Genomic DNA, 57,671 nt, shown 5'->3' on the forward strand with positions numbered 1-57,671 from the left:
GTCGGAAGTTTTTCTACGTCAAAGTCTTGACGTTCCTGAAACTGTACGTTAACACTGCATCCTCATTTCGAAAGCGTTCAGTTCTGCAGTAACCGCATGGATGGCGAGTCGGCTGTACTTCTGTAGCAAGCCATTCGGCGCAACGCAGTAAATCAAGCGAGTAAACGCCCCCAGGGGACGTTGGACCACACGGTCCGGCGTTGGCGTCGCTTTGCCCAAAACCAGCCCACTCAGGAGTCGCATCGATGAATCGGATTTATCGCAAGGTCTGGAACAAAGCACTGGGGCAGATGGTTGTCGCCTCGGAATTGGCCACCAGCCAGTCTGCCGGCGTGGTCATCGACCAGCGACGATCCACCGACACGCGCGCCTCGTCGCTGCTGTCGGGTGCCATCGCGTTGACACTCGGGTTGGGAATGGCAGGGCTCGCGCCGGCGGCGTTGGCGCAGTCGGTGGAAGTGGGCGGCAATGCCAACTGCGTCGTGCTCAACAGCAAGATCCTCGACAGTTGCGTGGTGGATGGCAGCGCCAGCGCGACCGGCAGCAATGCGGTGGCCATCGGCAGCAACAGCACCGCGTCGGCCAACAACAGCGTCGCGCTCGGTGCCGGCTCCAAGGCCAACCGCGTCAACACGGTGTCGGTGGGTGACGCCGGCAAGGAGCGCCAGGTCACCAACGTGGCCGCCGGCACCGCCGCCACCGATGCGGTGAACAAGGCCCAGCTGGACAAGGTTGCAGTCGCTGCCGAAGGCGCGGCCCGCTATTTCAAGGCAGACGGCGCAGGCAACAACAGCGACGCGGCCACGATCGACGGTGACGGCGCGCTTGCCGCCGGTGCCGGTGCCAACGCCGAGGGCGACGGCGCCACCGCCGTAGGGCAGGGCAGCCAGGCGCTGGCCAATGCCACCACGGCGACCGGCAGCCAGGCCATTGCGGCCGGCCTGGGCGCCAGCGCCTTCGGCCAGAACACGCTGGCCTTCGGTGACGCCAGCACGGCGGTGGGGCAGAGCGCCGCCGCCTTCGGCCTGGGTGACGTAGCGCTGGGCGCACATGCACTGGCCGCCAGCGAGAACGGTGCGGCCACCGCGATTGGCGGCCTGGCCGAAGCCAGCGCCGACGGTGCCACCGCCATCGGTGGCGGCGCATTGGCCATCGGCGCGGGCAGCACCTCGCTCGGCCGTGGCGCGGGCAGCGGCGGTGAAGCCTCGGTGGCGGTCGGCGCGTTCAGCGTGGCCGTGGCCGATTTCAGCGCTGCGCTCGGGTCCAATTCCGCGGCCGTGGCCGTGGGCAGCGTGGCGCTCGGCGCCGGCTCCTACGCCGATCGCATCGACACGGTGTCCGTGGGCAACGGCGAAACCGGCCTGCGCCGCCAGATCACCAACGTGGCCGATGGCACCGACGCCAACGATGCCGTGAACAAATCCCAGCTGGATGCCGTGGGCGAAGTGGCGGCCACCACCAGCAAGTACTTCCAGGCCACCGGCAGCGACGACAGCGATGCCGGCGCGTACGCCGACGGCGACAACGCCACCGCCATCGGTGAAGCGTCCAACGCACTCGGCAACGGTGCCACCGCGCTGGGCAGCGGTGCCACGGCGGTGGCACAGAACGCCACGGCGGTCGGCTTCAATGCCGTGGCCACCGGCCAGAACAGCGCCGCCTTCGGCAACAACGCGCAGGCCAACGGCCCGGGCAGCGTGGCGGTCGGTGGCGCGGCGGTGGATGCCGATGGCAACCCGCTGATCACCAATGGCGGCGTGCCGGTCGATACCGGTGCCACCAGCGCCGGCGTCGGCGGTACCGCGGTGGGTGCCAGTGCCGAAGCGTCGGGCTTCGCCTCGTCGTCCTACGGTGTCGGCGCGTACGCCGGCGGCGCACAGTCGTCCGCCTTCGGCGCGGTGTCCAACGCCATCGGCGACTACTCCACCGCCGTCGGCACGCAGAGCGTGGCCACCGGCAACAGCAGCACCGCCATCGGCGGCCCGGCCGACCTGCTGCCGGGCCTGGGCTTCTTCGTGCAGACCCAGGCCAGCGGTGAAGCGGCGACCGCCGTGGGCGCCGGCGCCATCGCCAGCGGCGATTACGCCACCGCCAACGGCACCCTGACCGAAGCGTCGGGCACCGAAGCCACCGCCGTGGGCTACTTCGCCTACGCGCCGGGTGAGGGTGCCACCGCGCTGGGCGCGGAAACCTGGGCCAGTGGCGAACTCAGCACCGCGGTCGGTTTCTACGCCACCGCACGCGGTGCCAACAGCGTCGCGCTGGGCGCCAATTCCACCGCCACCCGCGCCAACACCGTCTCGGTGGGCGATGTCGGCAACGAACGGCAGATCACCCATGTGGCGGCCGGTACCGACGCCACCGATGCGGTCAACAAGGCGCAGCTGGATGGCGTGGCCCAGGTGGCCAACGTCACCGCCAGCCGCTTCAAGGCCAATGGGTCCGATGACAGCGACGTGGGCGCCTTTGCCGACGGCGACGGCGCACTCGCCGCGGGCGAAGCCAGCAATGCGCTGGGCGCCGGTGCGGCCGCACTCGGCAACGGGGCCAACGCGCTGGGCGATGACACCGTGGCCGTGGGCCGCAACGTCAGCGCCAATGGCAACGGCAGCGTCGCCATCGGCGGCTTGGGCCAGGCCTACGACGAGTTCAACCAGCCGCTGGTCGATGCCGACGGCAACGCCGTCAAGGTAGGCACCACCGCGGCCCAGGATGCGGTGGCCGTGGGTGCGGGGGCATTGGCCACCGGCACCACCAGCAACGCGTTCGGCAGCGGCGCGCAGGCCACCGGCAACAACAGCCTGGCCGCCGGTTACAAGGCGCGCGCCACCGGCGACTACAGCGTTGCGCAGGGCGACAACGCCTTCGCCAGCGGCGAGGAAACCACCGCCACCGGCGCCTACGCCTGGGCCACCGAAGACGGTGCCACCGCGTTCGGCGCCAGTGCCTGGGCTACCGCTGCCAACGGCACCGCGGTGGGTCAGTCGGCGTGGGCCAGCGGCACCGGCTCCACCTCGATCGGCTACAACAGCTGGGCCCGCGGCAGCAGCGCCACCGCGCTGGGCCGCGGGGCGTTCGGCTACGGCGACAACAGCGTCGCGGTCGGTTTCCAGGCGCTCGGCAACAGCATCAACACCATCGCCATCGGCACCAACGTGGTGGCCGGCGGTGAAAGCGCGATCGGCATCGGCGCCGGCAGCAATGCCAGTGCGTCCAATGCGGTGGCACTCGGCGCCGGTTCGGTCGCCGACCGTGCTTACACCGTGTCGGTGGGCAGCAGCACCCGCCAGCGCCAGGTCACCAACGTCGCCGCCGGTACCCAGGGCACCGATGCGGTGAACCTGGACCAGCTCACCGACGCCACCGCGCAGTTCCAGGCCAGCGGTGACGGCGTGGCCGTGGCCGGTGGCGAGGAAAGCGTGGCCGCCGGTTCCAACGCGGCCACCGATGGCGACTACGCCACCGCCGTGGGCTCGGCCAGCTTCGCTGCCGGCAGCGGCGCCACCGCGCTGGGCAGCGGCGCGTTCGCACTGGCCGACAACGCCAGTGCGGTGGGCTTCAATGCACTGGCCAGCGGTGCCAACGCGATCGCCGTGGGCGCCAATGCGCAGGCCAGCGGCGAATACGCCACCGCCACCGGCGCCGAAAGCGAGGCCTCCGGCGAGCAGAGCACCGCCACCGGTGCGGCCAGCGTCGCATCCGGTGCGGGCAGCTTTGCCGGCGGTGCGTTGTCCGACGCGGCCGGCGAAGAGTCGGTGGCGCTGGGCTACTACAGCAGCGCCAGCGGCCAGGGCGCCACCGCCGTGGGCGCCGAAAGCGTGGTCAGCGGCACCTTGTCGGCTGGCTACGGCTTCGGTTCTGAAGCCACCGCCGGCTACACCACCGCCATCGGCGGCCTGGCCGTGGCCAGCGCCTTCAACGCCACCGCACTGGGCAGTTTCGCCCAGGCCACCGGGTCCAACAGCGTGGCCGTCGGCGGCGATGCCGAAGCCTCCGGGGCCTACAGCACCGCCACCGGCCAGGGCAGCCTGGCCACCGGCACCAACAGCGTGGCCGTGGGTGGTTCGCTGTTCGGCCTGCTGGCCACCGAAGCCTCGGGCAACTACTCCACCGCCGTGGGCGGCGGGGCGTGGTCGCCGGGCGTGAACAGCACCGCGCTCGGCAACGCCGCCACCTCCAGTGGTGAAAACAGCGTGGCCCTCGGTGCCGATTCCATCGCCGACCGCGACGACAGCGTGTCGGTGGGCAGTGCCGATGCGCAGCGCCAGATCACCAACGTCGCCGCCGGTACCGAAGGCACCGACGCGGTCAACCTCAACCAGTTGAACGCGGTAGCCGCCGCGGGCGAAGCCACCAGCAAGTACTTCCAGGCCAGTGGCAGCGACAACAGCGATGCCGGTGCCTACGTGGAAGGCGACGACGCCCTGGCCGCCGGTGAAGCCGCCAATGCGATCGGCGACGGTGCCACCGCACTGGGTGCCGGCGCCAATGCGCTGGCCGCCAGCAGCACGGCGGTGGGCACCAACGCACTGGCCAGCGCCGATGGCGCTGCGGCAGTGGGCAGCAATGCGCAGGCCACGGGCGAGAACAGCGTGGCGCTGGGCAGCAACGCCAGCGCCAGCGAGATCGGTGCCAGCGCGGTCGGCGGCGGTGCCATCGCCAGCGGCGCCTATGCCACCGCCAACGGCTTCGAGTCGTCGGCCAGTGGCCAGCAGGCCACCGCGACCGGCTTCCGCAGCACCGCCTCGGACGCGGGCGCCTCGGCGTTCGGCAGTTACAGCGAAGCCACCGGGCGCCTGTCCAACGCATTGGGCTACGGCGCGATCGCGTCCAACGCCCTGGCTACCGCCGTCGGTACGTCGGCCACGGCCTCCGGTGCCAGTTCGGTGGCGCTGGGTGAATCCAGCGAAGCGACCGGCGATGAAAGCGTGGCCATCGGTGGCTCGACCTTCTTCGGCCTGCTGCCGGCCCGTGCCAGCGGCACCGGTGCGGCGGCGTTCGGTGCCGGTGCATGGGCAACCGACGACTACGCCACCGCGATCGGCTGGAACTCGTGGGCCGATGCGGCCAACAGCACCGCATTGGGTGCCAACGCCATCGCCGAAGGCGTCAACAGCGTCGCGCTGGGCGCCGGTTCGTCGGCCGAACGTGACAACACGGTCTCGGTGGGTACGGCCACTGCGCAGCGCCAGATCACCAACGTGGCCGACGGTACCGAAGGCACCGATGCGGTCAACGTCAACCAGTTGAGCGCCGTGGCCGAGGTTGCCGAGCAGACCAACCGCCAGTTCAAGGCATCCGGCAGCGGCAACGGCGATGACGTGGGTGCCTATGTCGATGGCGCCTACGCCACTGCCGCCGGTGAAGCCGCCAACGCGTTCGGCACCGGGGCATCGGCCTATGGCAGCGGCGCGCTGGCCTCCGGTCGCAATGCGTCGGCGTCCGGTTTCAACGCCTCGGCCACTGCCGATTCGGCCACCGCCATCGGTGGCGCGCTGTACTACGAAGATGCCAACGGCAACGTGATCCTGGACAAGGCCACCAGCGCCAGTGGTACCGGCGCCACCGCGCTCGGTGCCGGTGCGCAGGCCACCGGGGTGTTCAGCACCGCCAGCGGCGCCGGCGCCACCTCGGCCGGGCTGCAGTCGGCAGCGTTCGGCTACAGCGCCGAAGCGGGTAGCGACTACAGCACCGCAGTGGGCGCGTTCAGCGCGGCCAGCGGGGTGCGTACCACCGCGCTCGGCTACGGCGCCGAGGCCAGCGGCGACTACGCTTCCGCACTGGGTTGGGGCAGCGCTGCATCCGGTGCCTACGCCAATGCCATCGGCTACGCCTCGCAGGCCAGCGGCGCCAACAGCGTGGCCGCCGGTTCCAATGCCTGGGCCACCGCGGCGCAGACCACCGCTGTCGGCCAGCTGGCGTGGGCCACCTCGGCCGGCTCCACCGCGATCGGTCAGGACAGCTACGCCTACAGCGGCCTCAATGCCACGGCGGTGGGCAAGAGCTCCTCGGCCAGTGGCGCCGGCAGCGTCGCGCTGGGCGCCGGTGCACGCACCAGCGAAGCCAACGTGGTCTCGGTCGGTGGTGGTAACGGCACCACCGGTCCGGCCACGCGCCGCATCACCAACGTCGGTGCGGCCGTGAACGCCAACGACGCGGTGAACAAGGCGCAGCTGGACAGCGTGGCGGCCACCGCCGATGCGGTCGGCAAGCACTTCCAGGCCAGCGGCACCGGCGTGGCCACCGCCAGCGGCAGCGATGCGCTCGCCGCCGGGTCGGGCGCTGCCGCCAGCGGCAACCGCAGCAGCGCTCTGGGCGCGGCATCGGTGGCCTCGGCCACGGGTGCCACGGCCATCGGCGCCGATGCATCGGCACGGGGTGACAACAGCACCGTGATCGGCCGCTCGGCCTCCACCAACGCCACCAACGGCGTGGCCATCGGCAACGGGGCCTTCGCCAGCAACGGCGCCGGCAGCATCGCCATCGGCGCGGGGGCCGGCGTGTCCGGCGCCGGTTCGGTGGCACTGGGTGCAGGCGCACGTGCGGTCGAAGCCAACGTGGTGTCGGTGGGCGGTGGCAACGGCACCGATGGTCCGGCCACGCGCCGCATCGTCAACGTCGCGGCCGGCCGCATCGCTGCCGGCAGCACCGATGCGGTGACCGGCGGCCAGCTCAACACCACCAACCAGCGCGTGGGCGCGGTGGAAACCCGCGTGGGTGACATCGACGAGCGCATCGGCTCGGTGGAAACCGTCACCGCCAATGCGCTCAGCTACGACGACGCCAGCCGCGACAAGGTCACCTTGTCCGGCGTGCAGGGCACGGTGCTGGACAACGTGGGCAGCGGGTCCATCGCTTCCGGCAGCCGCCAGGCCATCAACGGTGGCCAGCTGTTCCAGTCGCTGTCCGATGCCGCCAGCTTCCTCGGCGGTGGTGCCAGCGTGGGCATGCAGGGTGTGTTCGTGGCCCCCAACTATGTGATCCAGGGAACCACGTACAACAACGTGGGTGACGCGTTGGGTGCGCTGGACCGCAAGGTCAGCGACCTCGACCAGCGGGTCGCCGGTTCGTCCAACGCGCGTGCACGCAGCGCAGCGGCACCGTCGGCCAATGTGGCCAGTGCGTCGCTGGCCACGGCCGACGAGCGCGTGGCCACTGCCAGCGTGCAGGGCACCCCCACGGCCGCCAGTGCGGGCGGTGCGCAGGTGGCCAACGCACCGGTCGCCGCCGCACCCACCGCCGTCAACGCGGTTGCCATGGGCGATGGCGCTGTCGCCAGCGGGGCCTCGGCCACCGCGATCGGCCAGGGGGCCACCGCAACAGCGGCCAACTCGGTCGCGCTGGGCCAGGGCTCGGTTGCCGATCGTGCCGATACGGTGTCAGTGGGCAGCGTGGGTAACGAACGCCAGGTGGCCAACGTTGCCGCCGGCACGCAGGCCACCGATGCGGTCAACAAGGGCCAGCTGGACGGCGGCATCGCAACGGCCAACAGCTACACCGACCAGCGCTTCGGCGCGATGGCCGACAGCTTCGACATCTACAAGGGCGAAATCGACCAGCGTCTGCGCCACCAGGACCGTCGCATCGATCGCCAGGGTGCGATGAGCGCGGCGATGCTCAACATGGCCACCAGCGCCGCCGGCGTGCGCACCCAGAACCGGGTGGGCGTGGGCGTGGGCTACCAGGGTGGGGAGTCGGCGTTGTCACTGGGCTACCAGCGTGCGCTCAGCGAGCGTGCCACGGTGACCATCGGCGGTGCCTTCAGCAGCGATGACAGCTCGGTGGGCGTGGGTGCCGGCTTCGGCTGGTAAGCAGACGTGGCAAGGCGTGGCCTGGTAGGGGCCACGCTGCAAGCAATGCAAGGCCTGAGGGGGCGGGTCACGGGAACCCTGGCCAGGGCCGGCCAGGGAACTCGCATGGAATGTTGGCCTGAACAGTCGTTTGATCATGACCTTGAAGAGGATTTCAACGTGACCAGTAAGCAGAACCTTCGCATCAACGTGCTGGCAGCCGCGCTGCTGTCGATCTCGGCCGGCTCGGCGTTCGCCGCCAGCCCGCGTACCGAGGAACCCAAGCGCCCGGCCACTGCCGCGCAGCAGAGCAGCAACGGCATCATCGTCAAGTACCGCGCCGGCAGCGCCGCGGCCTCGGACCGCTCGGCCAAGCTGGCGGTGGTCAACTCGGCGTTGTCGCGCGCCACCCTCAACGGTGGCACGGCGCGCGCCGGTGCGCTCAACCCGCAGGTGGTGCGCAAGCTCGGCGTGGGTGCCGACCTGATCCGCCTGCAGAGCCGCCTGGGCGATGCCGAACTGCAGAAGGTGCTGGCCGAACTGAAGGCCGACCCGACCGTGGAATACGCCGTGGTCAATGCGCGCATGCAGCGCGCCGACCTGCGCGCCAAGCCGACCGAAACCAAGCAGCTGGTGCCCAACGATCCGTACTACGCGCAGTACCAGTGGCACTTCGGCAACGCCACCGGCGGCATCAACGCGCCGTCGGCATGGGACGTGTCGCAGGGCGAGGGCGTGGTGGTGGCGGTGATCGATACCGGCATCCTGCCCAACCATGAAGACTTCAGCGGCAACCTGCTGGAAGGCTACGACTTCATCAGCGATGCCGAAACCTCGCGCCGCCCGACCGACGCCCGCGTCCCGGGTGCACTGGATTACGGCGACTGGGTGGAGAACGACAACGAGTGCTACACCGGCTCGCTGGCCGAAGACAGCTCCTGGCACGGCACCCACGTGGCCGGCACGGTGGCCGAAGCCACCAACAACGGCGTCGGCATGGCGGGCGTCGCGTACAAGGCGAAGGTGTTGCCGGTGCGCGTGCTCGGCAAGTGCGGCGGCAGCCTGGCCGACATCGCCGATGCCATCACCTGGGCCTCGGGCGGCACCGTGGCGGGCATTCCGGCCAACGCCAACCCGGCTGAGATCATCAACATGAGCCTGGGCGGCAGCGGCGCCTGCGACCCGGTCTACCAGGCCGCGATCAACGGTGCGGTATCGCGTGGCACCCTGGTGGTGGTGGCGGCAGGCAACGCGGGCGGCAACGTCTCCAATGCACGTCCGGCCAACTGCAACAACGTCGTTGCGGTGGGCGCCACGCGCATCACCGGCGGCATCACCTACTACTCCAACTACGGCGCGGCGGTGGATCTGTCGGCCCCGGGTGGCGGTGGCAGCGTCGACGGCAATCCGGGCGGCTACATCTGGCAGGCCATTTCCAGCAGCACCACCTCGCCGGAACTGGGGACCTCCGATTACGGCGGCAAGGGCGGCACCTCGATGTCCTCGCCGCACGTGGCAGCGGTGGCGGCCCTGGTGCAGAGCGCGCGCATCGCCAACAACCGCGACGCGTTCACCCCGGCCCAGCTGGAAACCCTGCTCAAGGAAACCGCACGCAAGTTCCCGGTGACCATCCCGGCGGCCACCCCGATCGGCACCGGCATCGTCGACGCCAAGGCCGCGCTGGCCAAGGCGCTTGAGGAAGAGTGCACCGAGAACTGCGGTCCCACCGCGATCCCGCTGACCAACAAGGTGGCCGTGGGCGGTCTGAGCGGTGCCGGTGGCAGCGAAGTGCTGTACAGCTTCGACGCGCAGGCCGGCAAGGTGCTGAGCCTGCTCACCTACGGCGGCAGCGGCAACGTGTCGGTGTACGTCAGCCAGGGCAAGGAGCCGACCGCGACGGTGTTCGACGCCAAGTCGACCCGCCCGGGCAACAGTGAAACCGTGCGCTTCACCGCGCCGGTGGCGGGCACGTACTACATCAAGCTGGTCGGCGAGTCCGCGTTCAGCGGCGTCAGCGTCATCGCCAACCAGTAACGGGTGTGTGGTTCTTGGGGAGCCGATCTTGTGATCGGCTCCCCATTTTTTTTGGCGATCATCCTCCGGGTAGAGCCACCCCATGGGTGGCTGCCGCGCTGATCGTGCACCACGCGCAGCCACCCATGGGGTGGCTCTACCCCCGTGTGGATGCGTTGTCTTTCCCTGGTCATGCCTGTCGCCATTTACCCGGGCATACGGCGGTCCTGCGGGCTGTGTCGATTTCACATCGCACCGGCACGTAAAGCGACCCGCCGAACTGCTAAAGTCATGCGGTCGCCAGGAGAGCTTCGTGAACGCGGTTGCCCACGATCCCACTGCAGAAACCACTGCGGAAACCCGCATCGTCGAAGCGTTGCTGCGCAACGGGCGCCTGAAGGAAGGCGACCTGGCGCGGGCACGTCCGCTGCACCGCGAATCCGGCGGCAGCCTGCTGCAGTTGCTGGTGCGGCTGGGCCTGGTGTCCGAACGCGACCACGCCCAGGCCAGCGCCGAGGTGCTGGGGCTGGCCCTGCTCGACGCGCGTGCCGTGCCCGAAGTGGCCCCCGAATCGCTGCTCGATGCACTGCCGCTGTCGTTGCGCTTCCTCAAACAGTTCCATGTCTGTCCGCTGGCCCTGCACGATGGCGTGCTGGACCTGTGGCTCAGCGACCCGCAGGACCCCTATGCCGCCGACGCCGTGCGCCTGGCGATGGGCGTACCGGTGCGGCTGCATGTCGGGTTGCGCTCGGAAATCGATGACCTGATCGAGCGCTGGTACGGCCAGGGCCGCAGCGCGATGGGGGCGATCGTCGAAACCGCCGATGGCGAAGGCAGTGCGGTCGACGACATCGAACACCTGCGTGACCTCGCCTCCGAGGCCCCGGTGATCCGCCTGGTCAACCTGGTGATCCAGCGCGCCTTCGAACTGCGCGCCTCGGACATCCACATCGAACCGTTCGAAAACCGCCTCAAGGTGCGTTACCGCGTCGACGGCGTGCTGATCGAGGGCGAAAGCCCGCCGGCCAACCTCACCGCCGCGGTGATCAGCCGCGTCAAGATCATGGCCCGGCTCAACATCGCCGAACGCCGCCTGCCGCAGGACGGTCGCATCATGCTGCGCGTGCAGGGCAAGGAACTGGACCTGCGCGTGAGCACCGTGCCCACCGCGCACGGCGAGAGTGTGGTGATGCGCCTGCTCGATCGCGATACCGTCGTCTTCGATTTCCACCGGCTCGGCTTCACCGATGCGTTCCTGCCGCAGTTCCGCAAGGTACTCGAGCAGCCGCACGGCATCCTGCTGGTCACCGGCCCGACCGGCTCGGGCAAAACCACGACGCTGTACACCGCGCTTAGCCAGCTCAACACCGCCGACGTCAAGATCATCACCGTGGAAGACCCGGTGGAGTACCAGATCGAAGGCATCAACCAGATCCAGGCCAAGCCGCAGATCGGGCTCGACTTCGCCCACGCACTGCGCAGCATCGTGCGCCAGGATCCGGACATCATCATGATCGGCGAAATGCGCGACCTGGAAACGGCGCGCATCGCCATCCAGTCCGCGCTCACCGGCCATCTCGTGCTGTCCACGCTGCACACCAACAACGCCGCCGGCGGCATCACCCGCCTGCTCGACATGGGCGTGGAAGATTACCTGCTTACCTCCACTATCAACGGCATCCTGGCCCAGCGCCTGGTGCGCCGGCTGGAGCCCGAACACGCGCAGCGTTACCTGGCCTCACCGGAGGAGATCGAGAAGTTCGGCCTGCGTCGCCTGCAGCCGCAGGGCGATATTTTCCTGTACCGCGCGCAGCCCTCGGCGATCGCGCCCACCGGCTATCTTGGCCGGACCACCATCATGGAATTCCTGGTGATGAACGACGAGCTGCGCCGCGCGGTGATGCGTCGCGCCGGCATGGGCGAGATCGAGCAGATCGCACGCGCGGCCGGCATGCGCACGATGTACGAGGACGGGCTGGCCAAGGCATTGCAGGGCCACACCACGCTGGAGGAAATCCTGCGCGTGACCGAGGAATCCTGATGCGCATGCATCGTCCCTGGCCGGCGGGCCGCTGAGCATGGCGCTGTACCGCTACAAGGCGCTCAACGCGCACGGCGAACTGTTCGACGGGCAGATGGAGGCCGCCAGCGAGGCCGACGTGGTCACCCGCCTGCAGGACCAGGGCCACTTGCCGATGGAAGCGCGCCTGGCCAGCGAAGGCGTCGGCCACGCCCACCTCGTGGGCCGCACTGCTGCGACGCAAGCCGTTCGACGGCGCCGCGCTGGTGCAGTTCACCCAGCAGCTGGCCACCCTGCTGGGGGCCGGGCAGCCGTTGGACCGTGCGCTGACCATCCTGCTGGACCTGCCTGAAGACGAGCGCAGCCGTCGCGCCATCACCGACATCCGCGACGTGGTGCGCGGCGGCGCGCCGCTGTCCACCGCGCTGGAACGCCAGCACGGGCTGTTTTCGCGGCTGTACATCAACATGGTGCGTGCCGGTGAAGCCGGCGGCAGCCTGCACGACACCCTGCAACGCCTGTCGGAGTACCTCGAGCGCAGCGCCGAACTCAAGGGCAGGGTGATCAACGCGTTGATCTACCCGGCGATCCTGCTGGCGGTGGTCGGCGGCGCGCTGCTGTTCCTGCTGGGCTACGTGGTGCCGCAGTTCGCGCTCATGTACGAAAGCCTGGACGTGGCCCTGCCGTGGTTCACCCAGTGGGTGCTGGCCGCCGGGCTGGTGGTGCGCGATGGCTGGCTGGCGATGATCGTGGTGCCGGCGCTGGCGTTGCTGGTGATCGAACGCAAGCTGCGCCAGCCGGCGTTCCGCCTGGCGATGGACGGCTGGCTGCTGCAGCGCAAAGGCATCGGCCCGCTGCTGGCCAAACTGGAAACCGCGCGGCTGGCGCGCACTCTGGGCACCCTGCTGCGCAACGGCGTGCCGTTGCTGGCCGGGCTGGGCATCGCGCGCAACGTGCTGGGCAACCGCGCGCTGGCCGCCGACGTCGATGCGGCCAGCGACGACGTCAAGAACGGCAACGGCTTGTCGGTGTCGCTGGCACGCGGCAAACGCTTTCCCCGCCTGGCCCTGCAGATGATCCAGGTGGGCGAGGAATCCGGCGCGCTGGACACCATGCTGCTCAAGACCGCCGACACCTTCGAGCAGGAAAGCGCACGCGCCATCGACCGCCTGTTGTCGGCGATGGTGCCGGTGATCACCCTGGTGCTGGCATCGGTGGTCGGGCTGGTAATCGTCGCCGTGCTGGTGCCGCTGTATGACCTGACCAATGCCATCGGCTGACGATGGCGCTTTCGCATTCCCCTGAACCCTGCAAGGAGCCTGCCGCATGCAACGCCGCCTGATCCGCTTCACCTCGCCGCGCCGCCAGGCCGGCATGAGCCTGTTGGAAATCATCATCGTGATCGTGCTGATCGGCGCGGTGCTGACGCTGGTGGGCAGCCGCGTGCTGGGCGGTGCCGACCGCGGCAAGGCCAACATCGCCAAATCGCAGGTCCAGACCGTGGCCGGCAAGGTGGAAAACTACCAGCTGGATACCGGCAAGCTGCCGGCCAAGCTTGATGACCTGGTTACCCAGCCCGGCGGCACCAGCGGCTGGCTGGGCCCGTATGCCAAGCCGGCCGAACTCAACGACCCGTGGGGCCACCCGCTGGAATACCGCGCACCCGGCGAAGGCCAGCCGTTCGACCTGATCAGCCTGGGCAAGGATGGCAAGGTGGGTGGCAGCAGCTACGACGCCGACATCAAGTACGAGTAAGTCCGCTTGCTGGTCATCGCCCTGCCACGCCTGCCCATGCCCCGCCGCCCGCCGCGTTCCCCGCGCCGGGTGGCCGGGCTGTCGTTGCTGGAAATGCTGCTGGTGGTGGCGCTGATCGCCATCATCGGGGCGGTCACCGCCACGGCGATGAACGGCGGCATCGACGGCATGCGGCTGCGCAATGCCGGCAAGGAACTGGCCAGCCAGCTGCGCTACACCCGCACCCAGGCCATCGCCACCGGTGAGCGGCAGCGCTTCCTGATCGACCCGCAGGCACGCACCTGGCAGGCCGCCAACGGTCGCCACGGCACGGTGCCGCCCAGCCTGGAGGTGCGCTTCCGCGGCGCGCGCGAAGTGGCCACCGCTGCCGGCCAGGGCGCCATCGCGTTCTACCCCGATGGCGCCTCCAGCGGCGGCAGCATCGACCTGCAGGTGCGCGACGCGGTCTGGCACATCGACGTGGGCTGGATTACCGGCGACGTACGCTCGGGCCCACGGCGGGAGGGCCCATGAAACACCAGCGCGGCTACTCGCTGCTTGAGGTGATCGTGGCCTTCGCGGTGCTGGCACTGGCGCTGACGTTGTTGCTGGGCAGCCTGTCCGGGGCCTCGCGGCAGATCAAGCAGGCCGACCTGCGCAGCCGTGCGGTGCTGCATGCGCAATCGCTGCTGGCCGTCACCGGCGTGGTCGAGCCGTTGCAGGACGGCGAGCGCAGCGGGGAATGGGAAGACGGGCGTTACCGCTGGCAGCTGCAGGTGGCGCCGTACCAAGAGCCGCGCACCGACGCGTTGCCGGTGGCCGACACCGTGGCCGGTCCGCGCCTGGCGCAGCTGACCCTGCAGGTGTCCTGGGGTGATACCGACGCCGACCGCATGCAATGGCGCAGCCTGCGCCTGCTGCCCGCCAACCCGGGGACGCCGCGATGAGCCGTGCGGCGCGCGGCTTCACCCTGATCGAAGTGCTGCTGGCCACCGCGTTGCTGGTCGGCGGGCTGGCGCTGGCCTTCGCCACCGTGCGCTCGGCACTGGCGATCAGCCAGCGCGGCGAACAGATGGCCGCGCACAACGAGCGCATGCGGGCGGTGGAAGGTTTCCTGCGGCGGCGCCTGTCGATGGCCATGCTGACCGCCACCACGCCCCCGGACCCCACCCGCGAACCGGTGTACTTCCTTGGCGAGCCGCAGCACATGCTGTTCGTGTCCGATCTGCCCGGCTACCTCGGCCGCGGTGGCCCATATGTACACGAACTGCAGGTGCGGGGCAGCGGCGACGCGCAGCGCCTGGACCTGGCGCTGACCCTGGTGCAGAACGGCGAGCGCATCGAAGAGACACCGCCGCGCCCGCCCGAGGCACTGGCCGATGCGCTGCGCGCGGTGACCTTCCGCTACCGCGGCATCGACCCGCGCAACGGTCAACTGGGGGAGTGGCAGGACCGCTGGGACGACACCCGCCGCCTGCCCAGCCTGGTATCCATCAGCGTCACCCCACGCCAGGGCCCGGCATGGCCGCCCATGGTGGTGGCCTTGGCACAGCAGCCCCGCGGAGCGCGCCCATGACGCGCGCGCGCGGCGCCGCGCTGGTGCTGGTGCTGTGGCTGATCGCGCTGCTTACCGCGGTGGTCGGCGCGTTCGCGCTGAGCGCCCGCATCGAACACATGCAGCAGCGTGTCATCAACGACGACGCCATCGGCCAGGAGCACGCACGTGCGGGGCTGGAGTACGCGTTGTACCGGCTGCAGCCCAGTGCGACCCGACCACCGTGGGTGGCCGATGGCCGCCGCTATCGCTGGGAATTCGACCAGCGCCGGATCGACCTGCGGATCGTCGACGAGAACGGCAAGATCAACCTGAACCTGGCCGACGCCACGTTGCTGCGCGCGTTCCTCGCGGCGATGGGGGTGGCGCCCGAACGTGCCGGCCCGCTGGCTGGCGCGATCGTCGACTGGCGCGATGCCGACAGTCTCAAGCAGCCCGGCGGCGGCGCCGAATTGCCTGAATATGTCGCCGCCGGCCTGCCGTATGGCCCGCGCAACAACCGCTTCGAGACACTCGGCGAACTGCAGCGCGTGCTCGGCATGGATGCCACGCTGTATGAACAGCTGGAGCCGATGCTGACCCTGTACAGTCGGCAGTCGCGTCCGGATCCGCGTTTCGCGGCCGGTCCGGTGTTGACCGCACTGGGGCTGGATGCTCCGCGGCTGCTTGCCGAACGCGAACGGGCCCAGGCCGGTGAAGATGCGAAAGTGGGCGGTGCGGCGCTTGCCAGTGGCAGCGGCACCTATAGTATCGAGAGCCGCGCAACGGATGAACGCGGCAAGGTATCGGTTCTGCGGGGCGTGGTGCGGACGGGGACCGCCGGCACGCCGGGAACCACTTACACAGTCCTTCGTTGGGAACAGGGAATGGCAGCACGATGACGGCATGGCGGGACACTCTGGTGCGGGCACAGGGGCAGATGGCGCCGGGCGTGGTCAATGGCCTGCGCTGGTGGCGGCGTTCGTTGCTGGCGTGGTTGCCCGAGCGTTGGCAGTGGGCGCTGGGCTGGTCGCGCTCGCGGCTGTTGCTGCAACAGCAGGGCGACCAGCTGCACGTGCTGCGCGATGGCGGCCTGCGTACCGAGCGGGTGCTGGAGCTGCCCTGGCCACAGACCCCGGCTGCACTGGAGCAGCGCCTGGATGCGCGCCTGCGCACGCTGCCGCGGCATTGGCTGCTGCCGGCCGCGGCCGCACTGCGCCGCCCGCTGCGCCTGCCGGCCGCGGCCGCCAGCCGCCTGCGCGACGTGGTGGGGTTCGAGATCGATCGCCAGACCCCGTTTGAACCGGCGCAGGTCAGCTTCGACGTGCGCGAATTGGGCGCGCTGGATGACGGCCAGCTGCAGGTGGAACTGGTGGTGATGCCACGCCAGGCGCTGGAGCAGTGGGCGCAGCAGGTGGGGCCGTGGGCGCAGGGCCTGGCCGGCGTGGATATTGCCGATGCCGAGGGCCAGCCGCTGGGGGTGAACCTGCTGCCGCTGGACCAGCGGCAGGCCCAGCGCGATCCGATGCGCCGCTGGAACCTGCTGATGGGGCTGGCGGCGCTGGTGCTGCTGGCCTTGGCCGGCCAGCAGATCCTGGACAACCGCCAGGCCGCGGCCGATGCGCTGGCCGAGCAGGTCAACGCGGCCGCACGCGATGCGCGTCAGGTGGCCGCCGAGCGCCAGCACCTGCAGACACTGGTCGAAGGCGCGGCCTTCCTCGAACAGAAACGCATGGCCCATGCCAGCACCGTGGAGTTGTGGAATGAACTGACCCGGTTGCTGCCCGATGGCACCTACCTGGAAAAGCTGTCGGTGGAAGGCGATTCGCTGCAGTTGATCGGGCTGAGCCGCGAGGCGTCGCAACTGGTGCCGCTGCTGCAGGACTCGCCGCTCTGGCGCAAGGTCAACCTGACCGGCGTGCTGCAGGCCGATGGTGGCGCGGCCGGCCGCGACCGCTTCACGCTGACCGCCGAACTTCAGCCGTTGCCCGGTGCCACCCCTGCAGCGCCCGCCGCTGCACCTGTCGCGGAGGGTGCCGATGGCAATGCCGACCACACGCCGTGACCGCTGGCTGGCGCTGGCGTTGCTGCTGGCGGTGATCGCACTGGCCTACCTGGTGCTGGTGCACCCGTGGTTCACCCGGCCACTGCTGGCCATCAACACGGACATCAGTGACCTGCAGGAGCGCGATCAGCGCGTGCAGGCGCAGCTGCAGCAGCGCGGCGCCGTCGCGCGGGGGCTGCAGCAGGCACAGGCCGCCCTGGCAGGCCGGCCCGGTTTCCTGCGAGAGGCCACTGCCGAATCGGCCGCCGCAGCGTTGTCCTCGCGCCTGCAGGACGCCGTGGCATCGGCCAGCCCCGGCAACCGCAGCTGCACCATCAGCAACCGCTCGCCGCTGCAGGACACCAGCGCCGATGCCGTGTTCCCCAAGGTGGCGCTGCAGGTACGGCTGCGCTGCGGCATTCCGGAAATGGCCGCCGTGCTGTACACCCTGGAAACCGGCAGCCCGCGCCTGTTCGTCAACAACCTCAACCTGCTCGCACAGCGCTTCCAGCAATCGCCGAATGAAACCGGCACCGGGCTGGACGTGTCCTTCGAACTGGTGGGCTACCTTCAGCCCGGGGGCGCGTCAGATCCGGTCGCGCCGGCGCCGGCCGGTGCCGCGATGCCGGCCGATGGCAGCGGCCTGACCCCGGCCGGACCCGCGCCGGCCGATGCCCAGGCCGCCGCCGACGCCCGGACAGACGCCAGCGCCAACGCAGCCGCGTATGCAGCGCAGGCCGCCGAGGATGCGGCCGCAACCGCGACCAATGCCGCCGATGCGGCTGCCGACGCCGCCGCTGCTGCGGAGGCCGACCATGAAGATTGAGCTGACCTCCCTGCGCAGTTGGTGGCTGGCCACCGTAGTGGCATGGGCCGCCGCGATCTGGATCGCCAGCCTGTTCGGGCTGGGCAGCCACCTCCCGGTGGCCGCCGAGGGCGACCGCACCGCGTCGCCGCTGCCGGTGCTGCCGGCGGCCTCGCCGGAGCGCATCGGGTCGGCCGAAGCCTACGCCCAGATCGGCGCGCGCCCGTTGTTCGCCGAAGACCGCCGGCCGCGTCCGTACCTGCTCGGTGGCAGCGAGCCGGGCGCGTCCAGTGCGGTCAGCCTGACCGGGGTGTTGCTCACGTCCGAATTCAGCATGGCCATCCTCACCACCGACCAGAAGCAGTCGCTGCGCCTGCGCCTCAACGGCGACCCGGTCAACGGCTGGCAGCTGCTGGCACTGGAACCGCGCAGCGCCACGGTCAGTGGCCCCGGCGGCACCCAGGTGCTGGAACTGACCGTGTTCAACGGGCAGGGCGGCGAGCCGCCGACCGTGCTGGGCAACCCGGTCAATGGCGCGGTGCCGCCGGCCGGCGCCGGGGTGATGCCGTTGCCGCCGCCGCCGCCGCCCGGCCAGCCCGTGCGGCCGGTGCAGGTGGCCACCCCGTCGGCACCGGCACCGCCGGCACCCGCCGCGCCCACTACCCCGGCCCAAGGCCCCAGTGATGCACAGATGCAGGCCATCCGTGCGCGCATCCAGGCGCGCCGCCAGCAACTGCAGCAACAACAACAATCGCAGCGACCGCCCGCGGGCGGCTCCGGCCAGAACCCTTAGAGTGACAGCATGACACTGCGCCTTTTTTCACCGCGTCTCTTCTCCCTGTCCCTGCTTGCCAGCGTGCTGGTCGGCTGCGCCACGGTGCCTGCACCGGAAGTGCGCCGCAACGCCGTGCTCGACAGCCACCAGGTGGTCGCCGGGGACGGCTCCCGCGACGGCGTGAATGCCGAACCGCTGGAAGCCACCGGTGCACCGCAGCCGGTCATCCGCCGCGGCACCGGCACCATGATCAACCGCAGCGCGGCGGCTGCCGCGGCACCGTCGCTGGGGCAGGCCGGCAATGGCACGGCCACCTTCAACTTCGAAGGGGAATCGGTGCACGCGGTGGTCAAGGCGATCCTGGGCGACATGCTCGGCCAGAACTACGTCATCGCCCCCGGCGTGCAGGGCACCGTCACCCTGGCCACGCCCAAGCCGGTGTCGTCGGCGCAGGCGCTGAACCTGCTGGAGATGGTGCTGGGCTGGAACAACGCGCGCATGGTCTACAGCGGTGGCCGCTACAACATCGTCGCCGCCGACCAGGCACTGGCCGGCACCGTCGCGCCGAGCACCGCCCCGGCGGCCAACGCGCGCGGCTTCGAGGTGCGGGTGATCCCGCTGCAGTACATCTCGGCCACCGAAATGAAGAAGGTGCTGGAGCCGTACGCGCGCCCCAACGCCATCGTCAACGTCGACAGTGGGCGCAACGTCATTACCCTGGGCGGCACCCGCAGCGAACTGGAAAACTACCTGCGCACGGTGGAGATCTTCGACGTCGACTGGTTGTCGGGCATGTCGGTGGGCGTGTTCCCGATCCAGACCGGCAAGGCCGAACAGGTCGCCGCTGACCTGGAGAAAGTGTTCGGTGAGGAAAGCAAGACGCCCAGCGCCGGCATGTTCCGCTTCCTGCCGCTGGAGAACGCCAATGCCGTGCTGGTGATCACCCCGCAGGCACGCTACCTCGACCAGATCCAGCAGTGGCTGGAGCGCATCGACACCGCCGGTGGCAGTGCACGGTTGTTCTCCTACGAGCTGCGTTACGTCAAGGCCAAGGACCTGGCCGAGCGCCTGGCCGAAGCCTTCGCCAACGAGAACAGCCGCGGTGGGCGCGGCAGCAGCGGTTCACTGGCACCGGGCGCCACCCAGATGGACCTGGGCGGCCGCGACAACGCTAACAACAGCACCTCGCTCAACACCGGGTCCGGCAGCGGCAGTGGCCGCGGCGGGCTGGGCGAGGGCACCCTGAGCCTGCCGCAGCGGCAGAGCGGCAACGCCAGTTTCAGCCTGGAAGTGCAGGGCGACACCGTGGGTATCTCGGCGGTGGAAGAAACCAACACCTTGCTGGTGCGCTCCACCCCGCAAGCCTGGCGGTCGATCCGCGAGGTGATTGAAAAGCTCGACGTGATGCCGATGCAGGTCCACATCGAAGCGCAGGTGGCCGAAGTGTCGCTGACCGGCGACCTCAGCTACGGCGTGAACTGGTTCTTCGAGCAGGCCGTGGCCACCGGCAAGACCGAAAGCGGCATCGACCTGCCCAGCGCGCTGGGGCGTTCGATCTGGGGCAGCATTTCCGGCGCGGTCGGCGATGGCGGGGTGGGCTGGACCTTCCTCGGCAAGAACGCGGCGGCGGTGGTGACGGCGCTGGACAAGGTCAGCAACCTGCGCCTGCTGCAGACCCCGTCGCTGTTCGTGCGCAACAACGCCGAAGCCACGCTCAACGTGGGCACCCAGATCCCGATCAACTCGGTGTCGGTCAACACCGGCACCGGCGGCGACAACACCTACAGCCAGGTGCAGTACCTGGACACCGGCGTGATCCTCAAGGTGCGCCCGCGCATTACCCGCGATGGCGTGGTGTTCCTGGACATCGTGCAGGAAGTCAGCTCGGCCGGTGCCATTCCGGCCGGCTGCGATCCAACCAAGACCACCTGCAACCCGCCGATCAACACGCGCAAGATTTCCACCGAAGCGGCCGTGCAGAGCGGGGACACCATAATGCTGGCCGGGTTGATCACCAACTCCGACGAAGATGGCTCCAACGGCGTTCCGGGTCTGAGCAAGATCCCGGTGCTGGGCGCCCTGTTCGGCAGGAAGACCCAGAACACCGGTCGTTCGGAAGTGATCGTGCTGCTGACCCCGACCATCGTCCGCAACGCGCAGGAATCGCGCACCCTCACCGACGAGTACAGCAACCGCTTCCGTGCCATGGAGCCGTTCCCGAACCACCAGAAGCCGAAGAACTGAGCTACGCTGCGGCCACGCGTGCCGCAGACAGGGGGACCGATGGGGACGATCGTGCTGCTGCCGATCGGGGTCGATGACACCGCCCTGGATCTTTGCCTGGGCGCACTGGACGCCGGCACGCCGGCCGACACCGCGGTATGGCTGGCCGACGACGGCCAGGCCGGCCCGCGCGTACAGCCGGTGATCGAGCACTGGCTGGCCCACACCCGGCTGCGTGCCGAATACACCCGGCGCGCGCGCAGCATCGGCGAGGTGGCCCACCTGGATGAGATGTTGCGTGCCTGCGCAGGCGCCGACGTGGTGGTGCTGGCGCCCGACGCCATTCCCGCGCCGGGCTGGCTGCAGCAGCTGGATGCCTGTTTCGCGCGTGACCCGTCGATCGGCTCGGCCACGCCGTGGTGCAACGCCGGTGAAACCGCGGCCTGGCCACGGCTGGGCGAGATCGACCCGGTACCGGCCGACCTCAACGCAATGGCCCAGGCCTGCGCCGGGTTGCCGCCGATGCACCCTGAACTGCCCTCGGCGGTGACCCACGCGGTACTGCTGCGGGCCAATGCCCGGCGCAAGGCCGGTGGCCTGGACATGCACAGCTACGGCTCGTGGAATGCCGCGCTGGTTGACCTGAGCCTGCGCATGGCCGGGCTGGGCTGGCGCAATGCGCTGTGCGAAACCGCCTTCGTGGCGCGCGCCGGCGAAGCCACTGCGTTCGACGGCGACATGGACGCGTTGGGCACCCGCTGGCCGGGCTGGCAGCCCCGCCTGGCCGCGTTCCTGATGGCCGACCCGCTGCGCAGCACCCGTGAAACCCTGCAGCAGCTGCATCGGCAGGCGATAATGCCGCGTTCGCAGGGCGACTTGTTCGCCCCGCCGCCTGCATCCCTTCCGGAGTGACCCGTGTGAGCATTGCCATCGCCGCGATCGTTGTCAGCTACCAGAGCGCGAGCACGCTGGATGCCTGTCTGGCCAGGCTGCGCGGGGCCGACGGCGTGGTCGAGATCCGGGTGGTCGACAACGGGTCCACCGATGCCACCCTGGATATCGTGCAACGCCACGCCACCGCCGACCCGCGCGTGCGTTTCATCGCCAACCCGGACAACCCCGGTTTCGCGGCCGCCAACAACCAGGGCGTGGCCGACAGTCGCGCACCGTGGCTGGCCTTCATCAACCCCGACCTGCTGGTCGAGCCGGGCACCCTGGCCGCGCTGTGCGAACGCGGCATGGCCATCGGCGATTGCCTGCTGGGCATGGAACAGGTCGACGAGCAGGGTCAGCCCGATCCGGCCGTGCGCCGTCGTGATCCGGACTTCGGGGCCATGCTGCGCTCGCCGGGGCAGGGCGCCAAGCTGGCGATCCCGGTGGACCACAGCCTGCCGCTGCAGCCGGTGCCGGCGCTGTCGGGGGCGTTGTTGCTGATGCCGCGCACCCTGTTCGACCGTATCGGCGGCTGGGATGCCGGTTATCGGCTGCACGCCGAAGACCTCGACCTGTGCCGTCGCGTGCGCCAGGCCGGCGCGCTGGTGGCGATCGCCAACGACCTGCAGGCGGTGCACGTGCGCGGGGTGTCCAGCCGCTCGCGGCCGTTCTTCGTGGAATGGCACAAGCACCGCGGCCTGTGGCGCTACTTCCGCAAGTTCGAAGCCGACCAGCGCAGCCTGCCGGTACAGGGCGCGGTGTTCGCCGCGATCTGGGCCCACGCGGTCGTGCAGATTCCACGGCTGCTGCGCGCGCGGTAATGGCCCACCGTGGGCACGCATCCCGGTAGGTGCCCACCGTTGGTGGGCACATCCACGCAGGCGCCTGATCGCCGCATCCCGGTAGGTACCCACCGTTGGTGGGTACATCCACGCAGGCGCATAATCGCCGCACCCGGTAGGTACCCACCGTTGGTGGGTACATCCACGCAGGCGCATAATCGCCGCATGATCATCCAGTCCCTGCTCGACACCGACCTGTACAAGTTCACCATGATGCAGGCGGTGCTGCATCAGCATCCCGGCGCCCAGGTCCAGTACCGGTTCAAGTGCCGCACCCCCGGCATCGACCTGGCCAGCTACATCGACCAGATCAACGCCGAGATCGACCACCTGTGCCAGCTCCGCTTCAGCACCGAAGAGCTGGAGTACATGCGCGGCCTGCGCTTCGTCAAAGCGGACTTCGCCGATTTCCTCGGCCTGTTCCACCTGGACCGCAAGTACATCCGGCTGCAGCCGTCGGCCAGCGTGCCCGGCGAGATCGAGCTGGACATCACCGGCCCCTGGCTGCACACCATCCTGTTTGAAGTGCCGCTGCTGGCGATCATCAACGAGGTGTGGTTCCGCAACACCACCACCGCCGATTTCGCCGAAGGCGAGCGCCGCCTGCAGGCCAAGACCGCGCTGCTGCGCGACACGCCCGGCTTCGAGCTGTGCCGCATCGCCGACTACGGCAGCCGCCGCCGCTACTCGCGTGAATGGCATGCGCGCATGCTGCCGATGATGCGCGACGCGCTGGGCGCGCAGTTCGTGGGCACCAGCAACGTGCATTTCGCCCGCCTGTACGGCATGACCCCGCACGGCACCATGGCCCACGAGTACCTGCAGGCGTTCCAGGCACTGGGCCCGCGCCTGCGCGATTCGCAGGTGGCCGCGCTGGAATCGTGGGCGCGTGAATACCGCGGCGATCTCGGCATTGCGCTCTCCGACGTGGTCGGGCTGGACGCGTTCCTGCGCGACTTCGACATGTACTTCTGCAAGCTGTTCGATGGCGTGCGCCACGACTCCGGCGATCCCTTCGCCTGGGGCGATCGCATGCTCGCGCACTTCAAGGACCGCCGCGTGGACCCGCGCAGCAAGGTGCTGGTCTTCAGCGATGGCTTGAACATCGAGAAGGTGATGCAGCTGTTCGACTACTTCCGTGGCCGCTGCCAGGTCGCCTTCGGCGTCGGCACGCACCTCACCAACGACCTGGGGCCGACCCCGCTCAACATCGTCATCAAGATGGTCCGCTGCAACGGCCAGCCGGTGGCCAAGCTCAGCGATTCGCCGGGCAAGAGCATGTGCGATGACCCCGGCTACCTGGCCTACCTGCGCCAGGTGTTCGAGCTTTCACCCGGGTGACACGGACAAAAGCGCCACAATGAGCCGTGCTCCGGGGCAATAAGTGACGCACAGCGTCACTTTCCCGGGGAAATGTGATGTCCATCACGTTGCACTGGCTAGCTCGCCGCACTTGGCCTACGATTTGCGTGATGGAAGTCACAGTCGTTGGTCATCACAGGGAGCAGTCGGGTGAAGGTTCTATCTGTTTTTGGTACGCGGCCTGAAGCCATCAAGATGGGACCGCTGGTCCGCGCGCTGCATGCCGCGCCGGGCATCGAGTCCCTTGTCTGCATCACCGGCCAACACCGGGCGATGCTTGACCAGGTGATGTCGCTGTTCGACATCCACCCCGATCACGACCTCGATGTCATGGTCGCCAACCAGACCCTCAACGGGCTGTGTTCCCGTCTGTTCGCCAAACTCGACGCGCTCTACGAACAGGTACAGCCGGACCGGGTGCTGGTGCACGGCGATACCAGCACGGCGATGACCGCGGCGCTGGCCGCCTTCCACCGCCGCATTCCGGTAGCGCACGTGGAAGCCGGCCTGCGCACCGGCGACCTGCAGCAGCCGTGGCCCGAGGAGATGAACCGCCGCGTGATCGACGTGGTCGCCGATCATCTGTTCGCCCCCACCAACAGCTCGCGCTACAACCTGGAACAGGAAAACCTGGCCGGGCGGATCAGCGTGACCGGCAACACCGTCATCGACGCGCTCAAGCAGACCGTCGAACGCATCGACCAGGACGCGACGCTGCGCACCTCGATCGACGCGCATTTCCCGTTCCTGGAAAGCCAGCGCAAGCTGCTGCTGGTCACCGGCCACCGCCGCGAGAACTTCGGCGGCGGCTTCGAGAACATCTGCCGCGCGCTGGCCGAGCTGGCCCTGCGCGACGACCTGCAGATCGTGTACCCGGTGCATCTCAACCCGAACGTGCAGGGGCCGGTGCATGCCCATCTGGGCGGGCTGGACAACGTGCACCTGATTCCACCGCAGGACTACCTCAGCTTCGTGCGCCTGATGCAGCGTGCGCATGTGGTGCTGACCGACTCCGGCGGCGTGCAGGAAGAAGCCCCGGCGCTGGGCCGCCCGGTCCTGGTGATGCGCGATGTCACCGAGCGCCCCGAAGCGGTGCAGGCCGGCGTGGTGCGCCTGGTGGGCACCGATCCGGCGCGGATCGTGGCTGCCGTGCACGACGCCTGCAACGGGCCGCGGGTGGCGGCGCACTTCATCGCCGATGCCAGCCCGTACGGCGACGGACGCGCCTCGGCGCGGATCGTTGCCGCGCTGCGCGGTGAACCGTTCGACGAGTTCGTGGCCGCCCATGCGGCGCCGCTGTCCCAATCCTCCCTTTCCGAAGTGACGCCATGACCCCGACCAACCGTAGTACCGCTCGTTTTCCCCAGGTATTACCGCTGGCCCTGGTCCTGGCACTCCCCCTCAGTCCTGCCTACGCCGCCGACACCGCGGCCGGGCAGTTCACCGAGTGGGCGGCCGACGCCACCGTGACGCGCAGCATGACGCTGCGTGAGCTGGGCTTCCGCCAGCCGCTGACCCTCAGCGGCCAGGAAAGCCAGCGCGAAATCTACCTGCCGGTCCCGGCCGGCGTGCCGACCCGCGACGCGCAGTTGCAGCTGGATGGCCGCTACGTACGCGGTCATACCGGGCGCAGTTCGGGCTTGTGGTCGGTCGACGGCGACCCGGTTGCGGCGCGGTCGATCACCGATGCGCAGGGCGATGCCAGCCAGCTGTTGGCCATCGATGGCCTGCCGCGTGACAACGGCTTCGTCCGCGTGGCCGTGGGCTGGTGGTCGGTGGTGTCCGACTACCGCTGCGCCGACCAGAGCGCGCCGGCCAACGTGCTGCGGCTGTCGCCGGACTCGCGTTTCAGCTACCGCTTCGATGGGCGTGCGGTGAACACCGTGGCCAAGGCCTGGGGCGCACTGCCGACGCGCGTGCGCGTGCTGGTGGATGGCAAGGCGCTGCAGGCACCGGCCTACGACGCCGCCTGGCGGGTGGGCGCGGCGCTGCGCAACGGCGGCAAGCAGGTGGACGTGGTGGCACTGCCAGTGGTGGGCAGCACGGTGGACCTCACCGGCGTCTCCATTCCGGCCAGCCTGCAGGGCGTGCCGGCGTATGCGGCGCTGGCCGCAGGCGGCACCCAGCATCGCATTGCCAGCCTGGCCGAAGTCGGGGCGCTGCTGTCGCTGCGCGACAGCGGTCCGTTGGCCATCGACGTGGCGATCAGTACCGACCCGCTGCGTGCCGGCGTGCGCGCCGCCCTGGATGCACTGGCCACCGAGGTCGGTGCCAGTGGCGGCGATGCCGCCAGCGCCTTCACCGCCTGGCGGGGCAGCGACATGGCCGCGCTGGAAAAGGGCACCGGCACCGCGTCGGTCAGCGTCGCCGCCGTGGCCGGGCGCCCGACCCTGGTGGTGGCGGCCAACGCCGGCGCCAAGGTGGCCGGCCTGCTTAGTGAACAGTGGCGCGCCTATGCACTGGGCCACACCCTGCAGGTGGCCGAAGCCAGCCCGGCACCGGTGGGTGACAACGCGGTCCTGCTCAGCCGCCTGGGCAATATCGCCGGCACCCTGGACATCGTGACCCGCGGCGATCGCACCGCCAGCTTCGCACTCGGTGCGCTGTCGGCCGACGGCCGACTGCCCGACCAGGTGGTGGTCGATGTGTCCGCCGCACCCAACGCGGCCGGGCAGGGCGCGGTGGCCAGCCTCTACTTCAACGATTACCTGCTGGGCGCCAAGGTGCTCGCCGCCGACGGCAAGCCGCAGCGGCTGGTGGCCAAGGTGCCGGCCTACGCGCTGGCCGCACGCAACGAGGTGCGCATCAGCTTCCTGCGCCAGCCGGCGCGTCCGTACTGCCATGACCCGGCCACCGCGTTCCCGGTATCGATCCTGCCCAGCAGCCACCTGACGCTGGCCAAGCGCACCCTGGACGCCGACTTCGTCGGTGCCGCCAGCCAGCTGGCCCACGCCAATGAGGTGTTCGTGCCGGCCAGCTGGCTGCAGGACGCCCCGGCGTCGCTGGCCAAGGTGATCGCCATCGCCAGCGCGGTCGGCGTGTCGCCGCAGGCGGCTGAACTGAAGGTGGTCGCTGCCGGTACCGCGATCAGCCCGGGGCGGCCTTACCTGGCCTTCGCACTGGCCCCCTCCGGGGTCACGCCGGCCGGTCTGAAGGACGGCCGCCTGGTGGTCAAAGGTGCCACCCAGCCGCTGCTCGACCTGGCCGGCCTGGACCGTGCCGCAGCCGTGCAGGTGGTGGACGGGGGCGGCCATACCGGCGTGCTCTACAACGACCTCGGCGCGCAGGGCCCGGCGCTGGACCAGCCGTTCCGTCTGTTGCGTGGCGATCTGGCCGTGCTCGACGGCAGCGGCGTGGTCAGCGATTTCGACAGCCACGACCCCTATGGCGCGCGCCTGGCCGAGAGCGGCAATCCGCAGCCCTGGTGGCAACAGCACATGGTGTGGTTGCTGGTCCTGGTCGGGCTGGTGGTGTTCGCGCTGTTGGCGGCCCGTGTAACCCAGGTCCGTCGTCGCCGCACGTCCGCAAGCAACGGTCACTGACCGGCCGTGGACGGTCTGTTCTGGAACATCCAGCTGGCCAACTACTACGCTGCCCTGGAAACAGTGGCAGCGGCGGTCGCCGTGCTGATCCTGATCTCCAGCCTCGACGACCTGTTCATCGACATCTGGTACTGGGTGCGCGAAAGCTGGCGCACCCTGACCGTCAAGAAGCGCCGCGAATACCGCCCGCTGACCCAGCAGGACCTGCTGCAGCGTCCGGAACAACCCCTGGCGATCATGGTGCCGGCCTGGGCCGAGTACGACGTGATCGCGCAGATGGTGGAGAACATGATCGATGTGCTCGACTACCGCGAGTACATCGTCTTTGTCGGCACCTATCCCAACGACGCCGAGACCATCGCCGAAGTGGAGCGCATGCGGCGGCGCTACAAGCGCCTGCGCCGCGTGGAAGTGCCGCATGCCGGCCCGACCAGCAAGGCCGACTGCCTGAACTGGCTGATCCTGTCGATCTTCGACTACGAGAAGCGCCACGACATCGAATTTGCCGGGGTGATCCTGCACGACAGCGAAGACGTGCTGCACCCGATGGAGCTGCGCTTCTTCAACTACCTGCTGCCGCGCAAGGACATGATCCAGCTGCCGGTCACCTCGCTGGACCGCGAGTGGTACGAGCTGATCGCCGGCGTGTACATGGACGAGTTCGCCGAATGGCATGCCAAGGACCTGGTGGTGCGCGAAAGCGTGTCCGGCATGGTGCCCTCGGCCGGCGTCGGCACCTGCTTCTCGCGCAAGGCGCTGCTGGCGCTGAGTGAGGCCACCGACAACCAGCCGTTCAACACCGACAGCCTCACCGAAGACTACGACGTGGGTGCGCGGCTGGCGGCGATGGGCATGCATTCGATCTTCGCCCGCTTCCCGGTGCAGTTCCGCGTGCGCCGGCCGTCGTGGTTCGGGTGGGGCCCGGTGCGCGAGAGCACCCAGTCGATGGCGCTGTGCGTGCGCGAGTATTTCCCCGACAACTTCCGCGCCTCGTACCGGCAGAAGGCACGCTGGGTGCTGGGTATCGGCCTGCAGAGCTGGGAGACGCTGGGCTGGCGCGGTTCGCTGGCCACCAAATACCTGCTGGCGCGCGACCGCAAGGGCATCGTCACCTCGTTCATCAGCATCATCGCCTACATCATCTTCCTGCAGCTGCTGCTGTTCTGGCTGCTCAAGGTGACCGGGGTATGGACCACGCAGTTCCCGACCATCTTCCAGGCCGGCACCTGGCAGATGAACGTGGCGCTGATCACCACCGCCGCGCTGGCCACCCGCGTGGTGCAGCGCTTCTACTTCGTCAACAAGCTGTACGGCTGGGAACACGGGTTGATGTCGATCCCGCGCATGGTGGTCGGCAACATGATCAACTTCATGGCCACCGCACGCGCGTGGCGGATGTTCCTGCTGTACCTGCTGTTCGGCAAGCGCATGGTGTGGGACAAGACCATGCACGATTTCCCCAGTGCCTCGCAGCTGGTGCAGACCCGCAAGCGCCTGGGCGAACTGCTCACCACCTGGCAGGCGGTGGAGCCGGAGCGGCTGGAGCAGGCGCTGCAGCAACAGCAGGGCGGACGCCAGCAACCGCTGGGCCGCATCCTGGTGTCGCAGGGCTGGCTGGACGATGAAACCCTGGCCGAGGCGATCGCCTTCCAGGGCGACCTGGCCCGCGCGGTGATCGATGTCGACTACCTGCAGGCCGGGCAGTTCCCGCTCTCGGTCGAAGCCTGCGTGCAGTGGCGCCTGTTGCCGCTGCCGGGCAGCACCGCCGATACCTTGTCGGTCGCGGTGGCCAACCCGCTCAGCGAGGCCGAGCAGGCCCAGTTGCTGCACGATGTGCATGCCACCGCACTGACGCAGTCGATCGCGCGCGAAAGCGAAATCAATGCGGGCCTGCGCCTGATCAGCGGTGAAACCTACCGCATCGACGCCGTGCCGCTACTGGGCGACCTGCTGGTGGAGATGCGGCTGATCGCACGCGACCAGTTCGAACGCGTGCTGGACGAATACAAGCCGCAGCGCGACGGCCGCATCGGCGACTATCTGGTCAAGCACGGTGTCGCCACCGAAGCGGCGATTGCCGAAGCAGTGCGCGAGCAGCACCGCCGCTCGGGCCAACCCCAATACAGCGCCACCGGAGAGCTGAAGGCATGAGAACCACCCTGCTTTCCAGCGTGATCGCGCTGAGCCTGATCGGCCTGGGCAGTGCCAGCGTGCATGCGCAGGAATCGCTGCCGCTGTCGGGCAACGCCTACCGCATCGCCGAACAGGCCTTCGGTGCCTACGACCGTGGCGACTATCAACAGGCCTACCGTACCGCCAGCGAAGCGGTGCGGTTGCGGCCCGACGTGGCGCGCCTGCGCCTGTTGCAGATCTACGCGGCGCAGAAGCTGGGCCGCAGCGACGAGGCGCGCGCGCTGGCGCGACGGGCACTTGCCGATGGCATCACCGACCCGGCCCTGCCGGGCCTGGCCGCCGCTGCACCGCGTGCCGGCACGGCCCCCGCCACCGGCGTGCGCGGTGCCACCGCCGCACGCCCGACCGCGGCCGAGCTGGCCTATCAACGCGCCTTCCCGTTGGCGGCGCAGGCCTACGAGGCGTTCAACAGCGACCGCATGGAAGAAGCGGCCAGCAAGGCCGAGCAGGCCTTCCGCCAGCAACCGCAGCAGGGCGCCTGGGCGATCCTGTGGGTGGCCTCGCTGGAGGCCGGCGGCAAGCTGGACGAGGCGCAGCAGGCGGCGGCCACCGCGCTGTCGCTGGGCGCGCCGAACCGCACCGATATTCTTGCCGCGCAGTTGCGCATCAAACGCGAGCAGGCAGTCGTACCGGCGCAGGCCGGCTACCAGGCGCTGATCGCCTTGCGTCCGCAGGATGCCGTTGCACCTGCGCGCCAAGCGGTGGAACTGGCGCCGGAGTCGGGCAGCCATCGCTTGCTGCTGATGACCGCGTTGCTGCTCAGCAATCAGCTGCCCGAGGCGGTGGATGCGGCGTCCGATGCGATTAAACAGGACAATGAAGACACCAACGCGCTGGTGATGCGCGGCTACCTGCAGCAACGGCTGGGCCGCAGCGCGCAGGCCAATGCAGACTTCGACCGCGTGCTGGCCCAGGATTGGCTGGATGGCCAGCAGCAACGCAACGTGCGCCTGCTGGCGGTGGATGCGGCGCTGGCCGCGGGTGACCGTGAGCGTGCCGAGCGCCTGCTGGCCCCGCTGCGCACCGATCCGCTGGCCGACGAAGATGCCGATACGCGCCGTGCCATCGCCGATGCGGTGGCGCTGCGTACCCGTTCGATGCGCTCGGCGCGACCGGGCGTGGCGCTCACCGACACCAGCTATCCCGCGCCGATCCAGCAGTGCCGCGAAACGCCCTACGGCACCCAATGCGAACTGACCCCCACCGACCTGCAGGGCGAGGGCGGCGCCGCCCAGCGTGCCTATGCCGCCTACGGTCGGCAGGACTACCAGCAGGCCATCGAAGAAGCGCGCAAGGCCGTGCAGGCCGCGCAGGACAGCGCGCCACTGCAGTCGCTGCTCACCACCTCGCTGGCCGCCGGCGACCGCACCCAGCAGGCAGAAGCCCGCCAGCGCCTGGATACCGCGCTGGCCACCACGCCGCAGGATGCCGGGTTGCTGATGCAGCGTGGCTACCTCAACCAGCGCGCGGGTGATCCGCGCAGCGCACTGGGCGATTTCCAGGCGGCCGAGGCAACCGGCAAGGCACCGCCCACGGTGGTGCTGGACCAGGCCTATTCCAACGCGGCACTCGGCCAGCACCCGCAGGCGGTGACGCTGCTGCGCGGGGCGATCGACAGCGCCGACGCCGGCACGCTGCCGTTGGATGCCGCGCAGCGCTACAACACGCGCAGCTCCATCGCCAACTATTCGCGGGAATGGGGCATGACGCTGTCGGCGGGCTATCGCGGCGCGCGCCAGGCCGCCACCAACCTGGGCGGTGCGGCGATCAGCACGCCCGGCGACTCGGTGTTCGGCACGCTCGAAGCGTTCTGGCGGCCGCAGAAACTCAACAACCAGCACGGCACGATGGAACTGTATGCGCGCCTGGCCAACACGCTGTATGACGAAGGCGGCACCTTCGAATCGCTGCAGGCGGTGGACCCGTGCACCGGCATTCCCAGCGAGGATGCCCGCACGCGCGCCGAGCGGCTCAGCCGCTCGCGGTCGATCGCCGGGTGGCCGTCCACCATCGGCGCGTTCGGCGCGCGCTACACCTTCGGCCAGACCGGCCTGAGCGCCGGCATCGAGCGCCGCCAGTTCCTCGGCACCGCCACCCGCAATGGTGGCGTGTACCCGGATTCGGCCGCCATCCAGTGCCGGATCCAGATCGAATCGAGCCAGCCGCTGCAGATGACCACCGCGGCCCGCTACCGTCTGCAGGACAACGCCGGCGGCTGGATGTCCTACCTCACCTACGGCTTCTACAAAGGCACCGGTGTGCGCACCGACGTCAACCAGTGGTGGACGCTCAGTGGGTACGCCCAGGCCGGCTTTACCTGGGATGACAACCGCGCGCGCTTCACCGTGGATCAGATCGACAGCAACGGCGACATCGTGGCGCGGCTGACCGACTCCGACGGTCGCCTGCGTCGCCAGCAGTGGTTCGGTGCCGCCGAACTGCGCGCCGGCCGCAGCTACCGCTTCGGTGCCGAGCAGACCCGCTGGGTGTTGAGCCCGTACCTGGTGATCGGCGCGGACTGGATCGACCAGCGCTCCAAGGTGCGCGGCATCACCTACCCGCTGATCGGCGCGCAATCGTTCGACCTGTCCGACACCGACCGCAGCTGGTCGCTCGGTGCCGGCCCCGGCGTGGGCGTGCGCTACTGGTTCCGCGAAGACCACTACAACGCGGCGCGGTCCTACCTGGACCTGGCCGTGCAGTACCGGTTCGCCCTGGGCGGCGGCGATACGCAGCGCGCCAAGGGTCTGTTCGCTACCGCTACCTTGTACTACTGACATTGGAAAAGGCATGAACGACATGGATACGCATTCTTTGCTGACCCCCACCGCTCCCCGCCGTCGCCTGCGTGCCGGTCTGCCGCTGCTGGCCGTGCTGTGCGCACTGGCCGGTACCGGTGTCGCGCAGGCGCAGGCGCCCGCCGCCGCACCGCCCGCCGCCAGCAAGGACGACTCGGCCATCGTGCTGGTCGGCAAGGACGGCTGGTTGTTCCCTGCATGGGGCAGCTTGAGCGAGGTGGACATGCAGGCGGTCGATGCCTCCACCCGCCTGATCGCCGAAACCAAGGCCCGCCTTGCCGCACGTGGCGTGCGCCTGGAGCTGCTGCTGCTGCCCGACAAGGTGCTGTTCTACGAAGATCGCCTGCCCGCGGGCAAGGTGGTGAGTGCTTCGGTGGAAAAGCGCTACGACACCATTCTTGGCTCGCTGCAGAAGGCCGGCGTCGATGCACTGGATGCGCGCAAAGTGCTGGCCGGCGTGCGCGCGGGCGGCACCGACGTGTTCTATCGCAGCGACCAGCACTGGACCCAGGCCGCCGCCGATGCCACCGCCGATGCGCTGGCGGCACGCATCAAGCAGGCCGTGCCGAACCTGGCCGGCGAGCCCGGCACGGGCACGCCGCTGGGCAAGGAAACCCGCGAGCGCCGCTATGGCGACCTGGCCGAACTGTTCCTGCCACCGGAACAGCGTGCCGCGGTGGGCCGCGAAACCTTCACCGTGCGCCGCGCCGCCGAATCGCAAGGCCTGCTCGACAGTGGCAAGGCACCGGTGCACGTGACCGGGCACAGCATGGTGCAGGCCTACTTCGGTTTCCCGCAGAAGCTTTCCAACGCGCTGGACCGCCCGGTCACGGTGAACTGGAAGGCCGGCAACGTGGGCCCGTGGATCATGCTGCTGGAGTACCTGGAGTCCGACGACTTCCGTACCAATCCGCCGCAGGTACTGGTCTGGCAGATGTTCGAACCGGTGTACGGGTTCGGTCCGCAGGCCCAGGGCCAGTGGGACAACGCGTCGATCATGACCCCGGCGCAGTTCACCGCGCGCGTGAACAAGGCATTGGGGCAGTAACCCGATGAGTGCACGTCCCGGCGCGCCCGCGCCCCTGCCACCGGCCGCGCCGCCCGGTGCCCACCGTCCCACCGCCGCGCTGGTGATCGCGCTGCTGGTCATCGGCCTGCTGGCCGGTGGCTGGATGCTGGGCAAGGCGAAGATCCCCGCGGCCGCGTTGGCACCGGCACGCTGGGCCGACGGCGAAGCTGGCCGCGCGATCAACGAAGCGCTCAAGTTGCCGGTGCAGGCCCAGGCCGACCTGGCCACGGCCGCGCTGCGCTATCGCCTGCTCGGCGACCTGGGGCCGCAGGTGGCACTGGGGTGCCCGGACTGGCTGTTCTACCGCGACGGGCTGCGCCCGCCGCCGGGTGCGGGCGAGCAGGTGCTGCAGCAACGCGTGCGGCTGATGCAGCACTGGACCACGCAGCTCAAGGCGCAGGGCGTACAGGTGCTGGTGGTGGTGGTGCCGGACAAGTCACGGATCGAGCAGGCGCATACCTGCGGGTTGCGCCATTCAACGGCCATGCGCGCGCGGTTGGGCCAGTGGCAGCAGGCGCTGGGTGCCGCCCAGGTGGCCTCCACAGACCTGCTGCCGGTACTGCAGCAGGGCACGGCGCCGGTGTTTTTCCGCACCGACGTGCACATGAACCGGATCGGCGCGCAGCGCGCCGCCGACGCGGTGGCCGCCTCGGCGCTGCCGCTGCTGGGCGGGCGTGGCGCGCAGGCGTTCGAGGTGGGCGCGCCCGGTGCGGCCAAGCCGCGCATGGGCGACCTGATCGTGCTCGCCGGGCTGGAGAAGGCGCCGCCGGCCTGGCGCCCGGCGCTGGACCGCGAGCCCGAACAGGTGATCGCGCCGGTGCGCAGTGGTGGCCTGCTCGATGACACCCCGCCGGTGGAGGTGCTGTTGCTGGGCAGCTCCAACGGCCGCCGCAGCCTGTTCGCCGAACGCCTGGGCAATGCGCTGGGGCGCGAAGTGTGGAACCAGAGCCTGGATGGCGGGCAGTTCTCCGGCGCGCTGCTGGCCGCCTGGCCGCAGCGTGCGCAGTGGCCGCCCACGCTGAAGCTGGTGGTCTGGGAATTTTCTGAAATGGCCCTGTCCTTGCCGTTGACCGACGGTGAGCAGGCAACGCTGGCCGAGATCGACTGAGCGCTACGGACGATGCTTTTCAACTCCTTCCTGTTCCTGCTGGTGTTCCTGCCGATCGCGCTGGGCGTGCACTACGCCCTGGGCGCGGTGAAGCCACGCCTGGCCGCCCTGTGGCTGTGCGTGGCGTCCATCGTGTTCTACGGCTGGTGGAACCCGCAGTTTGTGATCCTGCTGTCGGGCTCGATCGTCTTCAACTACCTGGTCAGCCTGGTGATCCTGTCGCTGGCCAAGCGACCGAAACTGCAGCTGCTGGCCACCGTGCTGGGCGTGGCTGCCGACCTGTTGTTGCTGGTGCACTACAAGTACTTCGCGGCGATGGTGAACTTCGTCGGCGAGATGGGCTTCAACGTCGGCCCGATGGATGCGCTGATCCTGCCGTTGGGTATCTCCTTCTTCACCTTCACCCAGATCGGCTACCTGCTCGACTGCCGCGCCGGCGTGGTCAACGACCGCAGCCCGCTCAGCTACGTGCTGTTTGTGACCTTCTTCCCGCACCTGATCGCCGGCCCCATCCTCCATCACAAGGAGATGATGCCGCAGTTCAGCAAGCGCGAAACCTACCGGTTCCAGGCCGACAACCTGTCGGTGGGCGGCATGTTGTTCGTGATCGGGCTGGCCAAGAAAGTACTGCTGGCCGACACCATCGCCCCGTATGCCGATGCCGGCTTCGCCTCCACCGGCGAGGTGCAGTTCTGGGGCGCCTGGGCCACCGCGCTCAGCTACGCGCTGCAGCTGTACTTCGATTTTTCCGGGTACTCGGACATGGCGCTGGGCCTGGCGCGCATGTTCGGCATCCGCTTCCCGCTCAACTTCAATTCGCCTTACAAGGCGACCAGCGTGATCGACTTCTGGGCGCGCTGGCACATGACGCTCACCCGTTACATCACCGCCTACCTGTACTACCCGGTGGCGATGGCGGTCACCCGCTGGCGCACCCGCCATGGCCGCGCCACCGGCCCGGCCGCGGTGGCCTCGGCGGGCGGCTTCCTGTCGATGATCGTGCTGCCCACGGTGTGGGCGATGGGCCTGGCCGGCATCTGGCACGGCGCGGGCCTGCAGTTCCTGATCTTCGGCCTGCTGCATGCCGGCTACCTGTCCATCAACCATGCCTGGCGCGTGTTCGTCGGCGGCCGCAAGCCGGCCGCGCTGCGCCAGCTGCGCTGGTACCAGCACGCCGGCTATGTGCTGCTCACCTTCGGTGCGGTACTGGTGGCGCAGGCGTTCTTCCGCGCCGACGGCGTGCACGATGCCTGGGAGCTGGTGCAGGCCATGTTCGGCGTGCGCGGTTGGGAAAGCCTGGAGAACCTGGGCTACCTTGGCGGCATGGGGCTGGGCGACAGCTGGCGCCTGCTGGCTGGCCACCACGTGCAGCTGCTCTACATCCTGGTGCTGCTGGCCATCGTCTGGCTGGCACCCAACGCGCAGCAGATCATGGGCGTGTACGGCCCGTCGCTGGCCAAGCCCAGCCCGGCGCCCCGCGCGTGGATGCGCTGGCAGCCCAACTGGCAGTGGCTGCTGGTGATGCTGCTGATGCTGGGGCTGTCGCTGCTGAGCCTGCACAAAGAATCCCGTTTCCTCTACTTCCAGTTCTGACAAGGTGAACCCGATGGATATCCAGACCCTCCAGGCCCAGTTGATCGACATCGTCGAAGCGGTGATCGGCACCCGCGTGCAGCCGGACGAATACATGGAGTCGCTGTTCGACTCGATGTCCAAGGTGCAGCTGATGGTCGAGGTCAAGGACCGCCTGGGCGTGACCCTGCCGGTCGATGAGATCGATGCGCTGGTCGATTCGGTGCAGGTGCTGGCCGACTACGTGGCCGCGCACCAGCGCTGAGCCCACCCCACCTGCAGGAGCTGTCCGCATGCGTTTCGATTTCGAAAACTGCCGCTTCGTCGCGCTGGAGCACGCCCCGCATGCACCGGCCCTGCACGATGCCGACGGCAGCCTGGACTGGGCCGCGCTGCATGCAGCTACCCAGGCCTGGATCGGGCGCGCGCAGGCGGCCGGCGTGCAGCCCGGCTACGCGCTGGTGATCTCCGGGCACAAGCAATCTGCGTTCGTGGTGGCCATGCTGGGCTGCCTGCAGATGGGCGTCACCTATGTGCCGGTGGACACCATCAATCCGGCCGCGCGGCTGCAGCGGATCACCCAGCTCACCCATGCCGGCGCGGTCTACGATGCCGCCACCGACACCTTCGGGCCCGGTGCCGACGCACCGCGCGCGCTCAGCGTGCCGGACCTGGCCTACATCATGTTCACCTCCGGCAGCACCGGTGACCCGAAGGGCGTGCAGATCGGCCGCGACAGCGTGGCGCTGTTCACCGGCTGGATCACCGACTGCCTGCAGCTGGGCGAGGCGCCGGCCTTCCTCAACCAGATGCTCTTCAGCTTCGACTTCTCGCTGTTCGACCTGTGCGGCGCGCTCGGCACCGGCGGCAGCTGCGTGCTGTGCCCGCGCGAGGTGATCGCCGACAGCGAACGGTTTGTCGAACACCTGCGTCAGTCGGCGGTGGCGGTGTGGGCCTCCACGCCCTCGTTCGTACGCCAGCAGATGCTCAACCCGCGCTTCAACGCCGAGCACCTGCCCTCGCTGCGCGTGTTCGTGTTCGGCGCCGAATCGCTCACCCCACGCGTGGCCGAAGAGCTGTGGGCACGCTTCCCGCAGGCGCGCATCATCAACTCCTACGGTCCCACCGAGGCCACCTGTTCCACCACCTGGGTGGAGATCGACCCGGCGCTGCGCGCGGCCGCGCCCAACCCGTTCCCGATCGGCGTGGCCAAGCCCTACGCCGAGGTCTTCATCGACGACGGCGAAATCTGCATGGCCGGCGACCACGTCATGCGCGGCTACCTGGATCGCCCGGACCTGGACCAGGGCGTGCTGTTCACCCATCACGGCAAGCGGGCCTACCGCAGCGGTGACCTCGGCGACCTGGATGCGGAAGGGCGGGTGACCTTCCGCGGCCGCAAGGATGACCAGATCAAACTCAACGGCTACCGCATCGAGCTGGCCGAAGTGGATGCTTCGCTGTCCACCCTGGACGGCGTGGTGGCCGGCGCGGCGGTGGTTCTGCGCCGGCCCGATGGCACCTTGGTGCGCATGATCGGCTTCGTCGAACTGTCCCAGCCCGGCGAAGGCGCGGTGCAGCCGCTGCCGGCGTCGTTGCAGGACTGGAAGGCGCAGCTGGGCCGTCGCGTGCCGCCGTACATGATTCCCTCTGAACTGATCGCCGTTGATGCGCTGCCGACCGGCACCAGCAACAAGGTGGATCGCCGACAACTGGAGCAGCGCTACGCAATGGCGCGCACGCTTCGCCGCCAGGAACCCACCGCATGAAACTGCCCTTGATCTCGCTCGCCGCCGCCGTGCTGGCCCTTTCGCCGCTGGCCGCCACTGCCCAGCAGACCGCCCCCGAAGGTCGCCTGGCCCAGCTGTATGCGGCACGGCCGCCAGCCGGTTCGGCGTTCGTGCGCGTGCTCAACCCGGGCAGCGCCGCGCTCAAGGTCGCCGTCGGTCCGGGCGCCGAACAGAGCATCGGCCCGGCTACGCGGGCCAGCCGCTACGCCATCGTGGAGGGCGGCAAGCCGTTCACCGTGCGCGTGGCCGGCAAGCCGCGCAGCCAGCCGCAGGTGGCCGCCGGCAGCTTCACTACGCTGGTGCTGGACGCCGCCGCCCCGTCAAAGCCGCTGGCCGCTCTCGCCGATGGCGGCGGCACCAGCGATGCGCTCAAGGCCGAGATCCGCTTCTACAACCTGGCCAGCGGCTGCGCGCAGGGGCGCCTGGCCATGGCCGACAAGGGCGCCGTGGTGTTCCCGGCGGTGGCCAGCGGCAGCAGCAGTGCGCGCGGCATCAACCCGGTCAAGGCACGCCTGGTGGCCGGCTGCGGCGGCAAGGACAGCGCGCCGCTGGCCCTGCCGGCGCTGCAGCCCGGCGACCACTACAGCCTGTTCCTGACCGGCAGCGCCGCCGCCCCGGTGCTGCAGGGCCAGCTCAGCGGCACCGACCCGGTGGGCCGCTGATCCATGCACACCCGTCCGGTATTCGGTGAAGACCACGCGCTGTTCCGCGCGCAGGTGCGGCGTTTCATCGCCGAGCAGATCGCCCCGCACTACGCACAGTGGGAGCGCGACGGCATCACCCCGCGCGCGCTGTGGCGTGCGGCCGGGGAGGCTGGCCTGCTCAACTGCCAGCTGCCCGAGCCGTATGGCCTGGGCGGTGACATCGGCCACGCCGCCTGCGTGATCGAGGAACTGGCGCGCGCCAACTACCTGGGAATCGGCTTCTCGATCCACTCGGACATGGTGGCGCCGTACCTGATGCAGTACGGCAGCGATGAAGTACGCGCGCGCTGGCTGCCAGCGATGGCGCGCGGCGAGGCGATCGGCGCCATTGCGATGACCGAACCGGGCGCGGGCAGCGACCTCAAGGCGGTCCGCACCCGTGCCGAACGCCAGGGCGAGCACTACCTGCTGAACGGCCAGAAGACCTGGATCACCAACGGCAGCAACGCCGACGTGGTGGTGGTGGTGGCCACCGTGGCGCCCGAGCTGGGCGCGCGTGGGCTCACCCTGTTCTGCGTGGACACCGCGTTGCCCGGCGTCACCCGCGGCGCACCGATGGCCAAGATCGGCCAGCACGCGCAGGACACCAGCGAGCTGTTCTTCCAGGACGTGGCGGTACCGGTGTCGCACCTGCTGGGTGAAGAACAGCGCGGCTTCGACTACCTGGGCGAACAGCTGGCGGCCGAGCGCATGGCCATCGCGTTGCGCGCAGCGGCATCGGCCGAGGGCATGCTCGATGAAACCGTGGCCTACGTGCGCCAGCGCAAGGCATTCGGGCGCTTCCTGATCGACCACCAGAACACCCGTTTCGTGCTGGCAGGCGCGGCGGCCCAGCTGGCGATGCTACGCAGCTTCCTCGACCAGTGCCTGGCCGCGCAGCTGCAAGGCCGGTTGGACGCAACGGTGGCGGCGATGGCCAAACTCAACGCCACCGAACTGCAGGGCACGATCCTCGACGACCTGCTGCAGCTGCATGGTGGCTACGGCTACAGCAGCGAGTACGGCATCGGCCGCGCCTGGACCGACGCACGCGCGCTGCGCATCTTCGGTGGCAGCAGCGAAATCCTGCGCGAGATCATCGGCCGCACGTTGTAACCGCGTCAGCCCCGGTAGGTACCGACCGTTGGTCGGTACGCCCCAACGCTGGTCGGTACACACCACGCGCGCCCTACAAACCCCACTGCCGCCGCAACGCTTTCGCCTGCGGTGTGTCCTGCGACAACCACGGGTCCAGCGCATACACCAGCACGTGTTCGGCGCCACTGTCGCGCGCCCACGCCAGCTGGCGTTCAATCCGCGCCGCGTCGGCGGTTTCGCCCTTGAACTGGGTGCCGTCGTGATTCTCACCGGGCAGCTCGCGGAACAATTCCACGATCGCATCGAACGCCACGCCGCGTTGTTTCAGCATCGCCAGCAACGGCTTGAGCTGCTGCACATTGCCGGCCCCGGCAACGCCCACGCCGTCCTGCACCATCGGCCGCAGCGGCACCTGGTCCAGCAGGCTGGCCCACACCGTCTCCAGGCGGCCGCTGGTCTGCAGGCGGCTGAAGTAGGTGGAGATGGCGCAGTCGCCGCCGCGCGCCTGGGCCGCTGCATGCAGGCCGTGCAGCCACTGGCCCAGCCACTGCACGCGGGCCGGATCGGCCCAGTGGTACTGCTCGATCTCATACGGCAGGTACCAGCCGCCGAAGGCCTGAAGGCGTGCCCACGGTGCCTGCGCCAGCCACTGTTGGGCGCGCGCCAGGCTGCTGGCGAAGAAGGCCTGCAGCGCGGCGTCATCGCCGCCGATCGCCTGCCACCACGACTGCTCGAAGGGCAGCCCCACCCGCACCGTGATGCCCGCTTCGCCTGCGGCGGTGAACAGCATGCGCAGGCCGGCATCGGACAGGTGCCAATCGCCTTCCGGCGCGCCGTGGATACCGGTCCACTGCAGCACCAGCTGCTTGCAGCCCAAGCGCTGGGCCAGCCCCACCGAGCGCTGCCAATCGGCCATGGTCCAGTCCAGGTGGCTGCGCCAGGGCTGCAGGAACGTGCCCTCTACCTGCACCGGCATCGAACAGCCGGGCAGGGTGGCCAGTGCACCCATGGCGGGCGCCAGCAGCGCGGCACGCAGCAGCCGGCGACGCAACGGCGAAGACAGATCGACAGGCAGGGGAGAATCGCTCATGCCCCATCATCCCAGAGCCGCGTTGCGTAGGGGTGAACCGCGGGGCGTGCGCCCTGGCCGTGGATGATCGCGTTGCGTAGTGCAGAGCCGGCTTCGCTCATGCGTCATGCCGACATCGAACGTTGATCGGGTCACGGCAGTCGGCAGGGGCGCGACCCTACCGGGGGTGCGGCATGGTCACGGCGCAGTTGCAGGTGCAGTTGGAGGGGCCAACGCCAACGCCAACTCTGCCGCCGACTCAGACACCGAAATCGCCACCGAAATCGCCACCGAAATCGACACCGAAATCCCCACCGAAATCCCCACCGAAATCGCCGTCGCCGTTGCTGGTAGGGTCGCGCCCCTGCCGACTGCCGACCCTCTGCCCACATCCGGGAATGGCATGACCTTTATCGAGATGATCGGTTTCGACGTTGCAGCGCCGGCTTCGCTCATGCGTCATGCCGACATCGAACGTTGGACGGGTCACGGCAGTCGGCAGGGGCGCGACCCTACCGGGGGTGCGGCTTACTCCAGCGCGTAGCGCAGCACGAACAAGCCGGCCACCAGCCACACCGCCGGGTGCACGTCGCGCCAGCGCCCGGTGCCGGCCTTGAGCACGGCATAGGCGATGAAGCCGAACGCCAGGCCGTTGGCAATGGAGTAGGTGAACGGCATCGCCAGTGCACACAATGCGGCCGGCACCGATTCGGTCAGGTCGCTCCAGTCCACGTCCACCAGCTCGCGCAGCATCAGCCCGGCCACGAACAGCAGGGCAGGGGCGGTGGCATAGCCGGGCACCATCGCCGCCAGCGGCGAAAACAGCAGCGCGGCCAGGAACAGCGCGGCCACCACCAGCGCGGTCAGGCCGGTGCGGCCACCGGCCTGCACGCCCGACGCGCTTTCGGCGAACGCGGTGGTGCTGCTGGTACCCAGCAACGAGCCGGCCACGATGGCGGTGCTGTCGGCCAGCAGCGCACGCCCGAAGCGCTTGGGCGCCCCCGGCAGCTTGAGCAGGCCCGCACGCCCCACCACGCCGTACAGCGTGCCGGTGGCGTCGAACACTTCCACCAGCACGAACACCAGCACCACCTGCAGCAACACCGCAATCGGCGCGCCGCCGTTGTGGTGCAGCAGCCCGGGCAGGTCCAACTGCAGGAAGGTGGGGGCCAGGCTGGGCGGCAGCGACACCAGCCCATGGAACTGCACGTCACCGAGCAGCCACGCCGCGCCGGTGACGGCCAGAATGCCGATCAGGATCGCGCCGCGCACCTTGCGCGCTTCCAGGATCGCAATCAGCAGGAAGCCAGCCAGGGCCAGCAGCGGTGGGGCGGTATTGAGCGGGCCCAGCGCCACCAGCGTATCGGTGTTGGCGATGATCACCCCGGATTTCTGCAGCGCGATGATCGCCAGGAACAGGCCGATGCCCGCCACGATCGCCGCGCGCAGCGAGGGCGGAATGCCCGCCACCAGCCAGGCGCGCACGCCGGTGAGCGACAGCGCCAGGAACACCAGCCCGGATATGAACACCGCCGCCAGCGCCTGCTGCCACGGCAGGCCGGCCGCGCCGACCACGGTGAAGGCGAAGAACGCGTTCAGGCCCATGCCCGGGGCCATGCCCACCGGGAAGTTGGCGGCGAACGCCATCACCAGCGAACCCAGTGCCGCGGCCAGGCAGGTGGCCACGAACACCGCGCCCGGGTCCATGCCGGTGGTGGCCAGGATGTCCGGGTTTACGAAGACGATGTAGGACATCGTCAGGAAGGTGGTCAGCCCGGCCAGCACCTCGGTGCGCACGGAGGTGCCGTGCTGCTGGAGCTGGAAGACGCGTTCGAACAGGGACATCGCAGATCTCTCGTGCCGGGGGCGCACTGCCTCGCCCAGGCGGACCTGCGGGTGCGTCGTGTGGCGGGTTAGAAGTGGTAATTCAACTTCAGCGTAACGCTGCTGTAGTCGGTATGGAAGCTGCGGCGGGCCGCGTCGGGGTAGTTCGGATCGTGCAGCTGCACCGGGCTGGAGCCCAGGTTGGTGTAGCGGTACTCGACGCCGGCGGACAGGCGCTCGTTGACCCGCACCAGCACGCCTGCACCGACATTGACGCCGGTGGAGACATGGCGGGCGCCGGTCTCGAATTCCGCCACGCGGCAGCCATTGGTTGCCTCGACCAGCGATGTGTCGCAGCCCAGCGTGTATTCCTGGCGGGCCACGGTCACGCCGGTGGTCAGGTAGGGCAGCACCGGGCCGACCGCGTAGCCGAGCATCAGGTTGACCGACCCCGACCGGGTCACTGCGTCCTTGCCGTAGTACGGGCTGTGCGGGTGGTTTTCGCGGTCTTTCCAGTCGCGGTCGATGCTGCCGAAGGCAAGGCCGCCTTCGACGCCCACCACCACGTTGCTGTCGAACTGCCAGGTGCGGCCGGCCTGCACGCCGCCGGTGAACCCGCGCGGGCTTTTTTCAGAGGCGTTGGCGTTGCTGCGGTCCTGGCTCTTGCCTTCTGCATGGCTCGCCTGAACGCCCATGTAGCTGCCTTCCCAGTTCGCCGGGGCCGCCGCGGCGGTGCCCGACAGCAGCAGGGCTGCGGTACTCATGACCAGTGCTTTCATTGGTGGTGTCCTACGTTGGTCGCAACTGCGTGGGGTGCAATTGCGTGAGGTGCGTAGGAGACCTGAAGTCGTTATCTATGGATATGCAATAAGTTGCATCCTGCTGCCTATGGCTAGCGGTGGGTACCGACCCGAATGCAAAACGGCCGCGCAGTGCGCGGCCGTTTCTCGTTCCGTTACTTCAGCGCCTTGAAGCGCAGGCGCTTCGGTGCGGCGTCGTCGCCCATGCGGCGGCGCTTGTCTTCTTCGTACTCGCGGTAGTTGCCCTGGAAGAACTCCACGTGCGAGTCGCCTTCGAACGCCAGGATGTGGGTCGCGATGCGATCCAGGAACCAGCGGTCATGCGAAATCACGAAGGTGTTGCCCGGGAACTCCAGCAGCGCATCTTCCAGCGCACGCAGGGTTTCGATGTCCAGATCGTTGGACGGTTCATCGAGCAGCAGCACGTTGCCACCCTGCAGCAGGGTCTTGGCCATGTGCAGGCGGCCACGCTCACCGCCGGACAGCGACCCCACCAGCTTCTGCTGGTCCTGGCCCTTGAAGTTGAAGCGGCCGATGTAGGCGCGCGACTGGATCTCAACGCCATTGATGTTGAGGATGTCCAGGCCGCCGGCGATTTCCTGGAAGACGTTGTGGTTGCCTTCCAGCGCGTCGCGGCTCTGGTCCACGTAGGACAGCTTGACGGTCGGGCCGACCACGATCTCGCCGGTATCGGGCTTTTCCTGGCCGGTGATCATCTTGAACAGGGTCGACTTACCGGCACCGTTGGGGCCGATGATGCCCACGATCGCGCCACCGGGCACCAGGAAGTTCAGGTCGTCGAACAGCAGGCGATCACCGAACTTCTTGGAGACGTTCTTGAACTCCATCACCGCATTGCCGAGGCGCTCGCCCGGCGGAATGAAGATTTCGTTGGTCTCGTTGCGCTTCTGGTAATCCACCGACTGCAGTTCTTCCAGGCGGGCCAGACGCGCCTTGCCCTTGGTACGGCCGCCCTTGGCGTTCTGCCGCGACCATTCCAGTTCCTTCTGGATCGCCTTCTGGCGGGACTTTTCCTGGTTGTCTTCCTGGCGCAGGCGGTCGTCCTTCTGGGTCAGCCAGTCGGTGTAGTTGCCCTTCCACGGAATGCCGCGGCCGCGATCCAGTTCCAGGATCCACTCGGCGGCGTTGTCCAGGAAGTAGCGGTCATGGGTGACCGCCACGACGGTGCCGGTGTAGCGCGCCAGGAACTGTTCCAGCCATTCCACGGACTCGGCGTCCAGGTGGTTGGTCGGTTCATCGAGCAGCAGCATGTCCGGCTTCTGCAGCAGCAGGCGGCACAGCGCCACGCGGCGCTTTTCACCACCGGACAGGGTGCCGACCACGGCCTCCCACGGCGGCAGGCGCAGCGCATCGGCGGCCACGTCCAGCTGGTTTTCCAGGGTGTGCGCATCGCCGGCGGCCAGGATCGCCTCCAGGCGCTCCTGTTCCTTGGCCAGCTTGTCGAAGTCGGCGCCTTCCTCGGCATAGGCCAGGTACACCGCATCCAGCGCGGCCTGGGCCTGCAGCACTTCGCCCACGCCTTCCTCGACCGACTCGCGCACGGTCTTGGTCGGGTCCAGCTCCGGTTCCTGGGCCAGGTAGCCGACCTTGATGCCGGCCTGCGGGCGGGCTTCGCCCTCGAAGTCGGTATCCACGCCGGCCATGATCTTGAGCACCGTCGACTTGCCCGAGCCGTTCAGGCCCAGCAGGCCGATCTTGGCACCCGGGAAGAACGACAGCGAGATGTCCTTGATGATCTGCCGCTTGGGCGGGACCACCTTGCTGACGCGGTTCATGGTGTAGATGTATTGCGAGGACATGAGGTCTCCGAAGGCGCAACCCTGCGCCCGTTCCAGGCGGAACAGGAACAGATGAATAAAGGGGTACCCCCGATTATAGCCGGAAGCGATGACAGACGCCGGTCTGCCCATGGGGCGGGGCTTGCCGGGGCCTGAATGGGCCGTCAAAGCCGTTGAAATGGAAACCGTTTCCAGCCGGAAACCGTTCAGATGGCGTCAGCATGATGGAGCCATCAACCCACCAAGCGAGGCCAATCATGCGCATGAATCGATTTGTGGTCGGGGCCGTCGCCTCGCTGCTGGCCCTGGGCACGGTGGCACCGGCCTTCGCCGACAACGACCACCGCGGCCGTGGGCACGACCGCCATGATGACCGTCACGACCGCCGGCATGATCGCCACGACCGGCATGATCGCCGCGACTGGCGCGACGACCGCCGCCGCGAGGCCCACCATGACCGTCGCTACTACGACAACCGCGGGTATTACCGCCCGGCACCGCCGCCGCGCGTGGTCTATCGCCCGGCCCCGGGCTACGGCTCCTACGGCTGGGCGCGCGGCCACCGCTACCGCGAGTACTACGGCGGCCCGGTGTACGTGGTCAACGATTACAGCCGCTACTCGGTGCGCCGCCCGCCGCGTGACCACCACTGGATCCGCGACGACCGCGGCAACCTGCTGCTGGTCGCCATCGCCACCGGGATCATTGCCGACTACGTGATCAACAACCGGTAAGCCCGGCGGCAGGCACGCTGCCCGGCCTGGACGGCGCCCCTCGGGGCGCCGTTCCGCGTTCCGGGGCCCGCGCGCCCGGATTGGTCACCCCGGGCCGCGGGGACTACAATCCAGAGCTCGCGCTGTACCCCCTCTGCCTGCCTGGAGTAACCGATGTTCCCGCGTGACGTCCGCATCGAAACCTACGATCCCGAACTGGCCAAGGCCATCGCCGCCGAAACCCAGCGCCAGGAAGACCACGTCGAGCTGATCGCCAGCGAGAACTACACCAGCCCGGCGGTGATGGAAGCCCAGGGCAGCCAGCTGACCAACAAGTACGCCGAAGGCTACCCGGGCAAGCGCTACTACGGTGGCTGCGAGTACGTGGACATCGCCGAGCAGCTGGCCATCGACCGCCTCAAGCAGCTGTTCGATGCCGACTACGCCAACGTGCAGCCGCACAGCGGTTCGCAGGCCAACCAGGCCGTGTACTTCGCACTGCTGCAGCCGGGCGACACCATCCTGGGCATGAGCCTGGCCCATGGCGGCCACCTGACCCACGGCGCCAAGGTCAACGCATCGGGCAAGCTCTTCAATGCGGTGCAGTACGGCGTGGACGAAGCCGGCCTGATCGACTACGACGAAGTGGAACGCCTGGCCGTCGAGCACACGCCGAAGATGGTCGTCGCCGGTTTCTCGGCGTACTCGCAGGTGGTGGACTGGGCGCGCTTCCGCGCCATCGCCGACAAGGTCGGTGCCTACCTGTTCGTGGACATGGCGCATGTGGCCGGTCTGGTCGCCGCGGGCGTGTATCCGAGCCCGCTGCCGCACGCCCACGTGGTCACCTCGACCACCCACAAGACCCTGCGCGGCCCGCGCGGCGGCATCATCATCGCCAAGGGCGCTGACGAAGACCTGGTCAAGAAGCTGCAGTCGATCGTGTTCCCGGGCATCCAGGGCGGTCCGCTGATGCACGTCATCGCCGGCAAGGCCGTGGCCTTCAAGGAAGCGCTGGAACCGGCCTTCAAGACCTACCAGCAGCAGGTGGTCAAGAACGCCCAGGCGATGGCCAACACGCTCATCGCGCGCGGCTACAAGATCGTCTCCGGCGGTACCCAGAACCACCTGATGCTGGTCGACATGATCGGCAAGGATGTGTCGGGCAAGGATGCCGAAGCCGCCCTCGGCAAGGCCCACATCACCGTCAACAAGAACTCGGTGCCCAACGACCCGCGTTCGCCGTTCGTGACCTCCGGCCTGCGCCTGGGTACCCCGGCCGTCACCACCCGTGGCTACCTGGAGCAGGACTGCGTGGACCTGGCCAACTGGATCGCCGACGTGCTCGACGCCCCGGCTGACGAGGCCGTGATCGCCCGCGTGCGTGATGCGGTGAGCGCCCAGTGCGCGAAGTATCCGGTCTACGGTTGATCGATCTGTTCGATCAGCGCCGTTTCTACCTGGCCGTGGCAGCCCTGTTCGGGTTGCCCGGCCTGGTGCTGGGCGTGACCGGGGCGGGGCTGGGGGTGTGGGTCGGGCTGACCGAGCCGACGCATGCCGGCTTGCCGCCGCCGCCGGTACTGGTCGGGTGGGGCCTGGCTGGCCTGCTCGGCCTGCTGGCCTGGGTGCGCCTCAGCGCGGCATGGCTGCTGGCCGGGCAGGAGGGCCTGCGCTGGTTGCATCCTGCCTGGTGGTATCTGTTGGGGGCGGGAATGGCTGCCGCACTGGCACTGGTGGGCATGGCGATGGCAGACCGGATGCCCGGCCACACCCCCGTGCTGCTCCTGTTGGCGGGACCCCCGGTGCTCTTCCCCGCGGCACTGCTGCTGGTGCAGCGACGTCGCCTGCGCCGGGCGGGTCTGCACGGCTGACCGCCTGGTGCAGGGACGCCATGCGGTCGTGGCGTGATCGCCCGCGTACCGCACGCGGACTGACCTGCGCGCTCGAGCAGCCCGCGGCAGGCTGGCCCGCCTGGTCAGGCAGCCACGATTTTTCGGATTAATTGCATATTCGGTCGGGGCGGTTGCCTCTAGCGTGGCCCGTTGCCGTGACGTGCGGCTGTTTCGAGGCAGAACACGTGACGTATCCCGTCCCTCCGCAGTTGATTCCCTCGCCTTCCCGGTATCAGATCGGTTTCGCCGTCCATCTGCTGGCAGTAGGTCTGCCCTTGATGCTCGTCTCGTTGTCGTGCTTCGTGACGATCGTGCCGTTGGCCGCCTTTGAAGGCGGTGTTTCGCTGGTCGGACTGCGGCGGGGCTTCCTGGCGTGGTACGGCACAGTGCTGGCGGGCGCTGCGGCGATGGCGCGGCTGGGCTGGGACTGGTTAGTGCGGCGCCGGCCGCTGCGGCAAGGCAGCGCCCGGGCCTGGTGGTTCCTGCTGGCCGCGCTGCTGGTGCAGGCCGTGACGTGGTGGGCCATGCTGCGGTTCGGCAGCGGCCTGGAGTCCAGCCAGTACGGGCGTTACCTGTGGGCCGGCACGCCGCTGGCCGGTTGCGCGGCGCACCTGGCCTGGCTGCGGTGGCGGGAGGGGGCCGGGACGATGACCCTGCGCACCTGATATTTGTGCGGGCTGTCCTTCTCAGGTACCGTTGCGACGCTGCCGTGACCACGGCATGACGTTTTCCTGATGCAAGGCGTTCCATGTACTGTCCGTTCTGCCAGCATGCCGATACCCGTGTAATCGACTCGCGCGTCTCTGAAGACGGGGCGACGATCCGGCGTCGGCGTGAGTGCGAGGCCTGCAACGAACGCTTCAGCACCCTGGAAACCATCGAGTTGAAACTGCCGGCCATCGTCAAGAGCGACGGCAGCCGCGAAGCCTTCGACGCGCGCAAGGTGCGCAGTGGCTTCGATCGCGCGCTGCAGAAGCGCCCGGTGCCCGAAGACGAAATCGAACTGGCGGTGCGTGCGGTGATGCAGCAGGCACGTGTCTGCGGCGAACGCGAAATCCCGTCGATCAAGATCGGCGAGTTCGTCATGAATGAACTGCGCAAGCTCGACCATGTGGGCTATGTGCGTTTCGCCTCGGTGTACCGCAGCTTCGGCGACGTGGCCGATTTCCGCGAGGAAATCGAAAAACTCGAACGCGACCTGCCGGCCAGCACCGAGCAACTGCAGCTGCTGGGCGGTGTGATTCCGCTGGAAAAGAAAAAGAAGGGCTGATGCCGGTCGCCTCGCGGCGCCCCCGGCTGGGCTACCATCGGCGCTGCACGCCTGCCGCCGACTGATCATTGCCATGACTGAATTTTCCGCGCTCGACCACCTGCACATGGCCCAGGCGCTGCGTCTGGCCGAACGGGCGGCGTACACCGCGCGGCCCAATCCCATGGTGGGCTGTGTGATCGCCCACGGCAGCGAGGTGGTAGGGCAGGGTTGGCACCAGCGCACCGGTGGCCCGCACGCCGAAGTCTTTGCACTGCGCGAGGCCGGCGACCGCGCGCGGGGTGCCACCGCCTACGTCACCCTGGAACCTTGCGCGCACCACGGCCGCACCCCGCCCTGCGCGTTGGCGCTGATCGAAGCAGGTATCACCCGCGTGGTGGCGGCGATGCGCGATCCCTTCCCGAAGGTCGATGGCGGCGGCTTCGTGCTGCTGCGGGAAGCGGGGATCGAGGTTGCCGAAGGCCTCATGGCCGCGCAGGCGCGCGACCTCAACCGCGGGTTCCTGTCGCGCATCGAGCGCGGCCGGCCGTGGCTGCGGGTGAAGCTGGCCGCCAGCCTGGATGGCCGCACCGCGATGGCCGACGGCACATCAAAGTGGATCACCGGCGCGGCCGCGCGCGAGGACGTGCAGCACTGGCGCGCGCGTGCGGGTGCCATCCTGACCGGCGCGGACACCGTGCTGGCCGACGACCCGATGCTGACCGTGCGCCTGCCCGACACCGAGGTGCTGCCGCCACTGCGCGTGATACTCGATTCACGCCTGCGCTCGCTGGAATGCGCGCGCGTGCGCGAAGGAAATGGTCGCGCGCTGTACCTGCACGAGGCGGCAGTGAGTGCGCCGGACGCGGCCGATGCGGACTTTGCCAGCGTGGCCAGCCGCGAGGGTCGCCTCGACCTGGGCGCCGTGCTGGCGCTGTTGGCCGCGCGCGAGATCAACGAAGTGCACACCGAAGCCGGTGCGACGCTGGCCGGCGCATTGCTGGCCGGCGGCTGGGTGGATGAGCTGCTGCTCTACCAGGCGCCCACGTTGCTGGGCGAACACGGCTTGCCGCTGCTGTCCGGGCTGGGCATCCATGCGATGGAGCAGCAGCGTCGGATGCGCGTGGTGGACCAGCGCCAGGTGGGCGACGACCTGCGGCTGCTGCTGCGGCCCTGATCCGGGGATCAGGGCCGGCTTTCATCTCAACGGCAGGCGTCGGTCCACATCATTTCGGCAATCGAGCGCAGCGCCTTGCACTCCTGCACCATGGCCTCCACCGATTGGGTCTGGGCCTTGTCCCGCAACTCGTCGGCCATCGCATCCACGCCATTGAGCTGCTCCGGCGCGATCTTCGCCACGCACTGCCGGTGCTGCTGCAACAACAGGTCGCAGCTGGCCACGCCGGTCACCGTCGGCGCGTCCTTCGCGGCCGCCTCCTGCTGCCACGCATCGAACGGCAGCAGCGCCTCCACCACCGGCGCCACCAGCGCGTCCAGGTTGCCGCTGTACCAGTAGCCGTTGTCCTTGGCCGGGTACAGATCCACGCTGCCGCGTACCTCGCGGCGCGGACCGCTGCTGACCGCCGCCACGTAGCCGTCGGTGAAGCGCTTCAGCCCGGCCGGGGTGTTGTCGGCCACGCTGGCGTCGAACAGCGGGCGCAGGCTATCCAGTACGGTCACCTGGCAGGTGAAATCGACCGTGGCGACCTTCGCGCCGTCAACGGCGTCGTTGTCACGCAGGGTGCTGCCCTGCGCGCGGCACCGCGTCTTGCCCAGGTTGGCCGCGACTACGGCCGGCATCGCCTCGATACGCGCGTTGTCGCTGCCCGCTGCCGCGAGCAGGCCCTGCAGCGGTGCGGCGAGCGCACCGGCGAACGCGCCCTTGTTGAATTCAAGCGAGTCCTGGCCATCGAAGGCAGGGCGAAGCGCGTCATTGAGCGCGCGTGCCGCCGCGGCGTCGTCTTCCAGCATCACCCGGGCATACAGGTCGAAGGTCTGTTCGGGCGTCAGCGGTGCCGGTGCAGCGGCAGTGGCCAGCAGCGGCATGCACAGCAACAGGGAGGTGGCGGCCAGTACGTGGCGGGTTTTCATGGCGGTCAGCGTCCAATGCAGGGCGCGGAAGCCTAGCGCATTTCACGTGCCCATCGATGGCGCGCCGGAGAAGAACCGGAAAAAGGTGTTTCTCCCTTCTGTGGGGCAAGCAGAAACGTGCTTTGACGCTTTTCAGGCGCGGCCGTCGGCGGGTCGGGCACTGGGCCCCCATGCCCTTTCCGGCGAATGTCCCCCGGCGTCGGCCTGCGGCCGCCACCTCCTCCTTTATTTCGCCTCCAAGGGCATGGGGGCCCAGCGCCCGACCCACCGACCAGCGTCAAAAAAGCATGGCGTCCACCTGCGCACCGCAAGCCGAGCCCCGTAGCAGCCGGTAGGCTCCTGGGCAAAATAAAGGAGGAGGCCGCTACGCGGCCGGGGGACATTTGCACCAGGGGCCTACCGGCTGCTACGGGGCCCTCACGCTCGCGACCGGCCGGATCGGAGACGCCAGCCGGCCTGCACCCCCGGCTATCCGCGTCGCGGCGTACCCACTCTGCAACGGCCTTGCAACAAGACGCTCCGCTCAGATGGGCGAAGAAGCAAAAAAACGGGCCCCTTTCGGGACCCGTTCGATCACGGCGCAGCGGCGAACCGCTGCAGCCCGATCAGAAACTCGCGCGCACGCCCACCGAATACTGGGTGACTTCGTCGTACGCCTGCACTTCACCCACCAGACCCCAGGTCGGAGTGAAGTTCACCTGGCCACCAAGGGTGCCGGTCCAGGTACCGTCCATGTCGCTGCCGTCGATGTAACCGGCCTTCAACCAGGCTTCGGTACGCGGCGAGGGCTTGCCACGCACGCCCAGGGTGGCGCGGGCAGCGTTGGTGTGTTCCTTGAAGCGCTCGGTGTCGAAGCCGTCGGCTTCGTACTTGGCTTCATTGTTGATGCGCAGCCAGGCGATGTCGGTGGTGAAGTCGACGCGGTCGCTCATCGGCATGTGGTAGCCGATGCCCAGCTCCGGCTGCTTCAGCTCCTGCTTGACGCGCACGTCATAGCTGCCCAGGTCGTAGGTGTTGGTCTTGGACACCGTGCTGTAGGCACCGAACACATGCACCTGCTCGGCGATCGCGAACGAGCCGCGGACGTAACCGCCGTCCAGCTTCGGCTTGGAGGGGGCGCCATTGCGGTCCAGCTGCAGCTGGGTCCAGCCACCTTCCACGTAGGTGTAGCTCAGGCCTTCGGCCGCAACGGCGGAAAGCGGGGCGGCGGCCAGCAGGGCGGCGGCCAGGAGAATCTTGCGCATGCAGGTTCCTTGGGTGGTGTTGAGGTCCATTTCAGCCGACCCATCAATGGGCGACAGGAGCGGCGATCACTGCCGCGCGAGCGGATTTTAACCAGAACTTCACAAAAAGCGAGCAGTCAGGTTGCCCTGTTACAATGGCCGCGCCGGCTCGCCGGTACACAAACGTCTTCAGGGCGGGGTGCGATTCCCCACCGGCGGTAGGTGCGCAAGCACGAGCCCGCGAGCGCTTCCGGCCCCGCCGGAAGGTCAGCAGATCCGGTCCAATGCCGGAGCCGACGGTATAGTCCGGATGAAAGAAGACGGTGCGACCGGGCCTTGGGCTCGGTGTGCACCTATATGCCTTGCGGCGTTTTTCGCTCACTTTTCGCGGAGAACGTTCCTTGTTTACTGGAATCATCGAAGGCGTCGGCCGTCTGGCCGCACGCGACACCCTCGGCGGCGACGTCCGCTTTACCTTCAACGTGGGCACCCTGCCGTTCGACAACGTGCAGATGGGCGAGAGCATCGCCATCAATGGCGTCTGCCTGACCGTCATCGCCCACGACGCCACGTCCTTCCAGGCCGACGCGTCCACTGAAACCCTCGGCCTGACCACGCTGGGCCAGCTGGCCGACGGCGCGGTGATCAACCTCGAACGCGCCATGCGCCCGACCGACCGCCTCGGCGGCCACCTGGTCAGCGGCCATGTCGACGGCCTGGGCCAGGTGCTCTCCATCCATGACGACGCCCGCGCCCAGCGCTGGCGCTTTGCCGCGCCGGCTGCGCTGCTGCGCTACATCGCCAAGAAGGGCTCGATCTGCGTGGACGGCGTCAGCCTGACCGTCAACGAGGTTGACGCGCAGGGCTTCGAGGTCGCGCTGATCCCGCACACCGTGGCCAACACCGCTTTCGCCGCCACCGGCGTGGGCAGCGCGGTCAACCTGGAAATCGACCTGGTGGCCCGCTACGTGGAACGCCTGATCAGTGTGCCGGCCACCGGTTCGCACGTACAAGGAGATGCGGCATGAACTTCGCCCCCATTCCGGAGATCCTGGAAGACATCCGCCTCGGCCGCATGGTGGTCATCGTCGATGACGAAGACCGCGAGAACGAAGGCGACCTGATCATGGCCGCCGAGCTGGTCAAGCCGTCGGACATCAACTTCATGGTCACCCACGGCCGTGGCCTGGTGTGCCTGCCGCTCACCCGCGAGCGCGCCGCCGACCTCGGCCTGGCGCCGATGGTCCAGGCCAACACCGCGCAGTTCCAGACCAACTTCACGGTCAGCATCGAGGCGGCCGAGGGCGTTACCACCGGCATCTCGGCCTACGACCGCGCCCACACCATCCGCACCGCGGTGAAGCCGGACGCCAAGCCGGCCGACCTGCACCAGCCGGGCCACATCTTCCCGCTGATCGCCCAGCCGGGCGGCGTGCTCACCCGCGCCGGGCACACCGAAGCGGGCGTGGACCTGGCCATGCTGGCCGGGCTGGAGCCGGCCGGCGTGCTGGTGGAGATCCTCAACCCCGACGGCAGCATGGCGCGCCGCCCGGAGCTGGAGGTGTTTGCCCGCGAGCACGGCCTGAAGATGGGCTCGATCGCCGACCTGATCGCCTACCGCCTGGCCACCGAGAAGACGGTCGAACGCGTGGACGAGCGCGAGATCGACACCGAGTTCGGCCCCTTCAAGCTGGTCACCTACCGCGACCGGATTGCCCACGACCTGCATTTCGCCCTGGTCCGTGGCACCCCGGACACCGAGCCCACCCTGGTCCGGGTGCAGGTGGAAAACCCGCTGGCCGACCTGCTGCACTGGCGCCGCGACGACTTCGGCGTGGCCTCCACCGACGCCCTGCGCGCCATTGCCGCCGCCGAGCGCGGCGTGATGGTGGTGCTGTCGGCCCCGCGCGACACCAACAGCCTGCTGGCCCGCCTGCGCCAACAGCCGGCCCCGGTGACCCCGGGCAAGGACAAGGATGTGAGCCAGTGGCGCCGCAACGGCGCCGGTGCGCAGATCCTGTCCGACCTCGGCCTGGGCAAGCTGCGCGTGCTGGGCACCCCCCGCCGCCAGATCGGCCTGGCCGGCTACGGGCTGGAAGTAGTGGAAACGGTCACCCCCTGACCGCCCGCCCGTAGAGCCGGGCTCTGCCCGGCTACCCCCACGAACCACCGCGCAACGCCAGCCGGGCAGAGCCCGGCTCTACGGGGCCAGGCAACGCCAGCCGGGCAGAGCCCGGCTCTACAGGGCCAGGCAATGCCAGCCGGGCAGAGCCCGGCGCTACGCGGCCATGGCCGCCGGCCCTTGTCCGGCGTAACTGGCCCGCCCGCGTTAAACTAGTCAACCTTTTGGACCCCACGCCGAACATGAGCCACTACGAAGGCGACCTCCGTACTCCGGAAAAGGCCCGTTTCGCCATCCTCGCCAGCCGCTGGAATGCCCGCATCACCGACGTCCTGGTCGCTGGCGCGCGGCAGAGCCTGGCCGGCAACGGCATCGACGAAGCCGCCATCGACGTGATCCGTGTGCCCGGCGCATGGGAACTGCCGCTGGTGGCCGCCCGCCTGGCCGCCGCGCATGAACATGCCGCGATCATCGCCCTGGGCTGTGTGATCCGCGGCGACACCCGCCACTACGAACACGTGGCCGATGGCTGCGCCGAAGGCCTGATGCGCGTGCAGCTGGATTTCGGCGTGCCGGTGCTCAATGGCGTGCTCGCCGTGGAACGCGCCGAGGATGCCGAGGCCCGTGCCGGCGGCAGCCATGGCAACAAGGGTGAGGAAGCCGCACTGACGGCGTTGGAAATGGTCAATCTTCTGGAGCAGTTGCCGTGAACAAGTCGAACCCGGGCAAGCCCTCCGGTAAACCCGTCCGCCGTGATGGCATCGACCCCGTGCTGCGCTCGCGCGCGCGCCGTCGTGCCCTGCAGGCGATCTATGCGTGGCAGATTTCCGGTGGCAATGCGCAGACCGTGATTGCCCAGTTCGCGCACGAGCAGGCGCGTGAAATCGCCGACCTGGCCTATTTTGAAGCGCTGATCCACGGCGTGCTGGACAACCGCAAGGACCTGGACGAGGCACTGACCCCGTACCTGGACCGCAGCATCGACGAAGTGGACGCCATCGAACGCGCCGCGCTGCGCGTGGCCGCCTTCGAAATGCGCTACCGCCTGGACGTGCCGTACCGCGTGGTCATCAACGAAGCCATCGAGTCGGCCAAGCGCTTCGGCTCCGAGCATGGCCACACCTACGTCAACGGCGTGCTGGACCGCGCGGCCGTGGAATGGCGCAAGGTCGAATCGGGTCACTGACCCGCCGGTGGTAATGATCCGCCGGTGGTAATGCCCCGCCGGTGATAATGACCCGCCGGTGATAATGACCCGCCGGTGGCAACGACCCGCCGGTGGTGATGACCCGCCGGTGGTAATGACCCGTCTGGTAGTGCCGGCCGCTGGCCGGCAACCGCCGGGACGCTGAGGTTGCCGGCCAGCGGCCGGCACTACCGCCCACCGCGCGCAGCGCGGCAGGCACAACCGCCCACCGCACGCAGCGCGGCCGGCACAACCGCCCATCGCGCGCAGCGCGGCAGGTACAACCGACAACCGCGCGCCGCGCGGCACGTACAACCGCCCACCGCGCATTGCGCGGCACGTACAACCGCGGGAGCGCCCCATGTCCCTTGCCGAATTCGCCCTGATCGACCGCATCCGTGCCCGCACCGCCGAGCGCGACGACGTGGTGCTCGGCATCGGCGATGACGCCGCGCTGCTGCAGCCGCGACCGAACGAACAGCTGGTGGTCACCGCCGATACGCTCAACAGCGGCGTGCATTTCCCGGCCGAGACCATGCCCTTCGACATCGGCTGGAAGACCCTGGCGGTCAACCTGTCCGACCTGGCCGCCATGGGCGCACGCCCGGCCTGGTGCACGCTGGCGCTGTCGCTGCCCGACGCGCACCCGGACTGGATCGAGTCCTTCGCCGACGGCTTCTTCGCACTGGCCGACGAACACGCCATTGCGCTGATCGGCGGCGACACCACGCGTGGCCCGCTGTCGCTGTCGGTCACGGCGATGGGGCAGGTGGCACGCGGCCAGGCGCTGCGCCGCGACCGCGCCCAGGTGGGCGACGACATCTGGGTGAGTGGCACGCTCGGCGATGCCGCCGGTGCGCTGCAGCTGTGGCAGCGCGGCGAGTTGAACATCGCCACCGCCACCGTGCTGGGCGACTACGAAACACTGCGCCTGCGCCTGCTGCGGCCCACCCCGCGGGTGACGCTGGGCCTGCGCCTGCGCGCCTTTGCGCATGCCGCGGTGGATATCTCCGACGGCCTGCTGGCCGACCTGGGCCACATCACCACGCGCAGTGGCGTGCGTGCCGAAGTGGATGCCGACGCCGTGCCGCTGTCACCGGCGCTGCGTGCGGTCCTTGGCCGCGATGCCGCGCGGGCATGTGCCCTGCGCGGCGGCGACGATTACGAACTGTGCTTCACCGCCGCCGCCGACCAGCGCGAGGCGCTGCATGCCGTGGCCGAATCGCTGCGCCTGCCGCTCACCCGCATCGGCCGCATCGTGGAAGGGCAGGGCGTGCACTGCGAAGGCGAAACCGGCCCCGGCGGGTACCAGCACTTCGCGGAGTGAGTTGAGCAGCCGGGCAGAGCCCGGCTCTACGATCACCTCGCCACCCCGGTAGTGCCGGCCGCTGGCCGGCTCCCGACCCCCTCACCGCGCGCGACCCACCCTCACCACCGGTACGACATCCCCAGGTTCGCTGTCGCTTCGCGGTACCCATGGTCGCCGCGCATCACGCCCAGCCCACCCCAGCCACTCAGCCCCGAGCGGAAGTCCACCCGGCCACCCGCGCTGATCTCATACCGGTTGCGCGGCAGGCTTGCCTGCAGCACGTCTTCATCGAACGCCATGCCGTTGCTGCTGCCATCGCGGTACCCGTTCACCGCCAGGTACGGGCTCACCGCCGCACCCACCGTCGCGCGTGATTCGCCCTGCAGGCGCAGGCCCAAGCGGTCCGACAATCCGTCATCGCCCACGCTGCGCACGATGGTGCCGTTGCTCTCTTCGTGACGATCCGTGG

The 57,671-nt window shown here is 69.0% G+C and carries 44 protein-coding genes, 2 pseudogenes and 1 riboswitch (1 of these 47 only partly in view); of the genes and pseudogenes, 38 read left to right on the plus strand and 8 right to left on the minus strand.

All coding sequences use genetic code 11. The annotated features are described in order from the left end of the window. The first annotated feature begins 245 nt into the window (after window positions 1-245). The 27 genes and pseudogenes from ACZ0AE_RS02785 to ACZ0AE_RS02915 all read left to right on the plus strand — a co-directional run bounded on the left by ACZ0AE_RS02785 (window position 246) and on the right by ACZ0AE_RS02915 (window position 39,946). A complete protein-coding gene (locus ACZ0AE_RS02785; RefSeq protein ID WP_463600339.1) occupies window positions 246-7,811 on the plus strand; it encodes an ESPR-type extended signal peptide-containing protein in 7,566 nt (2,521 codons plus the stop codon). Between the two features lie 159 nt (window positions 7,812-7,970). Beyond that, window positions 7,971-9,824, plus strand: coding sequence for a S8 family peptidase (locus tag ACZ0AE_RS02790; protein WP_038692525.1), 1,854 nt, complete (start codon window positions 7,971-7,973; stop codon window positions 9,822-9,824). 292 nt (window positions 9,825-10,116) lie between these two features. After that, a complete protein-coding gene (gene gspE, locus ACZ0AE_RS02795) occupies window positions 10,117-11,844 on the plus strand; it encodes a type II secretion system ATPase GspE (RefSeq protein ID WP_038690563.1) in 1,728 nt (575 codons plus the stop codon). Between the two features lie 37 nt (window positions 11,845-11,881). After that, window positions 11,882-13,103, plus strand: a pseudogene (gene xpsF / locus ACZ0AE_RS02800) (type II secretion system protein XpsF). A 46-nt stretch (window positions 13,104-13,149) separates the two neighbouring features. Next, window positions 13,150-13,578, plus strand: coding sequence for a type II secretion system major pseudopilin GspG (gene gspG, locus ACZ0AE_RS02805; RefSeq protein ID WP_038690559.1), 429 nt, complete (start codon window positions 13,150-13,152; stop codon window positions 13,576-13,578). Between the two features lie 36 nt (window positions 13,579-13,614). Next, complete coding sequence (xpsH, locus tag ACZ0AE_RS02810) at window positions 13,615-14,091, plus strand: type II secretion system protein XpsH (protein ID WP_137191088.1); 477 nt, start codon at window positions 13,615-13,617, stop codon at window positions 14,089-14,091. Next, entirely contained in the window at window positions 14,088-14,504 is a 417-nt protein-coding gene (gene xpsI, locus ACZ0AE_RS02815) for a type II secretion system protein XpsI (RefSeq protein WP_463600340.1), read from the plus strand. Before xpsH ends, xpsI begins: the two co-directional genes overlap by 4 nt. Continuing rightward, window positions 14,501-15,133, plus strand: a complete 633-nt coding sequence (locus ACZ0AE_RS02820) for a type II secretion system protein J (RefSeq protein ID WP_463600341.1) — start codon at window positions 14,501-14,503, stop codon at window positions 15,131-15,133. The genes xpsI and ACZ0AE_RS02820 overlap by 4 nt, the downstream gene beginning before the upstream one ends. Then, the gene (locus ACZ0AE_RS02825; protein ID WP_463600342.1) at window positions 15,130-15,993 is read left to right on the plus strand and encodes a type II secretion system minor pseudopilin; all 864 of its coding nucleotides are present in this window, start codon (window positions 15,130-15,132) and stop codon (window positions 15,991-15,993) included. The genes ACZ0AE_RS02820 and ACZ0AE_RS02825 overlap by 4 nt, the downstream gene beginning before the upstream one ends. Continuing rightward, the gene (locus ACZ0AE_RS02830) at window positions 15,990-17,156 is read left to right on the plus strand and encodes a PilN domain-containing protein (RefSeq protein WP_463600343.1); all 1,167 of its coding nucleotides are present in this window, start codon (window positions 15,990-15,992) and stop codon (window positions 17,154-17,156) included. The genes ACZ0AE_RS02825 and ACZ0AE_RS02830 overlap by 4 nt, the downstream gene beginning before the upstream one ends. Continuing rightward, window positions 17,131-17,787, plus strand: a pseudogene (gene gspM, locus ACZ0AE_RS02835) (type II secretion system protein GspM); the annotation flags it as partial. The gene ACZ0AE_RS02830 and the pseudogene gspM, both read left to right, overlap by 26 nt. 163 nt (window positions 17,788-17,950) lie before the next feature. Continuing rightward, entirely contained in the window at window positions 17,951-18,733 is a 783-nt protein-coding gene (locus ACZ0AE_RS02840) for a hypothetical protein (RefSeq protein WP_463600344.1), read from the plus strand. A 9-nt stretch (window positions 18,734-18,742) separates the two neighbouring features. Further along, window positions 18,743-20,959 carry a type II secretion system secretin GspD gene (gene gspD / locus ACZ0AE_RS02845; protein WP_463600345.1) on the plus strand — a complete coding sequence of 739 codons (2,217 nt, stop codon included), beginning with the start codon at window positions 18,743-18,745 and terminating at the stop codon, window positions 20,957-20,959. Between the two features lie 39 nt (window positions 20,960-20,998). Next, on the plus strand, window positions 20,999-21,850 hold the full coding sequence (locus tag ACZ0AE_RS02850) for a glycosyltransferase family 2 protein (protein WP_313425302.1): 852 nt from the start codon (window positions 20,999-21,001) through the stop codon (window positions 21,848-21,850). Window positions 21,851-21,855: 5 nt separating this feature from the next. After that, window positions 21,856-22,692 carry a glycosyltransferase family 2 protein gene (locus ACZ0AE_RS02855; RefSeq protein ID WP_447591847.1) on the plus strand — a complete coding sequence of 279 codons (837 nt, stop codon included), beginning with the start codon at window positions 21,856-21,858 and terminating at the stop codon, window positions 22,690-22,692. Between the two features lie 186 nt (window positions 22,693-22,878). Further along, entirely contained in the window at window positions 22,879-24,054 is a 1,176-nt protein-coding gene (gene pncB / locus ACZ0AE_RS02860; protein ID WP_447591849.1) for a nicotinate phosphoribosyltransferase, read from the plus strand. Window positions 24,055-24,225: 171 nt separating this feature from the next. Then, window positions 24,226-25,407, plus strand: coding sequence for a non-hydrolyzing UDP-N-acetylglucosamine 2-epimerase (wecB, locus tag ACZ0AE_RS02865; protein WP_448132986.1), 1,182 nt, complete (start codon window positions 24,226-24,228; stop codon window positions 25,405-25,407). Further along, window positions 25,404-27,617: a hypothetical protein gene (locus ACZ0AE_RS02870; protein WP_463600346.1), complete on the plus strand. Its 2,214-nt coding sequence runs from the start codon at window positions 25,404-25,406 to the stop codon at window positions 27,615-27,617. The genes wecB and ACZ0AE_RS02870 overlap by 4 nt, the downstream gene beginning before the upstream one ends. Window positions 27,618-27,623: 6 nt before the next feature. Continuing rightward, window positions 27,624-29,768: a glycosyl transferase family protein gene (locus ACZ0AE_RS02875; RefSeq protein ID WP_463600347.1), complete on the plus strand. Its 2,145-nt coding sequence runs from the start codon at window positions 27,624-27,626 to the stop codon at window positions 29,766-29,768. After that, on the plus strand, window positions 29,765-32,587 hold the full coding sequence (locus tag ACZ0AE_RS02880) for an NfrA family protein (protein WP_463600348.1): 2,823 nt from the start codon (window positions 29,765-29,767) through the stop codon (window positions 32,585-32,587). The genes ACZ0AE_RS02875 and ACZ0AE_RS02880 overlap by 4 nt, the downstream gene beginning before the upstream one ends. Window positions 32,588-32,609: 22 nt before the next feature. After that, the gene (locus ACZ0AE_RS02885) at window positions 32,610-33,656 is read left to right on the plus strand and encodes an alginate O-acetyltransferase AlgX-related protein (protein WP_038692517.1); all 1,047 of its coding nucleotides are present in this window, start codon (window positions 32,610-32,612) and stop codon (window positions 33,654-33,656) included. Window positions 33,657-33,660: 4 nt separating this feature from the next. After that, window positions 33,661-34,785, plus strand: a complete 1,125-nt coding sequence (locus ACZ0AE_RS02890) for an alginate O-acetyltransferase AlgX-related protein (protein ID WP_463600349.1) — start codon at window positions 33,661-33,663, stop codon at window positions 34,783-34,785. 12 nt (window positions 34,786-34,797) lie between these two features. Next, the gene (locus ACZ0AE_RS02895; protein ID WP_038690542.1) at window positions 34,798-36,378 is read left to right on the plus strand and encodes an MBOAT family O-acyltransferase; all 1,581 of its coding nucleotides are present in this window, start codon (window positions 34,798-34,800) and stop codon (window positions 36,376-36,378) included. Window positions 36,379-36,391: 13 nt separating this feature from the next. Further along, window positions 36,392-36,622 (plus strand): acyl carrier protein, encoded by a 231-nt coding sequence (locus ACZ0AE_RS02900; protein ID WP_038690541.1) that lies wholly within the window; start codon window positions 36,392-36,394, stop codon window positions 36,620-36,622. Window positions 36,623-36,650: 28 nt separating this feature from the next. Further along, the gene (locus ACZ0AE_RS02905; RefSeq protein ID WP_448132990.1) at window positions 36,651-38,126 is read left to right on the plus strand and encodes an AMP-binding protein; all 1,476 of its coding nucleotides are present in this window, start codon (window positions 36,651-36,653) and stop codon (window positions 38,124-38,126) included. After that, on the plus strand, window positions 38,123-38,809 hold the full coding sequence (locus tag ACZ0AE_RS02910; RefSeq protein ID WP_447591864.1) for an alginate O-acetyltransferase AlgF: 687 nt from the start codon (window positions 38,123-38,125) through the stop codon (window positions 38,807-38,809). Before ACZ0AE_RS02905 ends, ACZ0AE_RS02910 begins: the two co-directional genes overlap by 4 nt. Before the next feature lie 3 nt (window positions 38,810-38,812). Beyond that, a complete protein-coding gene (locus tag ACZ0AE_RS02915) occupies window positions 38,813-39,946 on the plus strand; it encodes an acyl-CoA dehydrogenase family protein (RefSeq protein ID WP_038690539.1) in 1,134 nt (377 codons plus the stop codon). A gap of 73 nt (window positions 39,947-40,019) precedes the next feature. Here ACZ0AE_RS02915 and ACZ0AE_RS02920 read toward each other — a convergent pair whose 3' ends face one another. The 5 genes from ACZ0AE_RS02920 to ettA all read right to left on the minus strand — a co-directional run bounded on the left by ACZ0AE_RS02920 (window position 40,020) and on the right by ettA (window position 45,441). After that, window positions 40,020-41,018 (minus strand): DUF4434 domain-containing protein, encoded by a 999-nt coding sequence (locus tag ACZ0AE_RS02920; protein WP_448132992.1) that lies wholly within the window; start codon window positions 41,016-41,018, stop codon window positions 40,020-40,022. A 238-nt stretch (window positions 41,019-41,256) separates the two neighbouring features. Next, window positions 41,257-41,487, minus strand: coding sequence for a hypothetical protein (locus tag ACZ0AE_RS02925; RefSeq protein WP_463600350.1), 231 nt, complete (start codon window positions 41,485-41,487; stop codon window positions 41,257-41,259). Window positions 41,488-41,525: 38 nt separating this feature from the next. Continuing rightward, the gene (locus ACZ0AE_RS02930) at window positions 41,526-42,842 is read right to left on the minus strand and encodes an NCS2 family permease (protein ID WP_313246142.1); all 1,317 of its coding nucleotides are present in this window, start codon (window positions 42,840-42,842) and stop codon (window positions 41,526-41,528) included. A 68-nt stretch (window positions 42,843-42,910) separates the two neighbouring features. Beyond that, the gene (locus ACZ0AE_RS02935) at window positions 42,911-43,585 is read right to left on the minus strand and encodes an outer membrane protein (protein ID WP_463600351.1); all 675 of its coding nucleotides are present in this window, start codon (window positions 43,583-43,585) and stop codon (window positions 42,911-42,913) included. Window positions 43,586-43,776: 191 nt separating this feature from the next. After that, window positions 43,777-45,441, minus strand: coding sequence for an energy-dependent translational throttle protein EttA (ettA, locus tag ACZ0AE_RS02940; protein ID WP_038690533.1), 1,665 nt, complete (start codon window positions 45,439-45,441; stop codon window positions 43,777-43,779). 236 nt (window positions 45,442-45,677) lie between these two features. Between ettA and ACZ0AE_RS02945 the strand changes: the two genes are divergently transcribed. The 6 genes from ACZ0AE_RS02945 to ribD all read left to right on the plus strand — a co-directional run bounded on the left by ACZ0AE_RS02945 (window position 45,678) and on the right by ribD (window position 50,448). Then, window positions 45,678-46,154, plus strand: coding sequence for an RcnB family protein (locus tag ACZ0AE_RS02945; RefSeq protein WP_038690532.1), 477 nt, complete (start codon window positions 45,678-45,680; stop codon window positions 46,152-46,154). 153 nt (window positions 46,155-46,307) lie between these two features. Beyond that, the gene (gene glyA / locus ACZ0AE_RS02950; protein WP_447591873.1) at window positions 46,308-47,561 is read left to right on the plus strand and encodes a serine hydroxymethyltransferase; all 1,254 of its coding nucleotides are present in this window, start codon (window positions 46,308-46,310) and stop codon (window positions 47,559-47,561) included. Next, a complete protein-coding gene (locus ACZ0AE_RS02955; RefSeq protein WP_463600352.1) occupies window positions 47,558-48,001 on the plus strand; it encodes a hypothetical protein in 444 nt (147 codons plus the stop codon). Before glyA ends, ACZ0AE_RS02955 begins: the two co-directional genes overlap by 4 nt. 206 nt (window positions 48,002-48,207) lie before the next feature. Further along, window positions 48,208-48,687 (plus strand): hypothetical protein, encoded by a 480-nt coding sequence (locus tag ACZ0AE_RS02960; RefSeq protein ID WP_185753374.1) that lies wholly within the window; start codon window positions 48,208-48,210, stop codon window positions 48,685-48,687. 83 nt (window positions 48,688-48,770) lie between these two features. After that, complete coding sequence (gene nrdR, locus ACZ0AE_RS02965; protein WP_038690528.1) at window positions 48,771-49,292, plus strand: transcriptional regulator NrdR; 522 nt, start codon at window positions 48,771-48,773, stop codon at window positions 49,290-49,292. 73 nt (window positions 49,293-49,365) lie between these two features. After that, the gene (gene ribD, locus ACZ0AE_RS02970; protein WP_463600353.1) at window positions 49,366-50,448 is read left to right on the plus strand and encodes a bifunctional diaminohydroxyphosphoribosylaminopyrimidine deaminase/5-amino-6-(5-phosphoribosylamino)uracil reductase RibD; all 1,083 of its coding nucleotides are present in this window, start codon (window positions 49,366-49,368) and stop codon (window positions 50,446-50,448) included. Window positions 50,449-50,474: 26 nt separating this feature from the next. On the opposite strand, the gene ACZ0AE_RS02975 is transcribed toward ribD, so the two are convergent. Together ACZ0AE_RS02975 and ACZ0AE_RS02980 are read right to left on the minus strand one after the other, a co-directional pair. Next, the gene (locus ACZ0AE_RS02975; protein ID WP_463600354.1) at window positions 50,475-51,362 is read right to left on the minus strand and encodes a hypothetical protein; all 888 of its coding nucleotides are present in this window, start codon (window positions 51,360-51,362) and stop codon (window positions 50,475-50,477) included. 605 nt (window positions 51,363-51,967) lie between these two features. Then, on the minus strand, window positions 51,968-52,606 hold the full coding sequence (locus ACZ0AE_RS02980; protein WP_038692510.1) for an outer membrane beta-barrel protein: 639 nt from the start codon (window positions 52,604-52,606) through the stop codon (window positions 51,968-51,970). Window positions 52,607-52,766: 160 nt separating this feature from the next. After that, window positions 52,767-52,911, plus strand: a riboswitch (FMN riboswitch). Window positions 52,912-52,986: 75 nt separating this feature from the next. On the opposite strand from ACZ0AE_RS02980, the gene ACZ0AE_RS02985 reads away from it, so the two are divergent. The 5 genes from ACZ0AE_RS02985 (at window position 52,987) to thiL (ending at window position 57,220) form a co-directional block, all read left to right on the plus strand. Further along, on the plus strand, window positions 52,987-53,613 hold the full coding sequence (locus tag ACZ0AE_RS02985) for a riboflavin synthase (RefSeq protein ID WP_463600355.1): 627 nt from the start codon (window positions 52,987-52,989) through the stop codon (window positions 53,611-53,613). Beyond that, window positions 53,610-54,707 carry a 3,4-dihydroxy-2-butanone-4-phosphate synthase gene (gene ribB / locus ACZ0AE_RS02990; RefSeq protein ID WP_038690524.1) on the plus strand — a complete coding sequence of 366 codons (1,098 nt, stop codon included), beginning with the start codon at window positions 53,610-53,612 and terminating at the stop codon, window positions 54,705-54,707. Before ACZ0AE_RS02985 ends, ribB begins: the two co-directional genes overlap by 4 nt. 242 nt (window positions 54,708-54,949) lie before the next feature. After that, window positions 54,950-55,417: a 6,7-dimethyl-8-ribityllumazine synthase gene (gene ribH / locus ACZ0AE_RS02995; protein WP_038690522.1), complete on the plus strand. Its 468-nt coding sequence runs from the start codon at window positions 54,950-54,952 to the stop codon at window positions 55,415-55,417. Beyond that, window positions 55,414-55,893 (plus strand): transcription antitermination factor NusB, encoded by a 480-nt coding sequence (gene nusB / locus ACZ0AE_RS03000; RefSeq protein ID WP_038690521.1) that lies wholly within the window; start codon window positions 55,414-55,416, stop codon window positions 55,891-55,893. The genes ribH and nusB overlap by 4 nt, the downstream gene beginning before the upstream one ends. A gap of 361 nt (window positions 55,894-56,254) precedes the next feature. Beyond that, on the plus strand, window positions 56,255-57,220 hold the full coding sequence (thiL, locus tag ACZ0AE_RS03005) for a thiamine-phosphate kinase (RefSeq protein ID WP_038690520.1): 966 nt from the start codon (window positions 56,255-56,257) through the stop codon (window positions 57,218-57,220). A 101-nt stretch (window positions 57,221-57,321) separates the two neighbouring features. Here the strand turns inward: thiL and ACZ0AE_RS03010 are convergent, their stop codons facing one another. Then, on the minus strand, window positions 57,322-57,671 hold the 3' portion of the coding sequence (locus ACZ0AE_RS03010; RefSeq protein ID WP_463600356.1) for an autotransporter outer membrane beta-barrel domain-containing protein. The gene runs 235 nt beyond the window's last position; the window shows 350 of its 585 coding nt (coding positions 236-585); its start codon lies off the right edge, out of view; the stop codon is at window positions 57,322-57,324.

The organism is Stenotrophomonas sp. AC248, from assembly GCF_979258185.1.

What these genes read in the sequence shown, in the direction of transcription:
- ACZ0AE_RS02785 (WP_463600339.1), top strand. Translation starts at nt 246, where the DNA reads ATGAATCGGATTTATCGCAAGGTCTGGAACAAAGCACTGGGGCAGATG.
- gspG (WP_038690559.1), top strand. Translation starts at nt 13,150, where the DNA reads ATGCAACGCCGCCTGATCCGCTTCACCTCGCCGCGCCGCCAGGCCGGC.
- xpsH (WP_137191088.1), top strand. Translation starts at nt 13,615, where the DNA reads ATGCCCCGCCGCCCGCCGCGTTCCCCGCGCCGGGTGGCCGGGCTGTCG.
- xpsI (WP_463600340.1), top strand. Translation starts at nt 14,088, where the DNA reads ATGAAACACCAGCGCGGCTACTCGCTGCTTGAGGTGATCGTGGCCTTC.
- ACZ0AE_RS02820 (WP_463600341.1), top strand. Translation starts at nt 14,501, where the DNA reads ATGAGCCGTGCGGCGCGCGGCTTCACCCTGATCGAAGTGCTGCTGGCC.
- ACZ0AE_RS02825 (WP_463600342.1), top strand. Translation starts at nt 15,130, where the DNA reads ATGACGCGCGCGCGCGGCGCCGCGCTGGTGCTGGTGCTGTGGCTGATC.
- ACZ0AE_RS02830 (WP_463600343.1), top strand. Translation starts at nt 15,990, where the DNA reads ATGACGGCATGGCGGGACACTCTGGTGCGGGCACAGGGGCAGATGGCG.
- ACZ0AE_RS02840 (WP_463600344.1), top strand. Translation starts at nt 17,951, where the DNA reads ATGAAGATTGAGCTGACCTCCCTGCGCAGTTGGTGGCTGGCCACCGTA.
- gspD (WP_463600345.1), top strand. Translation starts at nt 18,743, where the DNA reads ATGACACTGCGCCTTTTTTCACCGCGTCTCTTCTCCCTGTCCCTGCTT.
- ACZ0AE_RS02850 (WP_313425302.1), top strand. Translation starts at nt 20,999, where the DNA reads ATGGGGACGATCGTGCTGCTGCCGATCGGGGTCGATGACACCGCCCTG.
- pncB (WP_447591849.1), top strand. Translation starts at nt 22,879, where the DNA reads ATGATCATCCAGTCCCTGCTCGACACCGACCTGTACAAGTTCACCATG.
- ACZ0AE_RS02870 (WP_463600346.1), top strand. Translation starts at nt 25,404, where the DNA reads ATGACCCCGACCAACCGTAGTACCGCTCGTTTTCCCCAGGTATTACCG.
- ACZ0AE_RS02880 (WP_463600348.1), top strand. Translation starts at nt 29,765, where the DNA reads ATGAGAACCACCCTGCTTTCCAGCGTGATCGCGCTGAGCCTGATCGGC.
- ACZ0AE_RS02885 (WP_038692517.1), top strand. Translation starts at nt 32,610, where the DNA reads ATGGATACGCATTCTTTGCTGACCCCCACCGCTCCCCGCCGTCGCCTG.
- ACZ0AE_RS02890 (WP_463600349.1), top strand. Translation starts at nt 33,661, where the DNA reads ATGAGTGCACGTCCCGGCGCGCCCGCGCCCCTGCCACCGGCCGCGCCG.
- ACZ0AE_RS02895 (WP_038690542.1), top strand. Translation starts at nt 34,798, where the DNA reads ATGCTTTTCAACTCCTTCCTGTTCCTGCTGGTGTTCCTGCCGATCGCG.
- ACZ0AE_RS02900 (WP_038690541.1), top strand. Translation starts at nt 36,392, where the DNA reads ATGGATATCCAGACCCTCCAGGCCCAGTTGATCGACATCGTCGAAGCG.
- ACZ0AE_RS02905 (WP_448132990.1), top strand. Translation starts at nt 36,651, where the DNA reads ATGCGTTTCGATTTCGAAAACTGCCGCTTCGTCGCGCTGGAGCACGCC.
- ACZ0AE_RS02910 (WP_447591864.1), top strand. Translation starts at nt 38,123, where the DNA reads ATGAAACTGCCCTTGATCTCGCTCGCCGCCGCCGTGCTGGCCCTTTCG.
- ACZ0AE_RS02915 (WP_038690539.1), top strand. Translation starts at nt 38,813, where the DNA reads ATGCACACCCGTCCGGTATTCGGTGAAGACCACGCGCTGTTCCGCGCG.
- ACZ0AE_RS02920 (WP_448132992.1), bottom strand. Translation starts at nt 41,018, where the DNA reads ATGAGCGATTCTCCCCTGCCTGTCGATCTGTCTTCGCCGTTGCGTCGC.
- ACZ0AE_RS02930 (WP_313246142.1), bottom strand. Translation starts at nt 42,842, where the DNA reads ATGTCCCTGTTCGAACGCGTCTTCCAGCTCCAGCAGCACGGCACCTCC.
- ACZ0AE_RS02935 (WP_463600351.1), bottom strand. Translation starts at nt 43,585, where the DNA reads ATGAGTACCGCAGCCCTGCTGCTGTCGGGCACCGCCGCGGCGGCCCCG.
- ettA (WP_038690533.1), bottom strand. Translation starts at nt 45,441, where the DNA reads ATGTCCTCGCAATACATCTACACCATGAACCGCGTCAGCAAGGTGGTC.
- ACZ0AE_RS02945 (WP_038690532.1), top strand. Translation starts at nt 45,678, where the DNA reads ATGCGCATGAATCGATTTGTGGTCGGGGCCGTCGCCTCGCTGCTGGCC.
- glyA (WP_447591873.1), top strand. Translation starts at nt 46,308, where the DNA reads ATGTTCCCGCGTGACGTCCGCATCGAAACCTACGATCCCGAACTGGCC.
- nrdR (WP_038690528.1), top strand. Translation starts at nt 48,771, where the DNA reads ATGTACTGTCCGTTCTGCCAGCATGCCGATACCCGTGTAATCGACTCG.
- ribD (WP_463600353.1), top strand. Translation starts at nt 49,366, where the DNA reads ATGACTGAATTTTCCGCGCTCGACCACCTGCACATGGCCCAGGCGCTG.
- ACZ0AE_RS02975 (WP_463600354.1), bottom strand. Translation starts at nt 51,362, where the DNA reads ATGAAAACCCGCCACGTACTGGCCGCCACCTCCCTGTTGCTGTGCATG.
- ACZ0AE_RS02980 (WP_038692510.1), bottom strand. Translation starts at nt 52,606, where the DNA reads ATGCGCAAGATTCTCCTGGCCGCCGCCCTGCTGGCCGCCGCCCCGCTT.
- ribB (WP_038690524.1), top strand. Translation starts at nt 53,610, where the DNA reads ATGAACTTCGCCCCCATTCCGGAGATCCTGGAAGACATCCGCCTCGGC.
- ribH (WP_038690522.1), top strand. Translation starts at nt 54,950, where the DNA reads ATGAGCCACTACGAAGGCGACCTCCGTACTCCGGAAAAGGCCCGTTTC.
- thiL (WP_038690520.1), top strand. Translation starts at nt 56,255, where the DNA reads ATGTCCCTTGCCGAATTCGCCCTGATCGACCGCATCCGTGCCCGCACC.